Annotated in this window: 45 protein-coding genes and 1 pseudogene (1 of these 46 running past the window's edge); 23 read left to right on the top strand and 23 right to left on the bottom strand. The window is 72.7% G+C overall.

All coding sequences use genetic code 11. The features are described from left to right. Positions 1-632, top strand: a pseudogene (locus tag Mco01_RS21040) (transcriptional regulator); the annotation flags it as partial. Positions 633-668: 36 nt separating this feature from the next. After that, the gene (locus Mco01_RS21035; RefSeq protein ID WP_204058607.1) at positions 669-1,610 is read left to right on the top strand and encodes an EamA family transporter; all 942 of its coding nucleotides are present in this window, start codon (positions 669-671) and stop codon (positions 1,608-1,610) included. A 4-nt stretch (positions 1,611-1,614) separates the two neighbouring features. Here the strand turns inward: Mco01_RS21035 and hisC are convergent, their stop codons facing one another. After that, on the bottom strand, positions 1,615-2,676 hold the full coding sequence (gene hisC, locus Mco01_RS21030; protein WP_204058606.1) for a histidinol-phosphate transaminase: 1,062 nt from the start codon (positions 2,674-2,676) through the stop codon (positions 1,615-1,617). Between the two features lie 96 nt (positions 2,677-2,772). On the opposite strand from hisC, the gene Mco01_RS21025 reads away from it, so the two are divergent. Further along, positions 2,773-3,582 (top strand): polysaccharide deacetylase family protein, encoded by an 810-nt coding sequence (locus Mco01_RS21025; RefSeq protein ID WP_204058605.1) that lies wholly within the window; start codon positions 2,773-2,775, stop codon positions 3,580-3,582. Here Mco01_RS21025 and Mco01_RS21020 read toward each other — a convergent pair. The 6 genes from Mco01_RS21020 to Mco01_RS20995 form a co-directional block, all read right to left on the bottom strand. Continuing rightward, positions 3,561-4,598, bottom strand: a complete 1,038-nt coding sequence (locus Mco01_RS21020; protein WP_204058604.1) for an acyltransferase family protein — start codon at positions 4,596-4,598, stop codon at positions 3,561-3,563. The two genes, Mco01_RS21025 and Mco01_RS21020, sit on opposite strands and share 22 nt — an antisense overlap. 103 nt (positions 4,599-4,701) lie before the next feature. Further along, complete coding sequence (locus tag Mco01_RS21015) at positions 4,702-5,358, bottom strand: NUDIX hydrolase (protein ID WP_036325128.1); 657 nt, start codon at positions 5,356-5,358, stop codon at positions 4,702-4,704. A 10-nt stretch (positions 5,359-5,368) separates the two neighbouring features. Beyond that, a complete protein-coding gene (locus Mco01_RS21010; RefSeq protein ID WP_204058603.1) occupies positions 5,369-7,198 on the bottom strand; it encodes a DUF4434 domain-containing protein in 1,830 nt (609 codons plus the stop codon). A gap of 65 nt (positions 7,199-7,263) precedes the next feature. Beyond that, positions 7,264-8,352 carry a glycosyltransferase gene (locus tag Mco01_RS21005; RefSeq protein WP_204058602.1) on the bottom strand — a complete coding sequence of 363 codons (1,089 nt, stop codon included), beginning with the start codon at positions 8,350-8,352 and terminating at the stop codon, positions 7,264-7,266. Between the two features lie 14 nt (positions 8,353-8,366). Beyond that, entirely contained in the window at positions 8,367-9,629 is a 1,263-nt protein-coding gene (locus tag Mco01_RS21000) for a nucleotide sugar dehydrogenase (RefSeq protein ID WP_036325125.1), read from the bottom strand. A 107-nt stretch (positions 9,630-9,736) separates the two neighbouring features. Then, a complete protein-coding gene (locus Mco01_RS20995) occupies positions 9,737-11,434 on the bottom strand; it encodes a glycosyltransferase family 4 protein (RefSeq protein WP_239103779.1) in 1,698 nt (565 codons plus the stop codon). 56 nt (positions 11,435-11,490) lie between these two features. Here Mco01_RS20995 and wecB point away from each other — a divergent pair, with 56 nt between their 5' ends. Beyond that, complete coding sequence (wecB, locus tag Mco01_RS20990) at positions 11,491-12,615, top strand: non-hydrolyzing UDP-N-acetylglucosamine 2-epimerase (RefSeq protein ID WP_204058601.1); 1,125 nt, start codon at positions 11,491-11,493, stop codon at positions 12,613-12,615. Here the strand turns inward: wecB and Mco01_RS20985 are convergent, their stop codons facing one another. Next, complete coding sequence (locus Mco01_RS20985; protein ID WP_204058600.1) at positions 12,616-13,017, bottom strand: carboxymuconolactone decarboxylase family protein; 402 nt, start codon at positions 13,015-13,017, stop codon at positions 12,616-12,618. Positions 13,018-13,144: 127 nt separating this feature from the next. On the opposite strand from Mco01_RS20985, the gene Mco01_RS20980 reads away from it, so the two are divergent. From Mco01_RS20980 to Mco01_RS20970, 3 genes are all read left to right on the top strand, one after another. After that, a complete protein-coding gene (locus Mco01_RS20980; protein ID WP_204058599.1) occupies positions 13,145-14,050 on the top strand; it encodes a LysR family transcriptional regulator in 906 nt (301 codons plus the stop codon). 67 nt (positions 14,051-14,117) lie between these two features. Continuing rightward, complete coding sequence (locus Mco01_RS20975; protein WP_204058598.1) at positions 14,118-16,193, top strand: glycosyltransferase family protein; 2,076 nt, start codon at positions 14,118-14,120, stop codon at positions 16,191-16,193. A 116-nt stretch (positions 16,194-16,309) separates the two neighbouring features. Then, positions 16,310-17,827 carry an MDR family MFS transporter gene (locus tag Mco01_RS20970; RefSeq protein ID WP_239103778.1) on the top strand — a complete coding sequence of 506 codons (1,518 nt, stop codon included), beginning with the start codon at positions 16,310-16,312 and terminating at the stop codon, positions 17,825-17,827. An 8-nt stretch (positions 17,828-17,835) separates the two neighbouring features. Here Mco01_RS20970 and Mco01_RS20965 read toward each other — a convergent pair whose 3' ends face one another. After that, the gene (locus Mco01_RS20965) at positions 17,836-19,239 is read right to left on the bottom strand and encodes an MFS transporter (protein WP_204058597.1); all 1,404 of its coding nucleotides are present in this window, start codon (positions 19,237-19,239) and stop codon (positions 17,836-17,838) included. Between the two features lie 64 nt (positions 19,240-19,303). Between Mco01_RS20965 and Mco01_RS20960 the strand changes: the two genes are divergently transcribed. Further along, on the top strand, positions 19,304-20,095 hold the full coding sequence (locus tag Mco01_RS20960) for a helix-turn-helix domain-containing protein (RefSeq protein WP_204058596.1): 792 nt from the start codon (positions 19,304-19,306) through the stop codon (positions 20,093-20,095). A gap of 24 nt (positions 20,096-20,119) precedes the next feature. On the opposite strand, the gene Mco01_RS20955 is transcribed toward Mco01_RS20960, so the two are convergent. The 4 genes from Mco01_RS20955 to Mco01_RS20940 all read right to left on the bottom strand — a co-directional run bounded on the left by Mco01_RS20955 (position 20,120) and on the right by Mco01_RS20940 (position 24,058). Beyond that, positions 20,120-21,580 (bottom strand): flotillin family protein, encoded by a 1,461-nt coding sequence (locus tag Mco01_RS20955; protein WP_204058595.1) that lies wholly within the window; start codon positions 21,578-21,580, stop codon positions 20,120-20,122. 28 nt (positions 21,581-21,608) lie between these two features. Beyond that, entirely contained in the window at positions 21,609-21,809 is a 201-nt protein-coding gene (locus tag Mco01_RS20950; protein WP_204058594.1) for an NfeD C-terminal domain-containing protein, read from the bottom strand. A 188-nt stretch (positions 21,810-21,997) separates the two neighbouring features. Beyond that, on the bottom strand, positions 21,998-23,104 hold the full coding sequence (locus Mco01_RS20945; protein ID WP_204058593.1) for an acyltransferase family protein: 1,107 nt from the start codon (positions 23,102-23,104) through the stop codon (positions 21,998-22,000). Positions 23,105-23,239: 135 nt separating this feature from the next. Then, the gene (locus tag Mco01_RS20940) at positions 23,240-24,058 is read right to left on the bottom strand and encodes an SDR family NAD(P)-dependent oxidoreductase (RefSeq protein WP_204058592.1); all 819 of its coding nucleotides are present in this window, start codon (positions 24,056-24,058) and stop codon (positions 23,240-23,242) included. A 212-nt stretch (positions 24,059-24,270) separates the two neighbouring features. Here Mco01_RS20940 and Mco01_RS20935 point away from each other — a divergent pair, with 212 nt between their 5' ends. The 4 genes from Mco01_RS20935 to Mco01_RS20920 are packed head-to-tail and all read left to right on the top strand — an operon-like array spanning position 24,271 to position 28,222. Beyond that, complete coding sequence (locus tag Mco01_RS20935; RefSeq protein ID WP_204058591.1) at positions 24,271-26,880, top strand: sensor histidine kinase; 2,610 nt, start codon at positions 24,271-24,273, stop codon at positions 26,878-26,880. Beyond that, entirely contained in the window at positions 26,877-27,284 is a 408-nt protein-coding gene (locus tag Mco01_RS20930; RefSeq protein ID WP_036325118.1) for a roadblock/LC7 domain-containing protein, read from the top strand. The genes Mco01_RS20935 and Mco01_RS20930 overlap by 4 nt, the downstream gene beginning before the upstream one ends. A gap of 13 nt (positions 27,285-27,297) precedes the next feature. Continuing rightward, positions 27,298-27,666, top strand: coding sequence for a DUF742 domain-containing protein (locus tag Mco01_RS20925; RefSeq protein ID WP_036325117.1), 369 nt, complete (start codon positions 27,298-27,300; stop codon positions 27,664-27,666). Then, positions 27,647-28,222: a GTP-binding protein gene (locus Mco01_RS20920; protein ID WP_142561857.1), complete on the top strand. Its 576-nt coding sequence runs from the start codon at positions 27,647-27,649 to the stop codon at positions 28,220-28,222. The genes Mco01_RS20925 and Mco01_RS20920 overlap by 20 nt, the downstream gene beginning before the upstream one ends. Before the next feature lie 63 nt (positions 28,223-28,285). Here the strand turns inward: Mco01_RS20920 and Mco01_RS20915 are convergent, their stop codons facing one another. From Mco01_RS20915 to xylA, 3 genes are all read right to left on the bottom strand, one after another. Then, positions 28,286-28,954: a DUF998 domain-containing protein gene (locus Mco01_RS20915; protein WP_204058590.1), complete on the bottom strand. Its 669-nt coding sequence runs from the start codon at positions 28,952-28,954 to the stop codon at positions 28,286-28,288. Positions 28,955-29,255: 301 nt separating this feature from the next. Next, positions 29,256-30,623 (bottom strand): xylulokinase, encoded by a 1,368-nt coding sequence (xylB, locus tag Mco01_RS20910; RefSeq protein WP_204058589.1) that lies wholly within the window; start codon positions 30,621-30,623, stop codon positions 29,256-29,258. Positions 30,624-30,642: 19 nt separating this feature from the next. Beyond that, entirely contained in the window at positions 30,643-31,788 is a 1,146-nt protein-coding gene (gene xylA, locus Mco01_RS20905) for a xylose isomerase (protein ID WP_204058588.1), read from the bottom strand. A 106-nt stretch (positions 31,789-31,894) separates the two neighbouring features. Between xylA and Mco01_RS20900 the strand changes: the two genes are divergently transcribed. Further along, positions 31,895-33,229, top strand: coding sequence for an ROK family transcriptional regulator (locus tag Mco01_RS20900; protein ID WP_204058587.1), 1,335 nt, complete (start codon positions 31,895-31,897; stop codon positions 33,227-33,229). 18 nt (positions 33,230-33,247) lie between these two features. Here the strand turns inward: Mco01_RS20900 and Mco01_RS20895 are convergent, their stop codons facing one another. Beyond that, positions 33,248-33,460: a hypothetical protein gene (locus Mco01_RS20895; protein WP_204058586.1), complete on the bottom strand. Its 213-nt coding sequence runs from the start codon at positions 33,458-33,460 to the stop codon at positions 33,248-33,250. 115 nt (positions 33,461-33,575) lie between these two features. On the opposite strand from Mco01_RS20895, the gene Mco01_RS20890 reads away from it, so the two are divergent. The 6 genes from Mco01_RS20890 to Mco01_RS20865 all read left to right on the top strand — a co-directional run bounded on the left by Mco01_RS20890 (position 33,576) and on the right by Mco01_RS20865 (position 41,950). Further along, on the top strand, positions 33,576-34,079 hold the full coding sequence (locus Mco01_RS20890; RefSeq protein ID WP_204058585.1) for a VOC family protein: 504 nt from the start codon (positions 33,576-33,578) through the stop codon (positions 34,077-34,079). Positions 34,080-34,256: 177 nt separating this feature from the next. Beyond that, entirely contained in the window at positions 34,257-35,117 is an 861-nt protein-coding gene (locus Mco01_RS20885; protein ID WP_204058584.1) for an SAM-dependent methyltransferase, read from the top strand. Positions 35,118-35,241: 124 nt separating this feature from the next. After that, entirely contained in the window at positions 35,242-35,724 is a 483-nt protein-coding gene (locus tag Mco01_RS20880) for a hypothetical protein (RefSeq protein ID WP_204058583.1), read from the top strand. Between the two features lie 213 nt (positions 35,725-35,937). Beyond that, positions 35,938-36,282 carry an STAS domain-containing protein gene (locus Mco01_RS20875; RefSeq protein WP_204058582.1) on the top strand — a complete coding sequence of 115 codons (345 nt, stop codon included), beginning with the start codon at positions 35,938-35,940 and terminating at the stop codon, positions 36,280-36,282. Positions 36,283-36,687: 405 nt separating this feature from the next. Beyond that, entirely contained in the window at positions 36,688-41,097 is a 4,410-nt protein-coding gene (locus Mco01_RS20870; protein WP_204058581.1) for a cation-translocating P-type ATPase, read from the top strand. A 166-nt stretch (positions 41,098-41,263) separates the two neighbouring features. After that, complete coding sequence (locus tag Mco01_RS20865; protein WP_204058580.1) at positions 41,264-41,950, top strand: carboxymuconolactone decarboxylase family protein; 687 nt, start codon at positions 41,264-41,266, stop codon at positions 41,948-41,950. Positions 41,951-42,019: 69 nt separating this feature from the next. Here Mco01_RS20865 and Mco01_RS20860 read toward each other — a convergent pair whose 3' ends face one another. Further along, positions 42,020-42,415, bottom strand: coding sequence for a nuclear transport factor 2 family protein (locus Mco01_RS20860; protein ID WP_204058579.1), 396 nt, complete (start codon positions 42,413-42,415; stop codon positions 42,020-42,022). A 292-nt stretch (positions 42,416-42,707) separates the two neighbouring features. Here Mco01_RS20860 and Mco01_RS20855 point away from each other — a divergent pair, with 292 nt between their 5' ends. Together Mco01_RS20855 and Mco01_RS20850 are read left to right on the top strand one after the other, a co-directional pair. Then, positions 42,708-43,262 carry a carboxymuconolactone decarboxylase family protein gene (locus Mco01_RS20855; RefSeq protein WP_204058578.1) on the top strand — a complete coding sequence of 185 codons (555 nt, stop codon included), beginning with the start codon at positions 42,708-42,710 and terminating at the stop codon, positions 43,260-43,262. 5 nt (positions 43,263-43,267) lie between these two features. Next, positions 43,268-44,896, top strand: coding sequence for an NAD(P)-binding domain-containing protein (locus tag Mco01_RS20850; protein ID WP_239103777.1), 1,629 nt, complete (start codon positions 43,268-43,270; stop codon positions 44,894-44,896). An 11-nt stretch (positions 44,897-44,907) separates the two neighbouring features. Here the strand turns inward: Mco01_RS20850 and Mco01_RS20845 are convergent, their stop codons facing one another. The 4 genes from Mco01_RS20845 to Mco01_RS20830 form a co-directional block, all read right to left on the bottom strand. Continuing rightward, positions 44,908-46,059 carry a carboxylate-amine ligase gene (locus Mco01_RS20845; RefSeq protein ID WP_204058577.1) on the bottom strand — a complete coding sequence of 384 codons (1,152 nt, stop codon included), beginning with the start codon at positions 46,057-46,059 and terminating at the stop codon, positions 44,908-44,910. A 112-nt stretch (positions 46,060-46,171) separates the two neighbouring features. Then, entirely contained in the window at positions 46,172-46,768 is a 597-nt protein-coding gene (locus Mco01_RS20840) for a hypothetical protein (RefSeq protein ID WP_204058576.1), read from the bottom strand. Between the two features lie 132 nt (positions 46,769-46,900). Continuing rightward, positions 46,901-47,707: an SAM-dependent methyltransferase gene (locus Mco01_RS20835; RefSeq protein ID WP_239103776.1), complete on the bottom strand. Its 807-nt coding sequence runs from the start codon at positions 47,705-47,707 to the stop codon at positions 46,901-46,903. Between the two features lie 81 nt (positions 47,708-47,788). Continuing rightward, entirely contained in the window at positions 47,789-49,219 is a 1,431-nt protein-coding gene (locus Mco01_RS20830; RefSeq protein ID WP_239103775.1) for an aldehyde dehydrogenase family protein, read from the bottom strand. A gap of 120 nt (positions 49,220-49,339) precedes the next feature. Between Mco01_RS20830 and Mco01_RS20825 the strand changes: the two genes are divergently transcribed. Further along, positions 49,340-49,876 (top strand): hypothetical protein, encoded by a 537-nt coding sequence (locus Mco01_RS20825; protein WP_204058575.1) that lies wholly within the window; start codon positions 49,340-49,342, stop codon positions 49,874-49,876. 78 nt (positions 49,877-49,954) lie between these two features. Here Mco01_RS20825 and Mco01_RS20820 read toward each other — a convergent pair whose 3' ends face one another. Further along, a complete protein-coding gene (locus Mco01_RS20820) occupies positions 49,955-50,563 on the bottom strand; it encodes a cupin domain-containing protein (protein ID WP_204058574.1) in 609 nt (202 codons plus the stop codon). A gap of 212 nt (positions 50,564-50,775) precedes the next feature. On the opposite strand from Mco01_RS20820, the gene Mco01_RS20815 reads away from it, so the two are divergent. Further along, positions 50,776-51,060, top strand: the 5' end (the start) of a protein-coding gene (locus Mco01_RS20815; protein WP_204058573.1) for a cellulose binding domain-containing protein. The gene runs 1,548 nt beyond the window's last position; only the first 285 of its 1,833 coding nucleotides appear in the window; its start codon is at positions 50,776-50,778; its stop codon lies beyond the right edge, outside the window.

The raw sequence follows: 51,060 nt of genomic DNA, 5'->3' as shown, positions 1-51,060 counted from the left end.
GGGAGCCGGTACGGCGGGCGGCGCCCCGCTACTGGCGCGACGAGCTGCGGCTGTCGCTGCACCGGCTGCTGGTGCAGGAGGCCAACCGCATCAACGCGAGCGTGTGGCCGATCGACGACCACAGCTACCTGGTGGTGGCGACGAAGGGGTCGATCGCGGCGGCCACGGACGGCTTCCGCGTGCTTCCGTTCGCCGCGCGCATCCGGGAGGAGCTGGGCCTCGCGGTGGAGGTGGGCGTGGGCATGGGCCGCACCACCCACGAGGCCGAGACGCACGCCAGGGGCGCGCTGGCGCGCAGCCAGGCCGGAAAGCAGCCGCAGGGCTTCGCGGTCGACCGGGAGGGCAGGGCGCTGGTCCCGCCGCCCCGGATGCCGCCCCAGGCCGGCGGGCCGGTCAAGCCCAAGGGCGTGGAGGTCCTGGCGCGCCTGGCGGCCAAGCTGGAGGGCGGGGACACGGTGGTGGACGCGGAGGGGGCCGGCAAGATGCTCGGCGTCACCCCCCGCACGGCTCGGAGGTTGCTGCGCACGCTGGTTGACGAGGGACTCGCGTGGCCGCTCCCGCCGAACCGGACCCCGCAGCCGGGCCGTCCCCGGCAGCTCTACCGGCTCATCGTGGAGAAGCTGAACCGGTGACGGCCGCCGCGGAGGCGGGAGATAATGTCATGACCCATGGGACGGAACGGTCGTGACATCAGGGTCTGGCTGGCGCTCGCCGCGGTGTACGTCGTGTGGGGCTCGACGTACCTCGCCATCAAGTTCGCCATCGAGACCCTTCCCCCGCTGATCAGCGGCGGTCTCCGGTTCGTCGCGGCGGCCCTGGTGCTCGGCGCGGTCCTGCTGCTGCGCAGGGGGACCGCGCCCTTCCGGGTGACCGCCCGCCAGTGCGGCGGCGCCGCCCTGGTCGGGCTGCTGCTCCTCACGGCCGGCAACGGCCTGGTGGGCGTGGCCGAGCAGCACATCTCCAGCGGCCTCGCCGCGCTGCTCGTGGCCTCGGTGCCGCTGTGGCTCGTCGTGTTCCGCACGGTCGTCAGGGACCGGCCGCACGTGCTGACGCTGGCCGGGGTGCTCGTCGGCTTCGCCGGCGTGGCCGGGCTCACCCTCGGCGGCGGCGCGTCGGCCAGCGGCGTCGGGATCGGAGCCGTCCTGCTCGCGTCGCTGGCGTGGTCGCTCGGGTCGTTCATCTCGCCACGCATCGCCATGCCGGAGGACCCGTTCGCGGCGAGCGCGATCGAGATGGCCGCGGGCGGCGCCGGCATGCTGCTCCTCGCCCTGTGCACGGGCGAGCGGGTGCACCTGACGGCCGTGAGCGCGAGCTCCTGGGCCGCGGTGGCCTACCTGGTGCTGTTCGGGTCGCTCGTGGCGTTCACGTCGTACGTGTGGCTGCTCGGGAACGCGCCGATCTCGCTGGTGTCCACCTACGCGTACGTGAACCCGGTGGTGGCCGTGGTCCTCGGCGTGATCGTGCTGGGCGAGGACGTCACCACGGCGATGATCGTCGCCGGGGCGCTCATCGTCGTCGGGGTGGCGCTGGTCGTCTCGACCGAGCGCGCAAGGCCGGCGCCCGAGACGGAGCCCGGGGAGGCGGCGCTCGAGACCGGGCGCCGCCCCTGACGGTTCAGCGGCCGCGGAAGGCCTCGGCGGCGGCCAGGAACGCGTCGTTCGACTCGGGGTCGCCGATCGAGACGCGGGCGCCCTCGCCGGGGAACGGCCGCACGGCCACGCCCACACCGGCGCACGCCTCGGCGAACTCCACCGTCCGGTCGCCCAGCCGCAGCCAGACGAAGTTGGCCTCGGTCGGCGGCACCTGCCAGCCCTGGGACAGCAGCGCCTCGCGGACCCGGGTGCGCTCCTTCACGACCGTCTCGACACGCTCCAGCAGCTCGTCCTCGGCCTGCAGGGACGCCACCGCGGCGATCTGGGCGAGGTGGTTCACCGCGAACGGCAGCAGGGTCTTGCGGACGGCGGCGGCCACCGGCTCATGCCCGATCAGGTAGCCCACCCGCAGCCCCGCCAGGCCGTACGCCTTGGAGAACGTCCGCAGCACCGCCACATTGGGCCGCTCGCGGTAGAACGCGAGGCCGTCGGGCACGTCGGCGTCCCTGACGTACTCCCGGTAGGCCTCATCGAGCACGACGAGCACGTCGCCGGGCACGCGGTCGAGGAAACGCTCGATCTCGGCCCTCCGGTTGGCCGTGCCGGTCGGGTTGTTCGGGTTGCACACCAGGACCAGCCGGGTCAGCGGCGTCACCGCGTCGGCCATCGCCTCGAGATCGTGCGTCTCGTCCACCAGCGGCACCTCGACCGCGGTGGCCCCGGCGAGAGCGGTCAGCAGCGGGTACGCCTCGAAGGCCCGCCACGCGTACAGCACCTCGGCGCCGGGCTCGCCGACGGCCTCCAGGAGCTGCTGGGTCACCGCCACCGACCCCGCGCCCACGGCCACGTGCTCCTCCGGCACGCCGTACTTCGCGGCGAGCGCCTCGATGAGCCGCACGGCGCCCGGGTCGGGGTAGCGGTTGATCTCCCCCGCCGCCCGCGCCACGGCCTCCACGACCGACGGCAGCGGCTCGTAGGGGCTCTCGTTGGAGGACAGCTTGTACGACCGGCCGTCCGGCGCGACCACGGCCTTGCCCGGCTTGTAGGCCGGCACGGTGTCGAGGATGGAACGGAATCGAGGCATGTCCTTACCTTAGGAGACACTCCTCACCCGGTCGCAACCCCAGCTGTCCCTTACCGTTTGCCCGCGAGTGCGCCGTTTTCACTAGGATTCGGCGGCATGTGGCGCAAGATCAGGGTTGTCATCGCCGGCGCGAGCGCGGCCGGGATGTTCGCCGTCCCGGGGGCGGCGCAGGCGCAGACGGCGGCGGTCCCCGCGGCGGCCGGCGGCTCGGCGGGGACGGCCGCCGCCTCGGCACAGCCGGCGGCCGCCTCGGCGGGAACGGCGGCGAAGACCGGCACGAAGCCGAAGCCGTACTGCGCGCGGCACAAGTGCATCGCCCTGACCTTCGACGACGGTCCCTGGCCGTACACGCCGGCGCTTCTCGACACGCTGAAGAAGCACAAGGCCAAGGCGACGTTCTTCGTGCTGGGCCGCAAGGTGGCCAACCGTCCCGAGCTGACGCGGCGCATCGTCGCCGAGGGCCACGACATCGGCAACCACACCTGGGACCACGAGGTGCTCACCACGCTGTCGGACGAGGAGGTCCTGAGCACGGTCAGCAGCACCACCGACATCATCAGGGAGACGATCGGCAAGGCGCCCACGATGATGCGGCCTCCGAGCGGCGCGACCAACTCCCGGGTGGGCGCGCTCATGGCCCAGCTCGGCCTGCCGCAGATCCTGTGGACGGGCTCCACCCTCGACTGGCAGGCCAGGAACACGAAGGTGATCGCCAAGCGCACGCTCGCCCTGGCCAAGCGGAACGGCGTGATCCTGCTGCACGACATCGTCCCCGAGACGGTCAAGGCGATGCCGGGCGTGCTGACGACGCTGGAGAAGCAGGGCTACAGGTTCGTGACGATCACCACCCTGCTGCAGGGCCGGCAGCTCAAGGGCGGCGAGATCTACCCGCCGCGCGGCAAGTAGGCCACGTCGGCGACGAGCGAACGGTCGAGCGCCGCGCGCAGCCGCGACTGCAGCGGCCGCTCGACCAGCCGGTGCACGGCGTACGCGACGGCGAGCACGGCGGCCACCACGACGGGGAGCGCGAGCCGGTTGCCCAGCGGCAGCCGCAGCACGCCGATGAGCAGGAACCCCAGGTGGTGGTGGAACAGATAGAGCGGGTAGGTGAGCGCGCCCAGCGCCGTGAGCCACCGCCAGTCGAGCCCGTCGAGCACGCCCAGGGCCACCAGCACCATCACGAGGAACAGCAGCGAGATCACGGCGACGACGAGGGCCGAGCCGAGGGGCACGCCGAACCGCGCGACGGCCGGCGGGTTCTCCCCCAGCACCTGGACCAGCGCGAGCGCCCAGCCGGCGGCCACGAACAGCCAGGGGAACAGCGACCCGCCGAACCGGTGGATGAGGAACAGCGCCATCCCGGCGATGAAGTACGGCGCGCTGAACGGCACGAGCACCGCCTGCAGCAGGTCGGCGTCCACCCGCTCGGCGATCGCCAGCAGGAACACCCACGCCCCCATGAACGCCAGGCAGCGGCGATAGGTGATCCCCATCGCGGCGAAGCAGGCGATGAGGGCGTAGAACACCAGCTCCTGCCAGAGCGTCCAGTACACGATCTCCAGGTCGCGCACCCGCAGCCCGTGCTGGAGCATCGTGAGGTTCGCCAGCAGCTCCGCGAACGTCGGCCGGTGGTCGGTGACCAGCCCGGCCACCCCGAGCGCGCCCAGCAGGAGCACGCTCGCCCAGTACGCCGGGTAGAGCCGGGCGATCCGGGACGCCGCGAACTCGCCCGGCCCGCGGCCCCACGCGCTCATCAGGATGACGAAGCCGCTGATGAGGAAGAAAAGGCGCACCCCGTACACGCCGAACATCGTGACGGCGCTCAGCGCGGGAAAGGCGTTGGGCGTTCCCCACGCGCGCGTTTCGCCGAAATGGAAGAAGACCACCGAGATGGCCGCGCAGAACCTCAGCAGGTCGAGCACGCGAAGCCGGGGGGATTCAGCGGATTTGGCCGGCGCATCCGAAATGCGTGTGGCCGCTGCGAGCATATGCCGGAATATATCCGTACAGATCGTCGGGGACGAACTAAATCCGGAGCATCGGCGGGTGGAGGAGCACAGCGGGGCCGCGGCGGTGGAGCATGGCCGGCCGGCCGCCGTCCCGGGTGGTCGTCCGGCCCGTCTGCACGAGGAACCCCTCGGTCTTGGTGACCTTGCGGTGGAAGTTGCGCGGGTCGAGCGGGCGGCCCCACACGATCTCGTAGACCCGCCGCAGCTCCGCCACCGTGAACTCGGGCGGGCAGAAGGCGGCGCCCAGGGAGGTGTACTCCAGCTTGGCCCGCGCCCGCTCGACGCCGTCCAGCATGATGCGCCGGTGGTCGAAGGCCATCTCGGTCAGCTCCGCGACCGGCTGCCAGCTCATGTGCGCCTCGGTGGACGCCGGCAGGTCGGGGGCGAGCCCGAGGTAGGCCACGCTGACCACCCGCTGGCGGGGGTCGCGGTCGGGGTAGCCGTAGGTCTGCAGCTGTTCGAGGTGCACCGGCGCCCCCGGCAGGCCGGCCCGTTCCGCCAGGACGCGGGCGGCGGCGGCGGGCAGGTCCTCCTCCAGCTTGATGAACCCGCCGGACAGCGCCCACCGGCCCTCGTACGGGGGCCGGTCGCGGCGCCACACCAGCGCGCTGAGCTGCTGGGACCTGACGGTGAGCACGACCAGATCCACGCTGACGGGTATGCGCGGGATCACGCTAGGCACGCTACACGCTGTTGTGGTAGTAGATGGGCTCCGCCGACCTGCGGCCGTCGGGAGAGGTGACGTCCACCCGCACCCAGACGCCGGCGGGCACGGTCGTCCAGTCCACCGGGATCCAGATGCGCTCGGCGCCGGCGGGCAGCCCGGGGATCTGGGCGGGGTCGTGCCAGCCGACCGTGGCCGAGTCGACCACCCGGGGGGTGTCCAGCCCCTGCCAGCTCAGCGTGACCTTGGCGTCGCCCAGGTGGTAGCCGCGCACCTCCAGGCCGTCCTGGATCTGGCGCTTCACCCGCTGCGCCTCCGCCGCGATGGGCCGGTTCCAGTCGGCCGCGATCTCCTCGGAGAGCGACGGGGAGCCGCAGGTGAAGAAGTCGCTCCACATGTAGGAGATGATCTTCGAGACGTATGGCGCGGCGAGCGCCACCTGCGTGTCGAGCCGCCCCTTGTCCGTACGGCCGCGGGTGCCCTGGCGGCCGCACGTGTCCGTCGCGGACGGCTCGAAGGCCTCCACGTTGGCCCACAGCTCCACCTGGACGCCCTCCTGGGACAGCTCCTCCCGCGCCTGGGACATGGCCCGGTAGTAGTCCCGGGTGGAGCCGTAATAGGCCGTGGCGTACGTGCTCTCGCCCACGACGGGCTTGAGCCGGTCGTCCACCGGCTCGTTCTTCAGGTTGGGCCAGTACAGCCCCACCTTGCCGGTGCCCCGGCCGTCCTGGGGGGCGATGATGCCCACACCGGTCTCGGCCAGCGCCTTGAACCCGCGGGCCACCTGGGCGGGCGTGGAGGTGTACTTGAGCCGCCGGCGGCTGTCGATGTACGGGCTGACGAGGATGGGCTTGCCGGGGAGCTCCTGCTCCACGATGCGGTGCTGCTCGGCGTACACCTGGAGCGTCTGCACCTTGCTCGGGTCGGGCCAGTCCCGGATCTGCAGCTCGAACGGCTGGTAGACGCCGCCGAGCGACTGCCGGCCCTGGAAGCGGTCGCCGTAGTCCTGCACGATGCGGCGGGTGAGCGTGGTGAGCGTGCCGATGTGCCGGGGGTCGGCGCGGGTGGGCTCGGTCGGGTCGCGGGGTGCGAGCGGCAGCGCGGGGAAGACCTTGATGCCGAACCGGTCGCCCAGGTCGAGAAGCTGGCTGAGGCTGTCCTGCGTCCCTGCGGACACCAGGATCAGGTGGTAGCCGCGGGACTTGGAGGAGAAGTCGCAGGTGGGGTCGTCCGAGCCGTCGTCGGGGGCGACTAGCCGGTAGAAGACGTCGTCACCCACGACGATCTTGTGCTCCATCTGCGGGCAGCGGAAGATGCCCGGGCCGTACTGCTCGTCGGTCCGGTACGTGTACGTCCAGGTGATCCGGTTGCCGGGGTTGGCGGCCTTGAGGTCCTTCTCGGCCGCCTGGACGCAGGTGAGGCCGTTCTCCTGACAGGCCTCGAACCGGCCGTCGGGCTTGAGGTCCTTCTGCGGGTCCTTGTCGTCGATCTTCTCCAGGACCCGGCCCTCGTCGTCCACCTGGCGGGGCGACAGGCCGAAGCCGAGCCGCACGACCGTGTCGCCGCCGAGCCGGTGGATGGCCTCGAGCTGGGTGCGCCAGGTGCAGGGGTCGGCCGTGGGGATGAGCCAGTAGCCGCTCACCGCGTACGGCGTCGTCGCGACCGTGTCGAACGTGCCACAGGGGTCGGTGAACGCGCTCTTCGAGGGGCGCGCGCTGGGGGGTGTGGCCGGTGACGTCAGTCCCGCGTTGACCGTTCCGGATCGGGGCGTCCCGTCACGCAGGACGATCACCACCGATGCGACGCCCGCGAGGATCGCCACACCGAGGATCAGAGTGAGCCAGCGCACGTTCAGGACACTACCGCCCGTCGTTCATGGACATACCGCATAAAACCGGCGTGTTCAGCTGGAGTTCAGCTCTTGACGCCCGCCCAGGACTCGAGCTGGGAGACGAAGCGGCGGGCCGAGTTCGGCCAGTGGTGGTTGGCGCGCGCCGCGGCGTAGCCCCGGCCGCCGGTGCCGCGCCGCTCGAAGGCGTTGTCCCTGAGCCGCAGGACGGCCTCGGCGACCGCCTTCGGGTCGTTCCAGGGCACCACGATGCCGCACTGGTAACGCTCCACGAGCTCCACGGCCCGGGGGGACGGCGTGGTGATGACCGGGATGCCGTGGGCCATGTACTCCACGATCTTCGTGGGCATCGAGTGGCGGTAGTTGGGCTCGTCGTGCAGCAGGGACAGCCCCGCGAGCGCCCCGTCGAGCCGCTTGAGCGCCTCGTCGTTCGGCATGAAGTCCCGCCACTCCAGCACGCCGTCGGCGACGGCCTCGTTGAGCAGCGGGCGGCTCTGCGGGTCGGCGTATCCGATGAGCTCGACGGCCACCCGATGGGGCTGCAGCAGCCGGGCGACCTCGACGGCCTCGTGGACGCCGCGGGCCTCCGACAGCCAGCCGAGGTAGACCACCCGGTCGTCGCCGGGCTGGCTGACGCTGTCGGGCACCCAGGTCTCGTTCGGCACGACCAGGTGGGCCTGGCGGAACCGGCCCGCGTAGGCCGCCTCGGCCAGCAGCAGGTGCAGGTGCCGCTCGGCCGTCCCCTCCATCAGCCGGGCGAGGAACCGCATCGGCGGCCGGAGGAACGACGGCAGCCACGGCTTGAGCGACAGCGTCGCGGGGGTGTCCTCGTGGACGTCCCACACCACGGGCGGGCGCCCGCGCACCCCCGCCACCGCGAACAGCAGCTCGGGGTCGTGGACCAGCACGAGGTCCACCTTGCCGCGCATGCTCTTGAACAGCCTCCGCGCGGCCCGTACAGCCGCGAACCGCCGGCGTTCGGCGGCTCGCGGCAGGTCCACCCCCGTCACCCACGACCGGGGGACGACCCCCCGGGCGGTGTACGGCGCGGCATACGTGACCTCATGACCGGCGTCGACGAGCGCCCGGATCTGCCGGTGCAGGATCCGGGCGTCCTCCGGGTGGTGGACCACCGTCATGACGAGCACGTGCACGCGCGGGACCCTTCCTACAACCGCTCGACGCGATCGCTCGTCGCCAGCACGCCCCGGGTGTCCAGCACGAGCGAGGCCCGTTCCTCCACCACGTCCAGGTCGAACGCGGAGTGTTGCTGAAGCAGCACGGTGACGTCGGCGCCGGCCACCGCGGCCGCCAGGTCCTCCTCGCGGGGGACCGACCGGCCCTCGACCGACCACTCCTTGACGTACGGGTCGCAGAACGACAGCTCGGCGCCGAGCTCCAGCAGGGCCTCGGCGAGCGGAATCGCGGGCGTCTCACGCTCGTCGGCGATGTCCGGCTTGTACGTGACGCCCAGCAGCAGCACCCGGGAGCCGTTGACGGGCTTGCGGGCCCGGTTGAGCAGCCGCTGCACGCGGGCCACGACGTACGACGGCATCCGCTCGTTGATCTCCTGGGCCAGCTCCACGAAGCGGAACGGGTAGCCCAGCTTGCGGACCGTGTACGACAGGTACGACGGGTCGACCGGGATGCAGTGGCCGCCGACGCCCGGGCCCGGCAGGAACTTCTGGAATCCGAACGGCTTGGTGGAGGCCGCCTCGATGGCCTCCCACAGGTTCACCCCGAGCTCGTCGCAGAAGATCGCCATCTCGTTGACGAGGGCGATGTTGACGTGCCGGTAGGTGTTCTCCAGCAGCTTCGCCATCTCCGCCTCGCGCGTGCCGCTGACCGGCACGACCCGCTCGACGAACCGGGCGTAGAAGGCCGCCGCCCGCTCCTTGCAGGCTGCCGTGTATCCGCCCACGACCTTCGGCGTGTTGCGCAGGCCGTACTTGGGGTTGCCCGGGTCGATCCGCTCCGGCGAGAACGCGAGGTGGAAGTCCTCACCGGCCGTCAGGCCCGACCCCTCAAGGATCGGCCGCACCAGTTCGTCGGTCGTGCCGGGCCAGGTGGTGGATTCCAGCACGACCAGCGTCCCCGGCCGCATGTGCTCGGCGACGGCTCTGGTCGCGCCCTCGACGGCGGACAGGTCCGGCCGGTGGTCCTCGTCGAGCGGGGTCGGCACGCAGATGACGATCGTGGCCGACGAAGCCAGCACGGAGGCGTCCAGCGTGGCGGTGAAGCCGCCGGACAGCATGGCGTCGAGATCGGCGTCGGTCAGGTCGTCGATGTACGACTGACCGGCGTTCAGCGCCTCGACCTTGCGGGGATCGACGTCCAGACCAGCCACCCGCAGACCTGCCGCCGTGGCCTCCTTGGCCAGCGGCATGCCCACGTACCCCAGCCCGATGATCGTGAGATCGAAGGCGGTCACGGCATGACCTGAGGGCGGAAACAACACTTCATGGTGGCAAAGGCTATCTCAACTCGGCACCAAGGATGCCTGATGCACAGGATCCTCCAATGTGCGTATGGGCGACCTTAGGTCAGGGACCGGTAGATTTCCTGATAGGTACGGGCAAGACTGCTCCACGTGCGGTGGGCGGCGACCTCCGCCTTGCCCGCCTCGCCCATGGTCCTGCGGCGCTCCGGATCGTCCCGCAGCGCGGCGAGCGCCTTGGCGAGCGCGGCCGGGTCGCCGGCGGGGACCAGGAGCCCGGCCCCCTCGCCGCCCACGAGCTCCGAGAGCGCCGGCAGGTCGCTCAGGACGACCGGCTTGCCGAGCGCCATCGCCTCGACCGGCTTCAGCGGCGTCACGAGCCGGCAGACGCGCAGGTCCTCACGCGGGCAGACGAAGATGTCGAGGGCGGCCTGGGCCTGCAGCGCCTCGTCGGGCCCCACGCGCCCGGGCAGGATCGCGACGTCGCCGATCCCCAGCCGTTCGACCTGCTCCAGCAGGGCGGGCCGTTCGGCGCCGTCGCCCACGATCAGCACCCGGACCGGCGTCTTGGCGTCCTTGAGCTGGGCGGCCGCGCCGAGCAGCGTGGCGAAGCCCTCGTAGCCGACGATGCTCGACACCGATCCGACCACGATCTCGCCGGGGGCGATGCCGTACCGCTCCCGGAACGCCGCGCCGTCGTAGTCGGCGGTGAGAAGCGTGTCGTCGACGGCGTTGGGCGCGAGGAAGATGCGCTCGCGCGGCACGCCGCGCTCGACGATCTCGGCGGCCATGGTCTCGGCCAGCGTCACGACGGCGTCGGCCTCGCGCATGATGTGGGCCTCGCGCTCACGCTGCATGAGGTGGCGCTCGCTGCCGATGCGCTTGGGGTCCCGCGAGGTCCAGGTCTCCTCGAGGAAGCCGCGCACCTCGTACACGAACGGCGTGTTCGTCCGCTCCCGCACGGCGAGCGCGACCGAGCCGTTCCTGTGGTCGGTCGCGGCGTGCAGCACCTGCGGGCGGAGGGTCCGGACCAGCTCGGACACGTCGGCCGCGCCGCGGATCATCCGTCCCCGGCTCTCGAACGGCACGTCGCCCTTCGGCAGCAGCCGGTAGTACGGGACGCCGTCGATCTCCTCGTACGGCTCGGCGTCGGTGTGGCCCTGCAGCATGGGCCAGCCCCAGCTCGTCACCACGTGGGGGTCGAGCCCGGCCGCCTTCTGCGCCGTGACGATCCGATGGGTGCGGACCGTGTACCCCGCCTGCGTGTACGGCAGCGCGTTGGTGACCATGTGGAGCACCCGGCCCTGCACGCGCTCGCCCATGATGACCTTCGGCTTCGGCGGTATCGGGTCGGCCCCGATGGCGGCCATCTCGCCCTCGTAGTAGGCGATCCTGCGGCGGATGAAGGGCCACCGCTGGTGGGGCCGCAGCACCTTGACGGCCTGCGACATCCGGCCGGCCTCGAAGTGGACCTTCGCCTCCTCCAGCGGCCCGTCGGCCATCCGCCGGATGATCCGGCGCGTGGTGACCTTGACGTACCGCGCCGCGGGCCAGGCGACCCTCCCGACGAGCGGGCGCACGCGGGCCGGCATCGCGTCGGCGGCGGCCTGGGCCACCCGGACGGGATCCGACTTCACCTTGCTGACGAAGATCCGGGAGACGAGGACGGGGTTCCTCGCGAATCCCCGGAGGAAGCGGCCGAGTCCGGCCTTGGCCGACGCGGCGGCGATCCCGGTGGCCGGTGCCGGGCCGCCGTTCGCGGGCACGGCCTCTGCGGGCTTGTTGGCCTCGGATTCCACGGCGTGACCGTACCATAGGCAACGTTTGCCCCAGGTCCGTATGAAAGGCGAGGTCAATGAGGGACAACCCCCTCGTCCTGCACGTGCTGGGCGCCCGGCCCAACTTCGTCAAGGCGGCTCCCGTCGTGAACGGGCTGGCCGCGCTCGGAGTCCGGCAGGGCATCATCCACACCGGCCAGCACTACGACGCGCTGATGTCCGACGTGTTCTTCGCCGACCTGGGCCTGCCCGAGCCGCTGGCCAACCTCGGCGTCGGCTCCGGATCCCACGCCCGGCAGACCGCGGCGCTGCTCGTCGGGCTCGAGGACATCGTGCAGGAGCACCGTCCGGCGCTCGTCGTCGTGTACGGCGACGTGAACTCCACGCTGGCGGCCATCCTCGTGTGCGCGAAGCTCCACGTGCCGACCGCGCACGTGGAGGCGGGGCTGCGCTCGTTCGACCGGGAGATGCCGGAGGAGGTCAACCGGGTCGTCACCGACGCGCTGGCCGACATGCTGTTCGCCACCTCGCCGGAGGCGCTGTCGCACCTCGCCAACGAGGGCGTCGACCCCGCCCGGGTCCACCTCGTGGGCAACCCCATGATCGACAGCCTGTTCGCCGCGCTGCCGAAGCTCGACCCCGCGCCGGTGCGGGAGCGGCTGGGAGTCCCCGGCAGGTACGCGGTGGCCACCCTGCACCGGCCGGCCAACGTGGACGACCCCGAGGCGGCGCGCGAGCTGGTTGACGCGGTGCTCGGCGTGGCCGAGCAGGTGCCGGTGGTCGTCCCGCTGCACCCGCGCGGGCGGCAGCGGCTCGCCGAGGCCGGGCTGGTGGACCGGGAGAACCTGAAGATCGTCGACCCGCTCGGGTACGTGGACTTCCTGTCGCTGGTGCGGGGCGCGGCGCTGGTCGTCACCGACTCCGGCGGCGTGCAGGAGGAGACGACCGTGCTGGGCGTCCCCTGCCTGACCGTGCGGCAGAACACCGAGCGGCCCATCACGGTGACCCACGGGACCAACCGCCTGGTGACCCCGGCCTCGCTGCCGGCGGCGTCCAAGGCACTCGCGGACGGCGCCGCGACGCCGAGCGGCGACCTGCCGCCGCTGTGGGACGGCGCGGCGGGCCCGAGGATCGCCCGCGTCATCGAGGCCTGGCTCCGCGGCGACAACCTCTCCCCCGCCGCCAAGGGCGCCCTGCGCTAGTCAGGACAGGTTCTGGACGGGGGGAAGACCGCGTTCGGCGAAGACCTTCTTCGCCACCAGCGTGGCGTTGATCGCCCTCGGCATGCCCGCGTAGACCGCCGAGTGCAGGAGTGCCTCGGCGATCTCGGTGGCGGTGAGGCCCACGTTCAGCGCGGCGTTGAGGTGCACGTCGAGCTCGATCTCGCAGCCCCCGAGGGCCGTCAGGACGCCGAGGGTGACGAGCTGCCGGTCCCGCGGTGACAGCTCGGGGCGGGCGTACATGTCGCCGAACGCCCACGCCACCACCTGGTGGCCGAGCTCGGGCGAGACGTCGGCGAGGGACGCGACGACACGCTGCCCGGCCTCGCCGTCGACCTCGTCCAGCACCTTGAGGCCGTACGCGTAGCGCTCTTCGCGGTTCATCGGTTCTCCATCCGGTCGGTCCGGGCTGCCTGGGCGGCGGCCCTGCTGCGACCAGCCTCGCCCCTCCCGCCTCCTGTCCCGCTCCGCAGGCGTGGAAATCTGCATCTCCTATGCCTCGGAGGTATGGATGAACCTGAGACTGCTCGAGTACGTGGTGGCGATCTGCGAGGAGGGGAGCATCAGCGCGGCGGCGCGGCGCCTGCACCTGACGCAGCCGACGCTCAGCCGGCAGGTGCACGAGCTGGAACGGCGGCTCGGGACACCGCTGTTCGAACGCGAGGGCAGGGGGATGGTCCCCACGTCGGCGGGCCGTGCGCTGGTCGCCCGGGCCACCACGGTCCTGGCCGAGGCGCGGGCCGCGCTGGACGACGTCCGGCTGGCGGCCGAGGGGCTGGCCGGACGGCTGACGGTGACGTTCGCCGGCTCGGGGATCAACGGCCCTCTGGGCGGCGCGCTCGGCCGGTTGCGCCGGGAGATGCCCCGCGTCGAGCTGCGCCTGGTGGAGAGCTTCAACGACGCCGAGATGTCGGGCGGCGTCCTGGACGGCCGCTTCGACATCGCCGTCCAGCGCCTGCCCACCCGTGACCCGCGTCTGGTGGCGCGCTCCTGGTGGCGCGAGCCGCTCAGCCTGTTCCTGCCCGCGGCGCATCCGCTGGCGCACGGGGCCGGCGCCGCGCCCCTGACCGCGCTCGGCCAGGTGCCGCTCGTCGTGTGGCCGCGGGAGGTCTCCCCGCACTCCTACGACGAGATCATCGCATTGTGCGACCACGCCGGCGTGACACCTCGTATCGGTGCGGAGGGCCGGAGCGTGCAGACGGTGCTGGCCCTGGTCGCGGCCGGGTTCGGCGCGGCCGTGATGTCGGACTCCCATCGCGCGCTCCGCCGCGTCGGCGTCCGCGCCCGCCCTCTGGAGGGCACCTCCACGACCCTCCACATGGTCTGGCGGACGAACGACGGGAATCCCCTCGTCGAGCGCTTCCGCTCGGTGCTGACCACCCTCGCCACGAGCGATCCCGCCGGCCCAGCCCATTGAAACCCCTATATCGGCACAAAGGTCCTTGCAGCCCCTTTACGATGGCTTGTCCGTAAGGGGGAGAGGCATGGCTGAGAGCGACGAGACTCCTGAGACCTCGGAAGGCCCGCGCTTCCAGCGCCTGGGCCCGGCGAACTGGCTGCCCGAGGAGCGCAAGCTCGTCGAGCGCTACGAGCAGCGGATCCGCGAGCTGGAGAAGAAGCTCGCGATCGAGGAGGCCCGGGCCGACTACGCCGTCTGGAAGCTCAAGGCCACCCAGACGCAGCGACCGTACCGGGTCGCGCAGGCGCTCACCGGCGCCGGGCGGCCCGCGAAGATCGTCAAGCTGCCGCGCGACCTCGGCAAGGCGATGAAGGAGCGCAAGAGCCCCAAGCCGCCCCTGCCGGTGACCGAGGCCGCCAAGCTGGCCGATGCCCGGGGCCCCGAGGTGAGGATCCCGTCGCTGCAGTGGCCGGACGGGCCGGTGGTCCGGCCCGACCTGCGGGTCGCCGTCATCCTGGACGACTTCTCCCGGATGGCGTTCCGGTACGAGTGGGACCAGATCGAGTTCGGCCTGAACGACTGGCGCGAGGTCTTCGCCGACAAACGGCCGGAGATGCTGTTCTGCGAGTCGGCCTGGCACGGCAACCAGGGCCGCTGGCGCTACCAGATGACCGGGACCAAGGCACCCAAGCAGGAGCTCCGCGACCTCATCGCCTGGTGCAACGAGGAGGGCATCCCCACGGTCTTCTGGAACAAGGAGGACCCGCCCAACTTCGACTTCTTCATCGACACGGCCAAGCTGTTCGACTACGTGTACACGTGCGACGGCGACATGATCCCGAAATATCGTGAAGTCCTGGGACATGATCGCGTCGGCGTGCTGCAGTTCGCGGCCCAGCCCCGGATCCACAACCCGATCCAGACCAAGCAGGGCCGGCCGTACGACATCGTCTTCGCGGGCATGTACTTCCGGGACAAGCACCCCGAGCGGCGCGAGCAGATGGAGACGGTCCTCGCGCCCACACGCGAGCTTGGCCTGCACATCTTCGCCCGCAACGGCACAGTGGACGACAAGTACGCCTGGCCCGAGGAGTACCGCCCCCACATCGTGGGCGAGCTGCCATACGAGCAGATGCTGGCCGCGTACAAGATGTACAAGGTCTTCCTGAACGTCAACTCGGTCATCGACTCCCCGACGATGTGCGCCCGGCGGGTGTTCGAGCTGTCGGCCTGCTCGACCACCGTGCTGTCGGGCTGGTCGCGGGCCATCGAGGAGACGTTCGGCCCGCTCATCCCGGTGGCCCACTCGCAGGAGGAGGCCTACAACCGGGCGCTGTACCTCATCAACAGCCCCGAGCTGCGGGCCCGCCAGGCCCACCTCGCGATGCGGGAGGTGTTCGACAGGCACCTGTTCTCGCACCGGGTGGACCAGATCCTCGCCGACCTCGGGCGCCCGGCGGCCTCGCGCACGCCGTCCGTCTCGGTGGTGCTGCCCACCAACCGGGCCGGGCAACTGGAGCACGCGATCAGCCAGGTGGCCCGCCAGCGGCACCGCAACCTGGAGCTCGTGCTGGTGCTGCACGGCCTGTCGGAGGACCCGGGCGTCGTCAGGGACAAGGCGCTGGCCGCGGGCATCCCGGCCGTCAAGGTGCTGACGGCCGACCCCTCGTGGACGCTCGGCGAGGTGCTCAACCACGGCATCGCGCACGCCGACGGCGAGCTCATCTCCAAGATGGACGACGACAACCTGTACGGCGAGCACTACCTGTCTGACCTGATCCGGGCGTTCGACTACGCCGACGCCGAGATGGTCGGCAAGGGCGCCCACTACACCTACTTCCCCGACCAGGACGTCACGGTCTTCCGCCTGCCCGGCCTGGAGCACCGGTACGCCCACCTCATCCAGGGCGCCACCATCGTCGCCCGGGCCGATCTGCTGCGCTCGATGCCGTTCGAGGCGGTCAACGCGGGCGAGGACACGCGGCTGGTGCGGCGCTGCAAGGAGGAGGGCGTGCGGATCTACTCGGCCGACCGCTTCAACTTCGTCTACATGCGCGGCTCCGACGCGACCGCCCACACCTGGCAGGCCGCCGACTACAAGCTCACCCGCAACGCCCAGTTCTGCTTCGCCGGGAACCCGGAGGCGCACGTCCTCATCTGACCGATAACCTCCCATTGGGAGATATCGGAATTATCGGGATGGCGTGCCGGTTGCGAACTGCTGGGACCGCCGCCCGCGGTCCGATCTGATGCGTGACCGGACGACGGGGGTAGGGCGTGACCACGGCAACGACGCGGACGGGAGTGGGTCTCAGGTCGGAACGCGGTCCGGTGCTCGCCGCCATCATGCTCTGCACCGGCCTGGTCGCGCTGGACAGCACGATCATCGCGACGGCCGTCCCGTCCGTCGTCGGGGACCTCGGGGGCTTCTCGCAGTTCCCGTGGCTGTTCTCCATCTACCTGCTCACGCAGGCGGTCACCGTGCCCATCTACGGCAAGCTCGCCGACGTCTTCGGCCGCAAGCCGGTCATGTTCGTCGGCATCGCCGTGTTCCTCCTCGGCTCCGCGCTGTGCGGCGCCGCCTGGAGCATGGGCGCGCTGATCGGCTTCCGGGCGCTCCAGGGCATCGGCGCGGGGGCCGTGCAGCCGATGAGCATCACGATGGTCGGCGACCTCTACTCGGTCGAGGAGCGGGCCCGCGTGCAGGGCTACATCGCGAGCGTCTGGGGCATCTCCTCGGTGGTCGGCCCGACCCTGGGCGGCCTCTTCTCCGAGTACGTCTCCTGGCGCTGGATCTTCTTCGTCAACCTGCCGCTGGGCGCGCTGGCGGCGTGGACGCTGGCCCGCCGGTTCAAGGAGAAGGTGGCCGGCGGCTCGCACACCATCGACTACCTCGGCGCCGCCCTCCTCACCGCCGGGTCGTCGCTGCTCATCCTCGGCCTCCTGGAGGGCGGGGTGGCCTGGGAGTGGGCGTCCCCCGTCAGCCTCCTCATCTTCGGGGCGGGCGTCGTGCTGGTGGCCGCCTTCGTGCTCGTGGAGCGCCGAGCGGCCGAGCCCGTCCTCCCGCTGTGGGTGTTCAGCCGCCGCACGCTGACCGGCGGCAACCTCGTCGGGCTCGGCGTCGGCGCCCTGCTCATCGGCTTCACCTCCTACGTCCCGACGTACGCGCAGGGGGTGCTCGGCACGGGCGCGCTGGTCGCCGGGTTCGCCCTTGCGGCGCTCACGCTCGGCTGGCCGATCGCGGCCGCCCTGTCGGGACGGGTCTACATGCGCCTCGGCTTCCGCGACACCGCGCTGATCGGCACGGTGGTGGTCGTGGCGGGCACCGTGCTGTGCGCCCTGCTCGGCCGCGGCTCCGAGCTGTGGGAGGTGGCCGCGGCGTGCTTCGTCGTCGGCGTCGGCCTCGGCCTGTCGGCGAGCCCGACCATGGTGGCCGTGCAGTCCGTCGTGGGCTGGGAGCGCCGGGGCGTCGTCACGGGGACCAACATGTTCTGCCGCTCGATCGGCAGCGCCCTCGGCGCGGCGATCCTCGGAGCCGTGTCCAACGCCACACTGTCCGGCCGCTTCTCCCGGCCGCCCGCCGGGGTGGCCGGGCATCTGCCCGCCAGCGTCGACGCCACCGACACCGTGCTGAACGGGCAGGCGCCGGCCCAGCCGGCCGTGGCCGCGTTCGTCCGCTCGGCCCTGTACGACGCGGTGCACAACGTCTTCCTGGTCCTCGTGGTGGTCGCCGTGCTCAGCGTCGGCGCGCTGCTGCTCATGCCCCGCCGTACGAGGGAACTGTCCTTCGACTGAGCCGCGCGTCATCCGGCGGCGGCGTGCTCCTCGACGGGAGCGCGGCGGCGCAACGCCGTACGGGCGACGGCGGCGCTCAGCGCCCCGGCGGCGAGCAGGGCGGCGACGACGGCCAGCGCCGGCCCGGCTCCGGCGGCCAGGTAGAGGCCGCCGAGCCCGGCGACCGCGCCGACCGACGCCAGAACGGGGCCGGTCGAGTTCAGCGCGGACAGCGCCGAGGCCCGGTCCGGGCCCACGACCGCGGCCACCTGCGCCATCAGGGGGCTGTAGCCCGCGGCGTGCCCGGCGCCCGCCAGGAACAGCAGGGGCGTGCCGAGCCCCGCCGGCCACCCGGCCCCGGGGACGGCTCCCGCGAACCCGGCCACGACCAGGACGACGCCGGCGAAGACGGCGGGCCCCGCGACCGGGAGGGCCGACTGCGCCCGTTCGGGCAGCCGCGCCCATGTCAGGCTCAGCGCGGCGAAGCCGGCCGTGTACGGCAGGAAGGCGAGCCCGGCGGCGAGCGCGCCGAACCCGAGGTCGCCCTGGAGGTGCAGGGTCAGCGTGAACAGGAACGCGGTGTAGCAGCCCATCACCGCGCAGCAGGTGAGCAGCGCGGGCCGCACGCCGGGCGGCCGCAGCACGGCGAGGTCGAGCAGCGGCACGCCTCCCGCGCGGGCCACCCGGCCCTCGAACCCCGCGAACAGCGCCAGCAGCACCGGGCCGCCGCACAGCGAGGCCCAGGCCCACAACGGCCAGCCGTGCTGCCCGCCGAAGATCAGCGGGACGACCAGGGCGGCCATGGCCGCGGTGAGCAGCGCGACGCCGCCGAGGTCGAGCCGCCGCGCCACCCGCCGTCCCTCGGGCAGGACGCGCGGGCCCACGGCCACCAGGACGGCGCCCACCGGAACGTTGACCAGGAAGATCGGTCGCCAGCCCAGCCCGAACAGGTCGGCGGCGACCAGCACGCCGCCGGCCAGCTGGCCGAGGGCGACGCCCAGGGCGAGCACCATCGAGTAGAGGCCGATGGCCCGCTTGCGGGCCGCCCCGTCGAAGCGGAGCTGGATCAGCGAGAAGACCTGCGGCATCATCAGCGCCGCGCCGGCCGCCTGCGCGACGCGGGCCGCCACCAGCACCGGCGCGGCCGGCGCGAGACCGCACAGCAGGGACGACGCGGTGAACGCCGCCAGCCCCGAGAGGAACGCCCGCCGGTGGCCGAGCAGGTCGCCCAGGCGGGCGCCGGTCACGACGAGGACCCCGAGCGTCAGCAGGTACGCCGAGGGGACCAGTTGCAGGACGGGCGCACCCGCCTGCAGGTCGCGCCGTATCGACGGCAGCGCCACCGTGACGATCGAGCCGTCCATCGATGCCATCGTCTGCCCGGCGAGCAGCACGGTGAGGACCGTGCCCGGCCGGGTCGTCGAGATCGTCATGGGCACCAGGCTCCGCCGTGCCGGAGGCCCGGGTCTTGAAGATTCTTGCCCGTAGAGTGGATCGGTGCGCACGTGGAGGGCGGTCGTGGAGACGCCGGACTTCTCCGTCCGGGTGGTCTCCTGCACGGCTCGGCATCACGCCTGGTCGGCGCCCGAGGAGGGCGCGACGAACGGCATCGTGCTCGTGCACCGGGGGATGTTCCGGGTGCGCAGCGACGGCCATCGCGTGGTGGCCGATCCCACCACGGGCTACGTGCAGGCGCCGGGACGCGAGTACGCGTTCGCGCACCCCTCCGGAGGGGACGTGTGCACGTTCATCCAGGTGCGCCCCTCGCTCTGGCAGGCCGTGGTCGCGGACGACGCGCCGGGCCCCTCGGTCGCCGTGGACGGCCGCGTGGAGCTCGCCCACCGGATGCTCCTGCGGACCGGCGAGGACGCCGCGGACCCGGCCGAACGGCTGGTTCACGCGCTCGCGGCGGCCGTCCGCCCGCCGGGCGAACCGGGCTCCGCCCGCGGCGACCTGGCCGACCGGGCCCGCGAGGCCATCCTGGAGGACGACCCCGACGCGGCCGACCTGGTACGGCTGGCGGAGGCGCTCGGGGTGTCGCCGTCCCACCTGAGCCGGACCTTCCGCCGGCACGTCGGCATGACGGTCAGCCGCTACCGCAACCGCGTCCGGGTGAGCCGCGCCCTCGCCCGCATCGAGCAGGGCGAGGGCGACCTCGCCGCCCTCGCCGCCGCTCTCGGCTTCGCCGACCAGGCGCACCTCACCCGGACCGTGCGCGCGGAGCTCGGGCACCCGCCCGGCCGCCTCCGCCGGCTCTTCTCCGGCGGGACGGCCGGTCAGGACGCCTGACAGCGGGACGCCCGGGACGGCGCGTCAGGACTCGCTGAGGGACTTCGGCTCGGCGCCGTTGACGCTCGCCGGGGCGCCGTTGCCGGCGGCGCCGCCCGACAGCAGGGAGCGGGCCAGGCCGAGGCCGGCGCCGCCCAGCGTGAGGGCCTTGGCGAGCATCTCCTCGACGCCCTGGGCGCCGTTCAGCACGACCATGTGGTCCACGTTGCCGAACGCCTTCGCGCCCGCCTCCACGATCTGCGGCCAGTTCTCCGCGAGCTGCTGGGCGATGACCGCCTCCTGGTTCTCCGCCAGCGCCTGCGAGCGCGCCCGGATCGCCTCGGCCTCCGCCAGGCCGCGCGCCTTGGCCGCCTCCGCCTCGGCGAGGCCCCGGGCCTGGGACGCCTCCGCCTCGGCGAGACCGGTCGCCCTGGTCGCCGCGGCCGCCGCCTCACCACGCACGCGGACCGACTCGGCGTCCGCCGCCGCGGCCTGCTTCACCTGAGACGCCTGCGCCACGGCCCGCAGCTCGGTCTCCCGCGCCTCGGCCTCGGCCTGCGCGATGCGGGCGTCGCGCTCGGCCTGCGAGAGCGTGACGGTCTCGTACGCCTTGGCGTCGGCGGGCTTGCGGACCTGCGACTGCAGCCGCTGCTCGGCAAGCTGGGCCTCCAGTTCGGCCGCCCGGGTCTCCTGGACGACGACCTCCTGGCGGGCGGACGCCTCAGACAGCGGGCCGGCCTGCCGGGACCGCGCCTGCGCCTCGTCGATCTCGGCCTGGTAGGAGGCCTGCTTGATCTGGGCGTCGCGCCAGGCCGCGGCCTTGTTCGCGGCCGCCACCTGCTCGGCCTCGGTCGCCTCCTGGTCGCGCTGCGCCTCGGCGATGCGGGCGGACGCCGCGATCTTCGCCGCGTGCGGCTTGCCCAGGTTGGTGATGTAGCCGGTCTCGTCGTCGATCTCCTGGATCTGCAGGGAGTCGACGACCAGGCCGAGCTTGCTCATCTCGTCGGCGGCCGAGCTGCGCGTCTCGCTCGTCAGCCGCTCGCGGTTGAGGATGAGGTCCTCCACCGTCAGGTTGCCGATGATCGAGCGCAGGTGGCCGGTGAACAGCTCGTGGATCGCGCCGTTCATCGAGTCCTGCTGGTCGAGGAAGCGGCGGGCGGCGTTGGCGATGCTGGCGAAGTCGTCGCCCACCTTGTAGATGACGACGCCGCGCACCTGAACCGGGATGCCCTGCTGCGTGACGCAGGAGACCTGGAGGTTGGTCGCGCGGCTGTCGAGCCGCAGCCGGCGGGCGTTCTGGAAGCCGGGCAGGACGGCCGTGCCCTTGCCGGTCACGATCTTGAACCCAAGGCTGTCGGCCAGCTCGTTCTTCGTGTGGGCGCCGAGGCCCGAGATGATGAGCGCCTCGTTGGGCTCGGCCACCCGCCAGACGGCCTTGAACACCAGGATGAGGACGATGAGGGCGACGACTATCGCGCCACCCAGGACCACGATCTCCGTGGGCATGCGTGCCTCCGCAGTGGGGGGAGAGGAGTCAGACGACCGCGCGGGCGACGTAGAGCGTGCGCGGCGGTGAAAACTCCACGACGATGACGATCGATCCGACCGGAATCTCCTCGTCAGGCACGCTCGGATAGGCGTAGAACGCCTCGACACCCCCGCGGATGGCCACCATCACCTCGCCGACAAGGCCGGGGCCTATCTTCCCCGTGACTCTGCCCTGCCTGCCGACCACCCGTGTCACCCCGTCGTTTCACTTCACCGCGAAAGCGCACGTTACCCCGTGGCGCCGATTGACGACAGGTGCGGAAACGAAACCGTCACCCGCCGCCGCACGGCCGCGCATTCGCCTTCACCCCGACAACGGACGGTTCTTGGGAAACGTTCCGGTTATTCCCTTCCCTGGGTACGCCGTTTCCGGCGTCACGCCTTGACGGCGTGCCGCGGCGAGTGGGGCGCCTCCTGGCCATCGGTCCGTCCGCTTCCCCGCTCCCCGGGACGGCCCCCGGGCCGGCGGAGCCTGGTGAAGGCCCACGAGATGTCGGGTTCCACCGCCCACTTGAACAGCCTGCGGACCGGCGGCGTGCACAGGACGGTGGCCAGCACGACACCGAAGACGATCATGGCGGCCACGCCCACGGGGTTCACGAGCGAGGAGTGGAAGCGCTCGGCGACCTTCACGGCGAAGCCGTGCAGGAGGTAGGCGTACATCGTGGCCCCCCCGAGGCCGCTGAACCAGGTCCGGCGGCTCGGCGTGATCGCCAGGAACGCGGCCACGAGGAGGGCGCCGGCCGCCAGCATGGCCAGCCGGATCAGCGTGCCGGTCACGTCGCCGACCCCGATCTGGTGGTTGGCGTGCCGCCAGCGGATCCACTCGGTCGGCACGTCGTAGTGGACGAGGAACGCCACGACGAGACCACCGGCCAGGATCACGGCGCCCGTGATCCGCGCCCATCCGCGGCGCAGCAGGTCGAGGTGCTCGGGACGCAGCATCAGCCCGAGCACGTAGAACGGCAGCAGGCCGAACGTGCGGTTCATCGACAGCTCGTCGGGCAGCGCGCTCGTCCCGGACAGCAGCGACAGGGCGACGGCGACCGTCAGCGGCCAGCGCAGCTGCTGCCACACGGGCGTGGACAGCCGCCACAGGAAGAGCGACATCAGGAACCACGTCAGGTAGTACGGGTCGAGGAGGCTGATCTCCAGCTTGCCGTACAGGAAGTAGCGGGGCAGGGAGTAGGCGACCTCGAAGATCACGTACGGCACCGCCAGGCCGGTGATGAGCTTCCTCGCCTTACCAGCCGAAAACGTGAAATTACGGGACAAATAGCCGCTGATAACAATAAACAGCGGCATATGGAACAAATAGACGAAGAAGTAGAGCGCGTGCGCCGCGGGCACGTCCCGGAGGTCCTCGATCAGGTGGCCGGAGACCACCAGGAGGATGGCGAGGTACTTGGCGTTGTCCAGCAGGGGGTCGCGGGCGGCAGCCGTACCGGACGGGAGGGCGGGGGCGGGAACGGTCGCGGTCACGGAGCCGGACCTTAGTCACCGCCCGGTGCCCTCGGCTCCAACGCCGGACGAACATTCCCGGAACAGTTGCTGGGAGTCCTCTGAGACCCGGGCGGACCGCGACCGGCCCCCTGAGCGAGCGGGGCCGGGCGGCTCTCAGGCGGCCGCCGGAAGGCCGGTGGCCGCGAGGCTGGCGTCCCACAGAGCCGTGGCGAGCGCCGCGTCGCGCATCCGCTCCGGCACGTCCGCCGGCCTGTTCCTGGCGAAGAACCGGCCCGCGTGGGTGACGCCGTCGGGATGGGCGGCGAGGTGCGCGATCCTCGCCCCGCCGGCCTCGGGCGCCTCGCCCATGCCCGGCACGAGCATGACGAGCTTCATGAAGAAGGTGCCGGCGGCGAACTCGGTCCGCAGCACGCCCGGATGGAGACAGGTGGCCGCGAACCCGCGCTCGGCCAGGGAGACCGTGAACAGCGCGTTCGCCTGCTTGGAGTCGCCGTACTGCAGCCAGCCGCTCCAGCGCCGCCGCTCACGGTCGAGGTCGGAGGGGTCGAGGCGGCCGGTCCGCGCGGCCCGCGAGGAGGTGGTGACGATCCGGGCGGAGGACTCCTTCAGCCGGTCGGCCAGCAGGTTCGTCAGCAGGAACGGCGCCAGGTGGTTCACCTGGATCATCAGTTCGTGGCCGTCCCCGGTCGTGCGGCGGTCGGGGCTCATCACGCCCGCGTTGTTCACCAGGACGTCGATCCGCTCGTACCGGTCGAGGAGCCCGGCGGCGAGCCCGCGGACCTCGTCGAGGGACGCGAAGTCCGCCGTGAACGTGTCCGGGGGCGTTCCCGTGATCGCCTCGACACGCCGCGTGACCGCGCCGAGCTTCTCCGGGTTCCGCCCCACGAGCACAAGTTGGTGCCCCTGCCGGGCGAGATCAAGGGCGGACGCTGCACCGATTCCGGCACTCGCCCCGGTGATCACAGTAATCATCAGATCCTCCACTGCGCCAGAACTGTATCGGTGCTAGCCTTCTGTGCGATCTTCCGGAGGTGCATTTCCCCATAAATGCGGCGCGAGCCTCCAGCACTGCAGGAGTGGCCATGGGTTCGAGAAACCGGTCGATTCGGTTCAAGATCTTCTTGTTGCTGCTCCTACCACTGCTCATGTTGAGCGCTATGTGGGGGTTTGTCCTTAAATTAACGGTGGGTGACGGCCTCGTCCTTCTCCACTCGAAGACGCTTTACGACACCATCGGCGTCACCTCCACCGACCTCGGCCTGCAGATCCAGGCGGAGCGCGCGCTCACGGTCGGCGTGCTCAGCACCGGCCAGACCGGGTCCGCCGCCCTCACCGACCAGCAGGCGAAGACCAGCGCGGCGGCCGAGAAGTTCAAGAGGGCCGCGACCGACGACGCCACCCGCGAGGCGGCCGGCGACGACCTGCGGGTCCCGCTCGACACCATGATCGCCTCGGTCGACCGCCTGCCCTCCATCCGCGAGGGCGTGACGCTCGGCAAGTCGAGCCGGCTCCAGGCGATCACGGCCTACGACGGCCTGATGGACGACATGTTCGCCCTGTACGAGCGGCTCGTGTCCGTCCCCGACCTGGCCATCTTCCAGCAGGCCTCCGCCATGCAGGGGATGGGCAACGCGTACGAGATGATCGCCCGCGAGGACGCCCTGGTCAGGGGCGCGCTCGCCAGCGGCCGGATGTCGCAGGACGAGCAGAACGCGTTCAGCGAGTGGGTCTCCACCCGCCGGTTCCTGTACGCCAAGAACCGGCCGGTGCTGACGGGCGCGATGCGCGAGCCGTACGAGCAGGTGCTGACCTCGCCGCTGTTCGACCGGTTCGCGGGGCTCGAGGACCGGATCGTGAACCAGGTGCGCGCCGGCGGCCCGCTCCCGCAGGACAGCGACAAGTGGGCGTCCACGGTCGACAGCCTGGGGATGCGGCTCGACGCGGCCCGGGTCAAGGCCTCCGACGCCCTCACCGCGAACGCGACCTCGGTGGCCGGCGGCATCATGGCCCGCATCGGGGTCGCCGGCGGGCTCGGGCTCGTCGTGATCATCATCACGATCGTCTTCTCGGTCCGGTTCGGCCGCCGCCTCGCCCGCGACCTCGCCGGGCTGCGCGACGCCGCACTCGACCTCGCGGACGTGCGGCTCCCGCAGGTCGTCGACAAGCTCCGCAGGGGCGAGGAGGTCGACGTCGAGGCCGAGGCGCCGCCGATCCAGGCGGGCGGCTCGAACGAGATCGAGGACGTCGCCCACGCGTTCAGCTCGGTGCAGCGGACCGCGGTGGAGGCCGCGGTGGGCCAGGCCAACCTCCGCAGAGGCGTCAACCAGGTCTTCCTCAACCTCGCCCGCCGCAAGCAGAGCCTGCTCCACCGCCAGCTCACGCTGCTCGACTCCATGCAGCGCCGCGCGGACGACCCGGAGAGCCTGGAGGACCTCTTCCGGCTCGACCACCTGACGACCCGCATGCGCCGTCACGCCGAGGGCCTGATCATCCTCTCCGGCGCCAACCCCGGCCGGTCGTGGCGCAAGCCGGTGCCGCTCATCGACGTGGTCCGCGCCGCGATCTCCGAGGTCGAGGACTACACCCGCATCACGATGATGCCGATGCCGGACACGTCGATCAGCGGCACCGCCGTCGCGGACATCGTGCACCTCGTGGCCGAGCTGCTGGAGAACGCCACCATCTTCTCCCCGCCGCAGACGAAGGTGCAGGTGCGCGGCGAGGTCGTGGCCAACGGCATCGTCCTGGAGATCGAGGACCGGGGCCTCGGGCTGAGCCCCGAGGAGTACGCCGAGGTCAACGCACGGCTGGCCGACCCGCCCGAGTTCGACCTGGCCGACAGCGACCGGCTCGGCCTGTTCGTCGTCAGCCAGCTCGCCTCGCGGTACGAGATCCGGGTGGTCCTGCGCAGCTCGCCGTACGGCGGGACGACGGCCATCGTGCTCGTCCCCCGGGCCCTCATGGCCGGGGACGGCTCCCCCGCCGCGATCAACGGCTCGGCCGTCCGCACCGGCGCGCACGCCAAGCCCGCCCTGGCCGCCGGCGAGGACGATCCCGCCGGCACGGCGGCCGCGTGGGGCGCGGCGCGGCAGGGCGACGCGCCCGTGCTCAACGGCTCGCTCTTCACCGACCGCGGGCCCGTGGGCCCCCGGCGCACGGACGCCTACGCGGGCCCGGTGGACGCCGAGGCCGCCGAGGCCGGTCCCGCGGCGTACGCCGGCTCGCCGAACGGGTCTGCGGACCTCGGGCGGAACGGAGCGGCGGACGAGGCGCCCGCGCCGGACCACGCGGACGACGACGGGGACGGCCCCGAGTCGTCGCCGTTCTTCACCCCCGCCGCCCTCCGGACCGAGGCGGTGCCCTCGGCGATCCGCGACGACCTCGAAAGCGAGCCGGCGGTCGGGGAACCGGCCGAGGCCACCCATCGCGTATCCCCCGCCCGGGACGTCCCGCGCCTGCGGCCGATCCCGGCGGAGCCCGCCGGCGACGGGCCGTTCGAGGCGCCCGAGCGGGGCGGCGTCCCCCGGCCCCGCGTGTCGGCCCCGAAGGGCATGCACGCCGGCCTGCCCCGCCGGGTGCGCCAGGCGAGCATGGCGCCGCAGCTGCGCGATCAGCCGCTGCAGGCCCCCGTGCCGCCACCGGCACCCGAGGAGCGCTCGCCTGAGGAGGCGCGGGCGATGTTCTCCGCCTTCCAGCGCGGGGCGCTGCGGGGCCGCGAGGACTCCGAGCAGCCGCCCGGCGGCGCGACCGGCGACCACGTACAGACCAGGCACGGCGAGAAGGGTGAGGAATGACCGGCAAAGCGACGACGACCGGCGAACTGAACTGGCTGCTCGACGATCTCATCAGCAGGGTCGCCGCCGTCCGCCAGGCGGTGATCCTCTCCACGGACGGCCTCGTCGTCGGAGCCTCGCAAGGGCTGAGCCGCGAGGACGCGGAGCACCTGTCCGCCGTCGCGGCCGGCTTCCAGAGCCTGGCCCGGGGCGCGGGACGGCACTTCGGCGGCGGCGAGGTCAGGCAGACGATCGTCGAGATGGAGGCGGCCTTCCTGTTCGTGACCGCGGCCGGCCAGGGCACCTGCCTCGCCGTGCTGGCCGCGTCCGACGCCGACGTCGGCCACATCGCCTACGAGATGGCCATGCTGGTCAAGCGCGTCGGCCAGCACATCTCGACGAGTCCGCGACGGATCTCGCCGTGATGCGGGGGGCCAGATGACGGGACCCCAGTGGATGGACGAGGAGGCCGGACCGGTCGTCCGGCCCTTCGCCCTGACGGGCGGCCGGACCCGCTCGTCCGGGGAGAAGCTGGACCTGATCGCCATGGTGACCGCCACCGGCGCGTCACCGGCCGTCGGCGCCGGCCTCGGCCCCGAGCAGCGGCGGATCCTCGAGATCACGCGTCACGGCGCGTCGGTGGCGGACATCGCCTCGGAGGTGGACCTGCCGCTCGGGGTGGTCCGCGTCCTGCTCGGGGATCTGCTCGACCTGGGACTCGTCGCCGTACGTGCTCCTGGCAAGGTGGCGCCGCTGCCAAGCGAGCGCATTCTCAAGGAAGTGATCAATGGCCTTCGCGCCCTCTGAGGAGCCGGTCGCCCTCAAGATCCTCGTGGCCGGCGGCTTCGGCGTCGGCAAGACCACGCTGGTCGGGGCGATCAGCGAGATTCGGCCTCTGCGCACGGAGGAGGTCCTGTCCGACCGGGGCGTCGGCGTGGACGACACCGACGGCGTCGAAGGGAAGACGACCACCACGGTCGCCATGGACTTCGGCCGGATCACGATCCGGGAAGGACTCGTGGTCTACCTGTTCGGCACGCCCGGGCAGGAGCGCTTCTGGTTCATGTGGGACGAGCTGTCGTACGGCGCTCTGGGAGCCGTGGTGCTGGCCGACACCCGCAGGCTCACCGACTGCTTCCCGTCCATCGACTACTTCGAGCAGCGCGGCACGCCGTTCATCGTCGCGGTGAACTGCTTCGACGGCGCGGACCGGCACGAGCCCGACGACGTGCGGATCGCGCTCGACCTCGACCCCGACGTGCCCGTCCTGCTCTGCGACGTGCGCCGGCGGGCCTCCGCCAAGGTCGTGCTCGTCACGCTCGTCGAGCACGCCCTCAAGATGCTCACGGCCGCCCAGCGGTAGGAGCCCCGTCGGCCGCCCCTCGCCCGTACCACCACGGGAGCGGGGCGGCCGTTCTACCGCAAGTTAACGATAAGTTACGAAATTCCGCCGTTCGCGCCATTCGACCAGCCGCTCGCGGAGGACCGGCGCCCAGGTCAGGCTCAGCAGCCGTACGGCGAGGACTCCGAGCACGGCCACCTCGGCGGTGAGGAGCAGGCGCTCCACCAGGCCGATCATGACGCCCTGGCCGGGCAGTGCGACGTACGTGATCGCGGCCAGCCCGAGCCCCGACGCGAGCGCCAGCCACTCGACGGGCCGGGCGACCGGCCGCCATCGCTCGTCGGCGGCGAGCCGGGGGACCATCAGGGTCGCGGCGGCCGGGACGCTGACGAAGGCCACGACGGAAAGGGCCAGGTGGACCTCGGCCTGCCAGGTCGTGCCGAGGTCGGCGGCGGTCGAGGGGACGATCGCCGCCCCGAGCAGGGAGGCGCTCCACACGCCGAGCAGCCGCGCCGGCCACCCCTCGATCGGCGCGCCCACCGACCGCATGCCCGCGAGGAGGGCCAGCGACGCCAGACCGAGGACGGCCATCGCCGTCTCGATCGCGCTGCCGCCGTCGCGGGCGGCGTACTCGCTGATGGTGGTCGAGACCGGGTCCGGCGAGGGCGCCCCGCCGACCTGCGTCGCGACGACGGTGACCACCGCGAGCAGGATGCCCGCGCAGGCGGCGACGGGATAGAGCCTCTTGACCATGTCTTGAGGATCCCCCGAAGAACGCCGCCCAGACATCCGGGACAACGCGTAGTTCCCCCCGATGTCCCGTCAGGGTCGGCTCAGGGTGGGGCATTCCCCCGCCCCGGCCCTGGGACCCGCCCCACCTGTTCTCCTGCCGGTGGGCACGCATCACCCCCGGCGTTCCCTTACCCCGGGCTCGGGGACCCGCACCCTGGCACCCCTGCCCCGGCTGTGGGGCCGCATCCCCGTCGTGCCCCTGCCCGGCGCGCGGGTGGCGCGGGCAGGGGACGACGTCACGGCATCCCGGCAGGCCGCCGGCTCACTGCAGCGCGGCGGCCTCGCGGTAGCGGTCGCGCAGGCCCGGAACCGGGTCGGCCTCGTAGCGGGCCGTCTCCCCCGACGCCCAGTGCGGGGGCTCCGCACCGCCCGTCAGCAGCCAGGCGGCCTGGCGCGCCGCCCCGTCGGCCACGTACTCCCCCGGGGTGGGCACGAGCACCGGCCGGCCGAAGACGGTCGGCGCGATCCGCCGGACCGCCTCCGACCGGGCCCCGCCGCCGATGAGCAGCACCCGCTCGGGGGTCAGGCCCAGGGTGTCGAGCGCGTCGGCGAGCCCGCAGAGCATGCCCTCGACCGCCGCCCTGGCGAGGTGCGCCGGGGTGGCGGTGGACAGCCGCAGCCCCTGCACGGCGCCGGTCGCGCCGGGCTTGTTCGGGGTGCGCTCGCCCTCCAGGTACGGCACGAGCACCAGGCCGTCGGCGCCCGCGGGCCCCTCCAGCGCGAGGTCGCTGAAGCGGTCCTGGTCGACGCCGAGCATCCGGGCCGCCGCATCCAGCACCCGCGCCGCGTTCAGCGTGCAGGCGAGCGGGAGGAACCGGCCGGTCGCGTCGGCGAACCCCGCGACATTGCCCGTCGGGTCGGCGGACGGCGCCTCCGCGACGGCGAAGGCCGTCCCGGACGTGCCGATCGAGACGACGACGTCGCCGGGGCGCATGCCGACCCCGAGCGCCGCCGCCATGTTGTCGCCGGTGCCGGGGGCCAGTCGTACGTGCCCGGCGGCGCCCGCCTGCTCGGCCGGGCCGAGCACCCTCGGCACGTCCGGCACCGCGCCGAAGGCGAGGTCCAGCAGGTCGGTCCGGTACGCCCCGGTGGCCGGCGACCAGTAGCCCGTGCCGGAGGCGTCCCCGCGGTCCGTGGTGATCACCTCGGGCCGGCCGGCGAGCCGCCAGGTCAGCCAGTCGTGCGGGAGGCACACGGCACGGGTGCGGGCGGCCGCGTCCGGCTCGTGCCGGGCGAGCCAGCGGAGCTTGGTCACCGTGAACGAGGCCACCGGCACGCTGCCGACGGCCTCCGCCCACTTCTCCGGGCCGCCGAGCTCGGCGACGAGGTCGGCCGCCGCCTGCGCCGACCGGGTGTCGTTCCACAGCAGCGCGGGCCGGACGACCTCGCCTGCCTCGTCGAGGCAGACCATGCCGTGCTGCTGCCCCGCGACGCTGAGGGCGGCCACGTCGTCGAGCCCCCCGGCCTGCGCGATCGCGCTCTGGAGGGCGTCCCACCAGTGCGAGGGGTGGACCTCGGTGCCGTCGGGGTGACGGGCGCGGCCCTCCCGGACCAGGGCGCCGGTCTCGGCGTCCCTGATCACCACCTTGCAGCTCTGGGTCGAGGAGTCGACCCCCGCGACGAGCGTCACGTTCGTCCTCCGGTCCCGGTCAGCCGCGCACGCCGAGCAGGTGCTCCAGGGCGAGCTGGTTCAGCCGGGTGAAGTGGAAGCCGCGCTCGGCCGCCGCGTCCACGTCGAACGACTCGGCGAGCAGGTCGTCGTAGGTCTCGCCCTCGCCGAGGGTGGTCTGCGCGAGCTCCGGCACCCGGCTGGCCGCCAGCGCCTCCTGGACCTCCGGGTCGGCCCGGTACGCCTTGGACTTCTCCTTGAGGATGAGGTAGGTCCGCATGTTCGCGGCCGCCGAGACCCAGACGTCGTCGGCGTCGTCGGTGCGCAGCGGCTTGTAGTCGAAGTGGCGGGGGCCGTCGTAGCCGCCGTTCTCCAGCAGGTCGACCAGGAAGAACGCGCTCTTCACGTCGCCGTGGCCGAAGATGAGGTCCTGGTCGTACCTCGGGCCGTGCTGACCGTTGAGGTCGATGTGGAACAGCTTGCCCTGCCACAGCGCCTGCGCGATGCCGTGCACGAAGTTCATCCCGGCCATCTGCTCGTGACCGACCTCGGGGTTGAGGCCGACCATCTCCGGGTGCTCCAGCGAGTTGATGAACGCCAGGGCGTGGCCGATCGTCGGCAGCAGGATGTCGCCCCGAGGCTCGTTGGGCTTGGGCTCGACGGCGAACCGGATGTTGTAGCCCTTGTCGATCACGTACTGGCACAGGAGGTCGAAGCCCTCCTTGTAACGGTCGAGGGCGACCCGGACGTCCTTGGCCGCGTCCGACTCGGCGCCCTCGCGGCCGCCCCAGCACACGTACGTCGTCGCGCCCAGCTCGGCGGCGAGGTCGATGTTGCGGATGACCTTGCGCAGCGCGTAGCGGCGCACGTCGCGGTCGTTGCTGGTGAACCCGCCGTCCTTGAAGACCGGGTGGGTGAACAGGTTCGTCGTCGCCATCGGCACCTTCAGGCCGGTCTCGGCGAGCGCCTTCTTGAAGTTCTCGATCGCCCTGGCCCGGTCCTGCTCGACGGCGAGGAGGTCGTCGTCGTGGAAGGTCACACCGTACGCGCCGAGCTCGGCCAGGCGGTGGACGGACTCGACCGGGTCGAGCGGCGCGCGCGTCGCGTCGCCGAACGGGTCGCGCGCCTGCCAGCCGACCGTCCACAGCCCGAACGTGAAACGGTCCTCGGGAGTGGGGGTGTACATGAGTCGCCTCCGAATTAGTCTATGTTGTGGACTAAATATGGTTCGTCACGCCCCGCAGGTCAAGAGGGCGTGTCCGTGATCTCAACGCCCGACAGTGGATGGTGTGATGACCCAGGCCGTACGGCACGACGCGATGCGGGCGCGCAACCTCGCGCTCGTGCTCGGCGAGGTCAGCGCCCGCCGGTCGCTCACCCGCGCCGCGCTGGCGGAGATCACCGGCCTGACGAAGACGACCGTCTCGAAGCTCGTGGCCGACCTGATCGAGGCCGGGCTCGTCGTGGAGGCCGGCACGGTCCGGGACGGCGAGCGCGGCCGGCCAGGGGTCGAGGTGAGGGTCAGCGGCTCACAGGTGGCGGCCGTCGGCCTGGAGATCAACGTCGACTACCTGTCGGTCCAGGTCGTCGACCTCGCCCGGACGGTGCGGCTGCGCCGTACACAGGCTGTGGACAACCGGAGCGCACAGCCTGTGGATGTGATCGCGCGACTCCGGGATCTCACGGCGCAGGCTGTGGACGAGGCTGTGGACAGCGGCCTTCGGGTGGTCGGCGGCGTACTCGCCGTGCCCGGTCCGGTGGATCTGGCGAGCGGGACCGTGCACAACGCGCCGAACCTCGGCTGGCGCGGCGTGCCGCTGTCATCCCTGCTCCGGTTGCCGTTCCCGGTGCGGGTGGAGAACGAGGCCAACCTGGCGGCGCTGGGCGAGCTGTGGTTCGGGTCGGGCCTGCCGGACTTCCTCCACGTGTCCGGTGAGATCGGCATCGGCGCCGGCCTGGTCGTGCGAGGGCGGCTCTTCCGGGGCGCCCACGGCTTCGCGGGCGAGCTCGGCCACGTGGTGGTCGCCCCCGACGGCCCGCCCTGCCGCTGCGGGGGACGAGGCTGCCTGGAGCAGTACGCCGGGCAGGACGCCCTCCTCAACGCCGCCCGCCCCGACCCCTCCCAGCCTGACGGCGCGCACCCCGACACCGGGCACCCCAACGGCGTGGACCCCGGCACCGCCCAGCCCGGCGCCGCACACCTTGACGCCACCCAGCTCCACGCCGCGCGCCCTGACGGTGCGGACCCGAACACCGCGCGTCGGGCGCAGGCGGCGCGAGAGTCGGCGGGCCGGGGGATTCCGTGGGTGCTGTCCCGGCTGGAGGCCGGGGACGAGCGAGCCCTCGCGGCGTGCGAGCGCGCCGGGTGGGCGCTCGGCGTCGCCCTCTGCTCGGCCGTCAACCTGGTCGACCCGGACGCGATCGTGCTCGGCGGGATCTACGCGCCGCTGTTCCCCTGGATCGGCGAGGTGGTGGCGACCACCCTCACCGCCCGGCTGGGGCAGATGCGCGACATCGTGCCACCCGTGGTCGTCTCCCGCCTCGGCACCGAGGCCGCCGCGCTCGGCGCGGCCGGTCAGGTGATCGAGCAGGTCATCGCCGACCCCGCCGCCCTGTTGCACCCCTGAGCGCGGCGGGCTCCGCCGTCAGAGGCCGGAGGGGTCGCGGCCGAGGCTGATCTCCTCCGCGATGCGCCGGACCTCGTCGGCGCCCAGATGGGGCTCGCGCGGAAGGGTCCTGGTCAGCGCCGCGACGACCTGGTGGAACGGCTGCCCGCCGTGGCGCACGGCCACCTCGTGCACGGCCCGGAACAGCGTCTGGTTGTCCTCGTGCGCCCGCGTGGCCCTGTCGATCGTCATCGCGCCTCCCCCTGCCCGACTCGGTCCGCCGGACACAGTACGACCCGGCACCGACAGTTTCCGGAAAACCGCCGTCATGTAGAATCACTTGAGAGTTCAAGTAATAGGAGGGGCCATGCCGATCCAGCGGCTCAACCACGCGGTTCTGTACGTCCGCGACGTCGAGCGGAGCGTCGCCTTCTACCAGGAGGCCCTGGGCTTCCGCGTCGTCAACGCGTTCCCGGGCGCCGCCTTCCTCCAGGCGGCGGGCTCGTCCAACGACCACGACCTCGGGCTCTTCCAGATCGGCGGCCAGGCGGGGCCGTCGGAGGCCGGACGCTCCACCGTCGGCCTCTACCACCTCGCCTGGGAGGTCGACACGCTGGCCGAGCTGCAGCGGATCGCCGAGAAGCTGTCGGAGACAGGCGCGCTGGTGGGCGCGTCCGACCACTCCACGACCAAGGCGCTGTACGCCAAGGACCCCGACGGCATCGAGTTCGAGGTGTCCTGGCTCGTGCCCGCCGACCTGCTGACCGAGGAGATCATCGCCGGGCGCGCCCGGATCAGGCCGCTCGACCTGGCCAGGGAGCAGGAGCGGTTCGGCGCGCAGACGCGCGGCGGCGTCGGCGTCTCCGTCTGACCTCATCGGCGCCCGGACCCGCGAGCGCCTCTTCGTCCGACGCTCGGCGGCCTGGGTGTCTCCGTCTGACCCTCAGATCCGCCCGCACGCCGACATTCGCCGCATTGTGCCTTCACTGGCGACACTTCTCGCTTTATCGTGATCACGACGGAGTGCGACGAGGCGAGGGACGGGACCATGGCCGACGAGGATCGGAACGTGGACGACGGCCGGGCGCGACCGGAGACGGAACTGTCCACGCGTATCGACCCCACCAAACCGAGCATCTCCCGGGTGTACGACTACTTTCTGGGGGGCAAGGACAACTTCGCGATCGATCGCCAGGTCGGCGAGCTCACCCTCAAGATCGCCCCTGACGCGCCGGCCGCGGGCCGGGCGAACCGGGGCTTCCTGAAGCGGGCGGTCCATTACCTCGCCACCGAAGCAGGCATCCGGCAGTTCCTCGACATCGGGTCGGGCCTGCCCACGCAGGGCAACGTGCACGAGATCGCCCAGCGGGTCGCGCCGGACGCGCGGGTCGTCTACGTCGACAACGACCCGATCGTGCTCGCCCACGGACGGGCCCTGCTGGCGCGCAACGGCAGCACCACCGTCGTCCAGGCGGACCTCCGCCGACCGGAGGAGCTGCTCTCCCACCCGGACATCCGGGCTCTCATCGACTTCGACCAGCCGGTGGCGTTGCTGCTCTTCGCGATCCTCCATCACCTGAACGACCACGAGGACCCGGGCGGGATCGCGGCCCGCCTGCGGGCGGCCCTTCCGGACGGGAGCTACCTGGCCCTGTCGCACTTCCACAACCCGGGGGACAAGCTTCCCGAGGTGTCCGCGCAGGCGTACTCGGCCGAGAAGCTGTTCAACGAGCACCTCGGCACCGGGCGGTGGCGCACGCGCGAGGAGATCCTGGCGTACTTCGGCGACTTCGAGCTGGTCGAGCCCGGCCTCGTGCCCGTCGCCGCGTGGCGGGCCGACCCGGACGAGCCCGTGGAGCAGGGCATCACGTATCACACGTTCGTCGGCGGGGTGGCCCGCAAGCCCTGACCCCGCCGCCCACCGCGTGCGGGACTCCGGGGTTCAGGTGCCGGGTTCAGGCGACGGCAAGCGGGTTGAAAGCCGGGCGGCCGACACTCGTCCCATCTTCGCCAGCGCAAGAAGGGACCTCCCGATGACCGCCGCCCGTGTCCTCACCGGAATCGCCGTCGCCGCCGCCCTCGTCACGATCGCGCCCGCCGCGGCCCAGGCGTCCGCGGGCTCCCCTGCCGCCGCGTCCGCCGCCCCCAAGTCGTGGGGCCCCGCCTACGCGCCCGGTAAGGCCGCCAAGGCCTCGGGCACCATCTCCGTCACCGGGCTCAGCGGCACCATCCCCGCCGTGGGCACGGCCCACGTCACGGGCAAGGTGTACGACCGGACCAAGGGCTCCTCCTGCGGCTGGGCCGTGTTCCGGGTGACCTACCGCAAGGCCGACGGCAACCTGCCCTTCATCCACAAGGCCTACCGCACCTGCAACGCCACGAAGCCGAAGTCGTTCTCCTTCACCTACCCCAACACGTACGAGGTCGAGCTCAAGGTCTGCTCCGAGGCCACGTCGAAGCCGTCACTCAACTGCCTCTACGCCGGCACCTGGAAGGTCCTGTACGTCTCCCACTGACCGAACCGTCGCGGTCCTGCGCGGTTCTAACGTGAGATGCGTCACCCTCTCCTCCTCCCGCGCCCGGGCGCGTATCCGCTGACGGGAGCCCGTACGGAGGGCGCGCCGGCCCCGCGGGAGGGGGGCCGGCGCCGTCCCCTCCAGTTGACACGGCGAGTCAGCGACGAGGATGCTCGAAGGTGTCCGCCCCTCTACAGGAAGGCGGCGCTTCACGTGATGACCATCATCTCGTCGTTCGAATCCACTCCTTACGACGTCCTCTACGTCGACCAGCAGATCAGCGTCAGGTCGGCCGACGACGGTTCGGTCTCCCTTGCAGGCCAGCTCGACCTCACCAACGGCGACGCCGTCGCATCCGCCCTCGCCGGCAGCCGCGACGCCGCCGGCGTCGTGATCGTGGACGTCGCCGAGCTCAAGTTCGTCGATCTCTACGGCCTGCGGACCCTGGCCATGCTCTCCGATGACCCGCTCGGCCCTCCGGTGCGCCTGCGCAACGTGCAGCCGTCGCTGCGGCGCCTGCTCGGCCTGCTCTCCTGGTCCTCGTTCCAGATCGGCTGATCTCTCCGGTGCCCGCGCAGGGCCGCCGCCTCTGTTCTCCCCCCCGCCGCCCGGCCTGATCCAGGCCGAGGCGGTCTATTTGTCGTGGACGCGTTTCCGCTGGTCCCGGAGGAGGAAAGGTACCGAGGGGCGGCTGTACGGCCGTCTCGTCCGCCGCCTGTGACGGGTCATCACGGGCGGCTTTCCTGTTCCGCAACCACCCCCCGCTTCCCTGAGGAGGGGTGATGACGCGTTCCCGGAGAGTCCGGCGGCCCGCGACGAGGGCCGGCGGCGATCCGCACAGGCGCCGGTGCGGCGCCGCCGCGCCCGCCTGACGGCGGCGACGGTGCCGACCGCGCCCGGGACCCGCGAAGGGGCTGCCCGGGAGATCCTCCCCGTCCGGGGTTTCGTCCGCTGGAGACTTGAATGTTCCTGACCCACGTGCTCACGGCGTCCGCCACGCTGCTTCGCGGCGTGCTGCCGGATCCCGTCCGCGACCTGCTCCCGGCGCCCCGGCAGGTGCGGCCCTGCCCCGGAGGACTGCGCATCGACCTGCGGGGGATCGGCGGTCCGGGGACGCATCACGCGGCCGCACGGTTGGAGGAGCGGCTGTCCGGGGAGCCGGGCGTCGAGCGGGCGGAGGTCAACGGCCGCCTCGGCTGCGTGTTCGTCGCCTGCGACCCCAAGGCGGTCGACCGCGACGAGCTGCTGCGCGTCACGACCGAGCTCGACTCGTTGGAGGAGCGCGCGCACGAGTCGCCGGTCCGGCTGGCCGAGGAGCACGCGCGCGCCACGATCCGGCTCGCCGCCGGCGTCACCAGCGTGGGGCTCGCCATCGCGGGCAGTGTCGTGCGCCTCCCCCAGCTCCCCCCGATCGTCCCCGCCGTCCTGCAGCTGGCCGACGCCACTCCAACCGTGCGCGAGCAGCTCGACAGGCGGATCGGCCGGGGACCGGCCAACGCGCTGTTCACCGTCACCAACCTGGTCGCCACGACCCTCACCCTGCGCCCGGTCGCGCTCGTCGTGCAGTCGGCCGTGTCGTTCGGCCGCTTCGTCGAGGCCAAGGCGGGCCGGCACGCCTGGGAGCAGCTCGAGGAGCGGCTGGCCGACAGGCCGGGCGCCTACCACCACATCAGGGCCCGCACCCGGCCGCGGCCCACCCACCTCCCCCACGGCCCGATCGAGTCGTACGCGGACGTCGTCAGCCCGGTGGCGGTCGGCGCGTACGCCGTGACGCGGATCCTCACGGGCGGGCAACGGGCGCTGCCCGTCTTCATCTCCGCCACCCCGAGGATCGCGGACGTGACTCGGGACGCCTTCTCCGGGGCCATCGGACGGGCGCTCGGCAGGCACGACACCGTGGTGTTCGAGGGCGACGCCCTGCGCCGCATGGACCGCGTCGACACGGTCATCCTCGACGCGGACGCCCTCACGACCGGCTCCTGGACGATCGACCGGGTCGAGCCGCTCGTCGAGGGAGTCGACACCGACCAGCTCTACTCGCGGCTGTACGCGCTCATCGACTTCTCCGACCCCGGAGACACCCGTACGGACGAGGGCTGGACGGTCCGGCCGCTCGCGGACGTGGACGACGACCGCCTCGCCCACGTGTCGGAGACCTGGCGGGAGCGGGGGCTGCGCGCGCTGGAGGTGACCAGGGACGGCACGCCGGTCGCCGTCGCGGGGCTGGCCAGGGAGATCGACCCGCTGGCCGTCCCGGTCGTCGCCGCGGCCAAGGCGGCGGGGACCGTCGTGCTCGCCGGGGAGGAGGGCGGCCTGGCCCAGCGGCTGGCCGTGTCCCGGGTCGTGCCGGGCGGGGAGGACCTCGGCCGGCACGTGTACGAGCTCCAGGAGGAGGGCCACGCCGTGGTCCTCGTGTCGCGGCGCGGCCGGCACGGCCTGGCCCAGGCGGACATCGGCGTCGGGGTGATGGACGCCGAGGGCCTGGTGCCGTGGGACGCGGACGTCGCCGGGCCGCTGCACGGCGTGCACCTGTTCCTCAGCTGCCTGCCCCTGGCGGTGAACACGAGCAGGAACGGGGTGCGGCTCGGCGCCATCGGCGCGATCGTCGGCGCCCTCATGGCGTTCGCCGGGCCGGAGCGGACGGCGCTGCGGCGGGTTCAGTGGGTGAGCGCCACCGTGGCGCTCGGCGCCATCGCGTTCGGCGAGTGGTCGGCGCGCGGCCTCGCCCGCCGGCCGTCGCCGGTCCGCGCCGACCCCACGCCCTGGCACGCCATGTCGGCCAAGGAGGTGCTGTCGCGGCTCGGCTCCTCGCCTCACGGGCTCAACGCGGACGAGGCCGAGAAGCGGCGCGGCGAGCTCGTCCAGGAGGAGGCCGAGGGGCCGCACTCGCTGGCCCGCACGACGGTCGAGGAGCTGGCCAACCCGCTCACCCCGGCCCTCGCCGCGGGCGCCGGGATCTCCGCGCTGGTCGGCTCTGCGCTCGACGCCGTGCTGATCAGCGGAGTCATGGTGATCAACGCGTTCCTCGGCGGAGTGCAGCGGTTCAAGGCCGACCAGGCCTTGATGCGCCTGACCGAGTCGACCGAGGTCCTCGTACGGCTGCGCCGCCCGGACGGCACGGTGGAGGCGACGAAGGAGCAGCTCGCGCCCGGCGACGTCATCGAGCTGCGGGCGGGCGACGCCGTGCCGGCCGACGCCCGGGTCATCAAGGCGGTGGGCCTGGAGCTCGACGAGTCGACGCTCACGGGCGAGTCGCAGCTGGTCACGAAGACGGCTGCGCCGACCGTCGCGGCGGCCATCGCGGACCGCACCTCGATGGTCTACCAGGGCACCACGGTCGCGGCCGGGAGCGGGCAGGCGGTGGTCGTCGCGACGGGCGACCTGACCGAGTCGGGGCGCAGCGCCCGCCTCGCGGCGGAACCCAGCCCGCCCACCGGGGTCGAGCTGCGGCTGCGCGAGCTGAGCCGCCGCATCCTGCCGATCTCCATCGGCGCGGGCGCCCTGCTGCTGATCACCGACCTGCTGCGGGGCAGACCTCTGGCCACGGCGCTCACACCCGCCGTCAGCCTCACCGTGGCCGCCGTCCCCGAGGGCCTGCCGTTCGTGGCGACGGTCGCGGAGCTCGCCGCGGCGCGGCGGCTGTCGCGGCGGGCGGCACTGGTGCGCAACCCGTCCACGATCGAGGCGCTCGGCCGGGTCAACGTGCTGTGCTTCGACAAGACCGGCACCCTGACCGAGGGGCACATCAGCCTGCGGTACCTGTCGGACGGCCGCGGGGGCCGCACCGTGGAGGAGCCGACCGAGCACCTGCGCCGCATCCTGGCGGCCGCCGTGCGGGCGAGCCCCAAGTACGGCGGCGGCAGGGTCATCGCCCACCCGACCGACCGGGCCGTGCTCGACGGCGCCCACCGGATCGGCGTCACCCCGCAGGAGGGCCTGGAGACCTGGGAGCGGGTCGACGAGATGCCGTTCGAGCCGGGACGCGGTTACCACGCCGTCCTCGGCCACACCGAGCAGGGGCAGCTGCTGAGCGTGAAGGGCGCACCCGAGATCGTGCTGACCCACTGCCGCACCGTGCAGCGGGAGGACGGCCCGGTCCCCCTGGACGACGCGGCCCGGGCCGAGCTCGAACGCGAGGTGGACCGGCTCGCCCGGCAGGGCTACCGGGTGCTGGCCGTGGCGCAGCGCCCGGCGTCCGACCGCCGCGACCTCGACGAGTCGCGCATCGACGAGCTGTGCTTCCTGGGGTTCCTCGGCCTGGCGGACCCGGTGCGGTCGACGGCCGCGGAGAGCGTCGACCGGCTGATGCGGGCGGGCGTCCGCATCGTCATGGTGACGGGCGACCACCCGAGCACCGCCGAGGCGATCGCCGTCGAGCTGAACGCGCTGAACGGGCAGCGGGTCATGACCGGCCCGGAGATCGACGCGATGGACGACGAGACGCTGACCAAGGTGCTGCCCGACGTGGCGGTCTTCGCCCGGGCGACCCCGGCGCACAAGGCCCGCATCGTCACCTGCCTGCGCGGGGCCGGGGAGGTCGTGGCCGTCACGGGCGACGGCGCGAACGACGCGCCCGCCATCCGGACCGCGGACGTCGGCATCGCGCTCGGCACGCGGGCGACCCCGGCCGCCCGGGCCGCCGCCGACCTGGTGGTGACCGACGACCGGATCGAGACGATCGTGGACGCCATCGTCGAGGGCCGGGCCATGTGGAGCTCGGTCCGCGACTCGCTGAGCATCCTGCTCGGCGGCAACATCGGCGAGATCGCCTTCACGGTGGGGACGAACCTGCTCGCGGGCGGCAGCGCGCTCAACGCCCGCCAGCTCCTGCTGGTCAACCTGCTGACCGACATGGTGCCGGCGATGGCCGTCGCCGTACGGCCGCCCGCCTCGACCGATCCCGAGAAGCTGCTCGCCGAGGGTCCGGAGGCCTCGCTGGGCGCCTCCCTCACCAGGGACATCTACCTGCGCGCCGCCGTGACCGCGGCGGCGGCGACCGCGGGATGGCTGCTCGGCCGGGTGGGCGGCACCCGCGGGCGGGCCGACACGATCGGGCTGGTCGCGCTCGTGGGGGCGCAGCTCATGCAGACGATCGCGGGCGGCGGGCGCGACAGGGTCGTGGTGCTCGCCGCGCTTGCCTCGCTCGCCGTGCTCGGCCTCATCGTCACCGTCCCGGGCGTCAGCACGTTCTTCGGCTGCCGGCCGCTCGGGCCGGTCGGCTGGACGATCGGCCTCGGCAGCGCGGCGGCCGCGACCCTGGGCGGGGTGCTGGCGCAGCGGTGGTCGCGGGAGGCGGTGACGGCCCAGGCGGCCAGGGAGCGGGACGCCCACGCCCACCACGCGCACCCGGCGCCCGACCTCGTTCCCGCGTGAGCGTCGGGAAATACTCATGCCGAAACTCCTGTCAAGGATTGAATTGACAGGAAAATGGCAGGCGCGGGCAGCTTGCTGACCGCCATTCTTCTGGTTCGGGGTGTGGCCGCGCCGCACAGTTGGTGGTGCGAGAGCCGATCACCGAATCCGAGGAGAGGGTAGGGAAATGACGAGCGCCGTCGCCGCGCCGGAACGCCCGAACGTGGCCGCCAAGCTGTCCATCACCCCTTTGTCCGACGCCGTCAGGGAATGGCCGCCGCCGCCTGTGAAAGGGGAGACCAATCACCGTGGCGCCACCCGTCCGCACATCACGTTGAGTTCCGCCGAGCCGGGGATCCGGGGGTTGTTTCGATTCCGGCCGGAAACGGCTCTGCCACTGAACCAGTTGGTCGACGTGCTGTTGTGCGGGGAGAGCACGCTCACGCGGGGAGAACGCGAACTCATCGCCACCTATGTGTCCGGGCTGAACCAATGCCGTTTCTGCTTCTTCACGCACGCGGCCTTCGCCGCCGCGCGACTGCCCGAGGGGATGTCGCTGGTGGAGCAGGTCCGCCAGGACCTCGACGCGGCCCCGGTGCCGGCGAAGCTCAGGGCCCTGCTGCGCATCGCGGCCTCGGTCCAGCAGGGCGGCAAGCAGGTGACCGAGGAGCAGGTGGCGCAGGCGCGGGCCGAGGGCGCGACCGACCTGGAGATCCATGACACCGTGCTCATCGCGGCCGCGTTCTGCATGTTCAACCGGTACGTCGACGGCCTGGCCACGGTCGCGTCCGACGATCCCGTCCACTACGAGGAGCGGGCGCGTCTGGCCACCGGGTACGTGCGGGTCCTGGCCGACGCGCTGGCCCAGGGCTGACGGCGAGGCTCGCGCGGCGGCGCCGGTCCCGGGCGGTCTCCGGGACCGGCGCCCCCGGCGGGCCCGCGGTCAGGCGAAGAACTCGTCGATGACGTACGGGTCGTACGGGTAGCTCCACCGCTCCGCGATCTTGCCATCCGCGATCTTGAACACCTGGACGCCGCGGTCGTCCAGGCTGCGGCCGGCCCGCTCGCCCCGGACGCGGATGACGGCGGCGACGGTGTCCTCACCGAGGAGGAACGAATCCGGCTCGAAACGAAGGGTGTTTTCGGTCAGTTCGCCGAGCCGCCCAAGATATCCGAGCACCTGGTCCTTTCCGCGGTATTCGGCGGCCAGCGACCCGCGTCCCGGAACGTGGAAGACCACGTCGTCGGCGAGCTGGTCGCTGCGGATGGAATCGAGATCCCCCTTTGCCAGGGCGTCGTAGAAGTCTCGCGCAATCGTCACGCTCGGGTTTTCCGGCATAAGCGACCTCCGGGTAGTGAGGCTGGCCTATTTTGGGCGGTTCAGTGACTCCATGCCCCGATCAGTGTTAGCGACAACGGAGTGAGGGCGGACTTACCATACGGCCATAGTGCGGTTACCGCTGCGGTGACGTGCGCAGGTGTGGCGAATATCGGGTCAGACGAAATCGGGCGTTGACAGCCGAGCCGGAATGTACGGATCATGAGCCTTTGTCGGGTGCATTCTTCCCGGCACGGCCGTACGCACGACGCTCATCCCGACTCGCCCAGATTCGTCCTCGCGATGGAGTGCCATGCCCCACATCAGCCTGCCGACCGACCAGCCCGGGATCGTCGGGCTCTTCGACTTCCGGCCCGAGACCGCCGGCCCGCTGAACGCGCTGGCCGAGGTGCTCCTGCGGCAGGAGAGCACGCTGACGCGAGGCGAGCGCGAGCTGATCGCGGCGTACGTGTCGTCGCTGAACAGCTGCCGGTTCTGCTTCTCCTCCCACGCCGCCTTCGCCGCCGCCCAGCTGCCCGAGGGCATGCCGCTGGTCGAGCAGGTACGCGCCGACCTGGACGCCGCGCCGGTGCCGTCCAAGCTGCGGGCCCTGCTCCGGATCGCCGGCAAGGTGCAGCGCGGCGGGCGGGAGGTGACCGAGGAGGACGTGCGGGCGGCCAGGGCCGAGGGCGCGACCGACCTGGAGGTCCACGACACCGTGCTCATCGCCGCCGCGTTCTGCATGTTCAACCGGTACGTCGACGGCCTGGCCACGTCCGCACCCGACGACCCGGAGGCGTACGCGGCGATGGCCGAGCAGATCGTCACGACCGGCTACGCGCACGTGCCGGCCGGGCTCCGGGGCTGACGGGCGTGGGGGGGACCGCGACGGGCGACCGGCACGGGAGCGGCGCCGGCCAGGACGACCGCCTCCTGAACGGCGTGGCCGGCGACCAGGAGGGACGCGGCGGGAACGACGCGCGCGACCACCGCTACCTGATCATCGGCGCGGGCCCGGGCGGCCTCCAGCTCGGCTACTTCCTGCACCGGGCCGGGGCCGACTACCTGGTCCTGGAGCGCGAGTCGGCCCCCGGCGCCTTCTTCCGGCGCTATCCGCGCCACCGCAGGCTCATCTCGCTCAACAAGGTGCACATCAGCGAGAAGGACCCGGAGATCGCCCTGCGCTGGGACTGGAACTCCCTGCTCAACGACGATCCCTCGCTGCTGTTCCCGCACTACTCGGAGGAGTACTTCCCGCACGCCGACGACCTCGTCCGCTATCTGGGCGACTTCCGGCGGCGGCACGGGCTGAACGTGCGGTTCTCCACCCCCGTCGAACGGATCGAGAAGGCGGACGGGCGGTTCGTCGTGCACGCGTCGGGCGAGGAGTTCCGCGCCGACTGCGTCATCGTGGCGACCGGCTGGGGCGGGCCGCACGTGCCGGACATCCCCGGCATCGAGCTGGCCGTCGGCTACGAGGACGTGCCGCCGGACGGCGCGCGGTTCGCGGACAAGCGGGTCCTCGTCATCGGCAAGGGCAACTCGGCGTTCGAGACCGCGCACGCCCTGCTCGGGCACGCCGCCGTCATCCACCTCGCCAGCCCCAGTCCCGTACGGCTCGCCTGGACGAGCAAGCACCCGGGCCACGTGCGCGGCCAGTACGGCGCGCTGCTCGACAGCTACTGGTTCAAGACGCTGCACGGCGTGCTCGAATGCCAGGTCGACCGCATCTGGCGGGAGGGCGACCGTTACAAGGCGGCCATCACCTACACGCTGGCCGACGACGAGCAGGCGCTCCTGGAGTACGACGCGGTGATCCGCTGCACCGGCTTCACCATGGACACCGGGGTGTTCGGCGAGTCGTGCCGTCCCGCCCTCGCGCCGAACGGCCGGATGCCCGCGATCCGCCCCGACTTCCAGTCGGCGAACGTCGACGGGCTCTACTTCGCGGGCACGCTCATGCAGGCCCGGGACTTCAAGCGCGCCTCGTCGGCGTTCATCGACGGCTTCCGCTACAACCTGCGGACGCTCGCCGCCCTGCTGGCCGAACGGTACGACGGGGTCCCGCTGGTGGAGCGGGTGCTTCCGGTCGACGCCGACCAGCTCACCTCGACCATCCTGGAGCGGGTGAACTACAGCTCGGCGCTGTGGACGCAGTTCGAGTACCTGTGCGACGTCTACGTGGTGGACGGGTCGCGGATCCGCCACGTCGCCGACCTGCCGGAGGACTACGCGGTCGAGCGGTTCGGCGGCGACGGGCTCTGCCTGACGGTGACGCTGCGGTGGGGCCGGCGGGACCACCCGGACGTCTTCGCCATCCGCCGCCACCCGGTCCCCGAGCGCGCCCACGAGAGCGCGTTCCTCCACCCGGTCGTACGAGCCTGGCGGGGAGGCGAGCAGGTCGCGGAGCGGCACCTGCTCGAGGACCTGCTGGCCCAGTGGCGCGACCCGGTCCGCCACGTCGAGCCGCTGCGCGCGTTCCTCTCCGAGCTGGTCGGGTAGACCCGCCGGGGTCACGCCTCCAGGACGCCGTCGACCAGGTGTGCGACGAGGTGGTCGACCACGTCGGCGGGCCTGCCGCGCCGGGCGTGCGCGGCCCGCTGCCGGTCGGCGCCCGTGCCGGTGCGGCGCAGCCGGTCCAGCCGCCTGGACACCGTCGTCAGGTCGCCCGTCTCCTCGAGGGCGGGCGTGATGTGCCGCAGCAGGGCCGCGACCAGCTCTCCTGCGGGCCGTCGCTCCCCGGTCGCCGGGTCGACGCCGTCGCCGGCGAGGCCGTCGCGGGCGGCCTGCCAGTACGCCACGCGGAGCAGCTCGGCCGACAGGAGCGGCCCGGGGTCGCCCTGCTCCACCCGCCGCGACGCGGTGACGACCAGCGCCCGCACGACCATGGCGAGCAGCACGGACTCCTCCGCCGTCGCGGGGACGTCGGTCACCCGGACCTCGATCGTCGGGAGCCGGGACGAGGGCCGCACGTCCCAGAAGATCGTGCCCGGATCGACCAGCACCCCGGCCTCGGTCAGCGTGCCGACCAGCCGTTCGTAGTCCGCGAGCGAGGCGAAGTACGGCGGGGGGCCGGCCACCGGCCACTTGTTCCAGCACAGCGTCCGCCAGCTCGCGTACCCGGTGTCCCGGCCGGTCCAGAACGGCGAGTTGGCCGTCAGCGCGATCAGCACCGGCAGCCACGGCCGCAGGTGGTTGGAGACGAGCACGGCCCGCTCCCGGTCGGGCAGGTGCACGTGGACGTGGCCCGCGCAGATGCTCTGCTCGTCGTGCAGCGCCCGGTAGGTCGCGATGCCCACGCCGTACCGGGGGTGGTCGGTGATGGGCGGCGGGACCGCGTCGCCGAGGACGGGCGTCCCGGAGGCCACCGCGGCCAGCCCCTCGGCCCGGGCCGCGGCGGCCACCACCGCGCGCATCCCCCGCAGTTGCGCCTCCAGCTCCGCCGCGTGGGAGCAGGGGTCGGTCCTCGCCTCCACCTGGAAGCGGGTGATCTCGGTGCCGGCCCGCCCGCCCAGCTCGGCGGCGGCGCGCTCGACCACCGCCGCGGCGCCGGGCGCCACCTCCCGCGTCACCGGGTCGACGAGCAGGTACTCCTCCTCCACCCCGACGAGCGGGCACGCCGCGTCGAAGGGAACCGGCCGCGACGCGTCCAGGATCGCCGTCATCTCCACTCCCGCCTGCGTAGGACGTCGCAACGCTACCCACAACGATCACGGCGAGGCGGGAGATAAGCGGCATTTCCCGATCAGGAGAGCACGATGGCGGAAAACCCGGATGTCACAGGTCCGTCTGGGAGCCCGCGCCGCGGCCCCGGTCGCGCGCCTTGCCCCGGTTGGTCCGCCTGCCATGTCCCTTGCCCGCGTTGCGCGCCTTGTGCTCGGGACGGCGGAGCTTCGACCGCGAGTGGAACGCCTGATAGCCGAGGTCGGGCATGGCGACGGGGACCGGCCCCTTCTGGCCCGGGTCCGCGGGGATCGGGACGACCAGGATCTCGTGCGGGATCCCGTTCTTCCCCTTGATGATCTTGTGGATCACCTTGGGGGTGGCGGCGGGCCGCGGGACGTAGGAGGTCGTCGTGGCGGGCGGCGCCTGGGTGGCCGCCGGCTGCGAAATCTCAGGGGTCCCGGTCGTGGCGTTGACCGGTTCCGGATCGGCGGCCTGCGCGTCGACGGGTCCCGGGTCGGCGGCCGAGGGGTCCGCGGGCGCGTAGGGGTCTTCCGAGTAGGGCGCCTCGGAGTACGGCGTTTCGGAGTAGGGCGCCGCGTCCTGGGGGAGCGATCCGGACGCGTCGCCGGAGGGGCCGTTGCCGGCGGCTCCGAGCGGTCCGGCGAAGAGGGCCGCCGCGAGCGCGGCGGCAGCCGTACAGATGAGCATGAGTCTCCCCCGAGGTCGTGGACGGTACGGGGACGACGGTAAGCGGGACATCCGCCCCGATCACGCGACTCATGCCCAGTGTCGGGTCAAACCTGGCCCCGTTCCGCCACCGGCCCGATCACCGGGGGAGCGTCAGGAGATTCGGCCCATGCCGCCGAGGGCGCCGGCCTTGCCCTCCCGCACGACGGCGTAGTCGGCGTCGGGCCGCCACTCGTGCAGCGGCACCACTCCCGGCTCGACCAGGTCGAGGCCATCGAAGAACGCGCGCACCTGGTCGAGGGAGCGCGAGGTGGTGCCGGGGACGGAGGTCTGGCTGAAGACCTTCCGGCCCTCCTCCTCCTGACCCTCGCTCAGCTCGCCGATCGAGCCGTGGGACACGACGAGGTAGCTGCCCGCCGCGAGCGGGGTCCGCAGTGCCGCGACGATCTTCCCGGCCTCCTCGTCGTCCGGGATGAAGTGCAGGACCCCGAGCAGCAGCACGGCGACGGGGCGGGAGAAGTCGAGGTGCTCGCGGACCTCCGGATGGTCGACGAGCGCCTCGGGCTCGCGCATGTCCGCCTCGATGGCGCGCACCCGGTCGTTCTCCGCCAGGATGGCCCGCGCGTGCACGAGGACGATGGGGTCGTTGTCCACGTAGACGATCCGGGACTCCGGCGCCAGCTCCTGGGCGACCTGGTGGACGTTGCGCTGCGTCGGAAGCCCGGCGCCGACGTCGAGGAACTGCCGTACGCCCTGCCGGGAGAGGTACGTGACGGCCCGGATCAGGAAGTCGCGGTTCTCGCGGGCGATGTCGGGGAGGTTGGGAAGGATCTCGATGATCTTCTCCGCGGCCTCCCGGTCCGCCGCGAAGTTGTCCTTGCCGCCCAGGTAGTAGTCGTACATCCGGGCGACGCTGGGCTTCAGCGGGTCGACGCCCGCCGGTGCCTTGATCTCGTTCACGGCACTCCCCTCGTCGTACATCCCCGATGGTACGGCCTTGATCGCGGGAGAGGCGAACACGGTCCCGATCTCCGGGCGCCGCTAGGGATGCGGGGTGAGGTGGACGACCTTGGTGTGGGTCATCTCGTCGAGGAGCTCGGGGCCGTACCCGAAGCCGTGGCCGCTGCCGCGCACCGGCTGGGCCGCCCCGCCGGGCGCCCCGCCGAAGACCGCGTTGACCTTGACGGTCCCGACGGGGAGCTCGCGCCACGCCCGCTGCGCGTTGGCCATCGACGGGGTGAGGACGGTGGCGGCGAGGCCGTACCGGGAGACGCGGGCCAGCTCCAGCGCCTCGCCGAACGAGCCGACAACCCGGACGGCCGCCACCGGGCCGAACGTCTCCTCGCGCATGATCTCCATCTCGTCGGTGCAGCCGGCCAGGACGGTGGGCGGGTAGAACGCGCCCGGCCCCTCCGGCACCCGTCCGCCGGTCAGCACGCGGGCGCCGGCCTCGACGGCGGCGCGCACGTGCCGGTCGACGACGTCTCGCTGGGCCCGGTCCACGAGGGGGCCGAGCGTCGTCCCCTCGTCCAGCCCCGGGCCGGGCCGCAGTTCCTCCGCCCGCTGGACGAGCGCCGCGAGGAACGCGTCGGCGACGTCGCGGTGCACGTAGACGCGCTCGGCCGAGGTGCAGATCTGCCCGGCGTTGGCGAAGCAGCCGGTGGCGGCCTGCCCGGCGGCCCACTTCACGTCCACCCCCGCGTCCACGATCAGCGGGTCCTTCCCCCCGTTCTCCAGGAGCGTGGCGGCGCCCGTCCGCGCGGCGGCCGCGGCGATCGCCCGGCCGGCGGCCGTCGAGCCGACGTGCGCGACCAGGTCGACGTCCGGGTGGGCCGCCAGCGGCTCGCCCGCCCTCCGGTCGCCCGGCACGACGGTCAGCACGCCGGGCGGCAGCTCGGCGGCCATCAGCTCGGCGAGTAGCGCGCCGGTGTGCGGCGTCCGCTCGGACGGCTTGTGCACGACCGCGTTCCCGGTCACGACGGCGGCTCCGATCAGGCCGCAGGCGATGGCCACGGGGTCGTTCCACGGGGTGATCACGGCGACGACGCCGCGCGGCTCGTGCACCATCAGGTCGGTCGCGTTCCAGCCGCCCTGGAGGCTGCGGCCGCGGTGGAGGGGTCCCAGCTCGGCGTACTGGCGCAGTGTGCCGATCCCCGCCTCCACACCGCCCCGGGCGTCGCCGATCGGCTTGCCCATCTCCCGCGTCACCAGCTCCGCCAGCTCGGCGGCGCGTTCGCTCACCCGGCCGGCGGCGCGGTGCAGGCAGGCCGCCCGTTCGGCGGGCGCCGTCCGCGCCCAGGAGGGCTGCGCCCGCCTGGCCGCCGTGACGGCCCGTCCGACGTCCTCCGCGCAGCCGGCCGGCACCCGGCCGACCGGCTCCCCCGTCGCCGGGTCCTCGATCGTCAGGCCGTCCGCGCTCGCGCTCGCCGTCCACCCGTCGCCTGCCAGCACCCAGCGGTCGTCGTCCCGCACGGCGGCTCCCTTCTCGTCTCCCCCTGTGACTGTCGAGGCTCTACCCTGCGGCGCGGCCCCCTCACCCGCCGGCCCGCCAGGTCGGCGACGAGCATGGACAGAACGCCTAGACTGCCCGGTATGCGACGGCTGAGCAGCACGGTGGTCGTGGTGGCGGGCGAACGGGCGGCGGAGGTCGTCGGGGGCCTGGGCGGGCTGCACAACGTCCGCGCGATCGTCGGCGGGGAACGGTCGCCTGCCGAGGTCACCGACGCCGCGGCGCGGGCGGCGACGACGTACGTGGTCCACGACGGCGACCCCCTCGGCGAGGTCGGCGACGCCTGGGTGGGCTTCTTCGACGGGACGGCTCCCGTGGGCGCGCTCGAGGTCGCCGTCGAGGCCGCGGTGGGGGCACTGCGCGCCGAGCGGGTCGTGCTGCCGGACTACTACCTCGTCCTCGACCCCGACGGGCTGCCGCCCACCCGGCGGCACTGGTGGATGGGCGTGCTGGCCGGGGCGGCGCCCACCCGGGTGGTGCCCGCGCCGGCCTCCGCGGGCCCGGTGCGGGACGCGCTGCGCGACCTGTCGGCCGGCCGGTGGTGGCCCGACGACGTCGAGGGCTGGCTGCGCGGCCTGCCCCGGCAGGTGCCCGACCGGGTCGGCCTTCCCGGCGCCTGACCGCGGCTCCGGCGGGGTGACGTACTCGATCTCGGGAGTCGCGCGACGCGCGGCGCCATGGCGACGACGCCGGATGGGTCAGAGGGCGGTGAAGTCGGCGAAGTCGAACCCCGGGGAGACCACGCAGCTCACCAGGACGCCCTCGGCCCCGGCCGGCCGGGCCGCCTGCCACGTGCTCGCGGGCACCAGCGCCTGCGGCACCTGGCCGTCCTCGACATCGGGGCCGAGCGTGATCACGGTCTCCGCGCCGGGACGCCCGCCCGCGCCGCCCAGCACCAGGGCCAGCGGGCCGCCCCGGTGCCAGAACCACACCTCGTCCGACCGCACGGAGTGCCAGACGGACTCCTCGCCGGGCTGGAGCAGGAAGTAGATGCCGGTCGCGGTGCTGCGGCGGCCGCCGTAGCCGGGGGGCTCGACGCCTGCCGCCGTCCGCCACGTCTCGCGGTACCACCCGCCCTCGGGGTGGGGGAGCAGGCCGAGGGCCTCGGCGACCGGCGGGCGCTCCTGGACGGCGACGAACGCGCCGGTCACGTCGCGCCGCAGGAAGCGCACCCGTCCGTCGTCGTCGACCGCGACCACCGGCTCGGGGCCGGTGAAGGACGCGGCCGCGACGCGCAGCGCCTCGGCGTCGTCGGCGGCCGGGACCGAGGGCCCGCCGGGAAGACCGGCCAGCGTCATCACGCGCATGGCGCCGATCCTACGGCCCCTCCGCACGACGGCCGCGATGCGCTCGCCCACGGTGAAAGTTGCATCGTCCGTCAAAAATACGAGCAGGTCGCAGCGTTGATAGCGCTCGCATCGTTGACCCTTTCGAGCCGCCGAGGCAAGGATCCCCGTGTTCGCGCCCACCACGGCGCCGTGCGGGCGGACCCGCACGCGAACGTCCCCGAGGAGTCCTCATGCACGGCTTGCTCCACCCCCGACGGCGTGCCGGCGTGGCCCTGATCGCGGCGGCGGCACTCGCCGCCGCCTCCGCGGCGCTCGGCGCGCCGCCCGCGTCCGCGGCGACCACCGCGACCGTCACCGTCGACGCCGCGGCGAGCCGCGGCACGATCCCCGCCGCCGGGCACGGCGTCAACGCCGCCGTCTACGACGGGAACATGAACAGTTCGGCCGTCTCCGGGCTGCTCAAGGACGCCGGGGTCACGGCGGTCCGCTACCCCGGCGGTTCGTACGGCGACATC

The organism is Microbispora corallina (assembly GCF_016863035.1).
Lineage (GTDB): Bacteria > Actinomycetota > Actinomycetes > Streptosporangiales > Streptosporangiaceae > Microbispora > Microbispora corallina.
Note: the sequence above shows the minus strand (reverse complement) of the source record. Positions and strands in the feature narration are given on the sequence as shown.

Excerpts from the sequence above, each read along its gene's own strand:
- Mco01_RS20975 (WP_204058598.1), top strand. The coding sequence starts at position 14,118 with ATGGCTGAGAGCGACGAGACTCCTGAGACCTCGGAAGGCCCGCGCTTC.
- hisC (WP_204058606.1), bottom strand. The coding sequence starts at position 2,676 with ATGCCTCGATTCCGTTCCATCCTCGACACCGTGCCGGCCTACAAGCCG.
- Mco01_RS20880 (WP_204058583.1), top strand. The coding sequence starts at position 35,242 with ATGACCGCCGCCCGTGTCCTCACCGGAATCGCCGTCGCCGCCGCCCTC.
- Mco01_RS20920 (WP_142561857.1), top strand. The coding sequence starts at position 27,647 with ATGGCCTTCGCGCCCTCTGAGGAGCCGGTCGCCCTCAAGATCCTCGTG.
- Mco01_RS20840 (WP_204058576.1), bottom strand. The coding sequence starts at position 46,768 with ATGCTCATCTGTACGGCTGCCGCCGCGCTCGCGGCGGCCCTCTTCGCC.
- Mco01_RS20885 (WP_204058584.1), top strand. The coding sequence starts at position 34,257 with ATGGCCGACGAGGATCGGAACGTGGACGACGGCCGGGCGCGACCGGAG.
- Mco01_RS20855 (WP_204058578.1), top strand. The coding sequence starts at position 42,708 with ATGCCCCACATCAGCCTGCCGACCGACCAGCCCGGGATCGTCGGGCTC.
- Mco01_RS20865 (WP_204058580.1), top strand. The coding sequence starts at position 41,264 with ATGACGAGCGCCGTCGCCGCGCCGGAACGCCCGAACGTGGCCGCCAAG.
- Mco01_RS20890 (WP_204058585.1), top strand. The coding sequence starts at position 33,576 with ATGCCGATCCAGCGGCTCAACCACGCGGTTCTGTACGTCCGCGACGTC.
- Mco01_RS20925 (WP_036325117.1), top strand. The coding sequence starts at position 27,298 with ATGACGGGACCCCAGTGGATGGACGAGGAGGCCGGACCGGTCGTCCGG.
- wecB (WP_204058601.1), top strand. The coding sequence starts at position 11,491 with ATGAGGGACAACCCCCTCGTCCTGCACGTGCTGGGCGCCCGGCCCAAC.
- xylA (WP_204058588.1), bottom strand. The coding sequence starts at position 31,788 with ATGTACACCCCCACTCCCGAGGACCGTTTCACGTTCGGGCTGTGGACG.
- Mco01_RS20915 (WP_204058590.1), bottom strand. The coding sequence starts at position 28,954 with ATGGTCAAGAGGCTCTATCCCGTCGCCGCCTGCGCGGGCATCCTGCTC.
- Mco01_RS20955 (WP_204058595.1), bottom strand. The coding sequence starts at position 21,580 with ATGCCCACGGAGATCGTGGTCCTGGGTGGCGCGATAGTCGTCGCCCTC.
- Mco01_RS21035 (WP_204058607.1), top strand. The coding sequence starts at position 669 with ATGGGACGGAACGGTCGTGACATCAGGGTCTGGCTGGCGCTCGCCGCG.
- Mco01_RS20940 (WP_204058592.1), bottom strand. The coding sequence starts at position 24,058 with ATGATTACTGTGATCACCGGGGCGAGTGCCGGAATCGGTGCAGCGTCC.
- Mco01_RS20845 (WP_204058577.1), bottom strand. The coding sequence starts at position 46,059 with ATGACGGCGATCCTGGACGCGTCGCGGCCGGTTCCCTTCGACGCGGCG.
- Mco01_RS20825 (WP_204058575.1), top strand. The coding sequence starts at position 49,340 with ATGCGACGGCTGAGCAGCACGGTGGTCGTGGTGGCGGGCGAACGGGCG.
- Mco01_RS21025 (WP_204058605.1), top strand. The coding sequence starts at position 2,773 with ATGTGGCGCAAGATCAGGGTTGTCATCGCCGGCGCGAGCGCGGCCGGG.
- Mco01_RS20820 (WP_204058574.1), bottom strand. The coding sequence starts at position 50,563 with ATGCGCGTGATGACGCTGGCCGGTCTTCCCGGCGGGCCCTCGGTCCCG.
- Mco01_RS20860 (WP_204058579.1), bottom strand. The coding sequence starts at position 42,415 with ATGCCGGAAAACCCGAGCGTGACGATTGCGCGAGACTTCTACGACGCC.
- Mco01_RS20900 (WP_204058587.1), top strand. The coding sequence starts at position 31,895 with ATGACCCAGGCCGTACGGCACGACGCGATGCGGGCGCGCAACCTCGCG.
- Mco01_RS20930 (WP_036325118.1), top strand. The coding sequence starts at position 26,877 with ATGACCGGCAAAGCGACGACGACCGGCGAACTGAACTGGCTGCTCGAC.
- Mco01_RS20965 (WP_204058597.1), bottom strand. The coding sequence starts at position 19,239 with ATGACGATCTCGACGACCCGGCCGGGCACGGTCCTCACCGTGCTGCTC.
- Mco01_RS20985 (WP_204058600.1), bottom strand. The coding sequence starts at position 13,017 with ATGAACCGCGAAGAGCGCTACGCGTACGGCCTCAAGGTGCTGGACGAG.
- Mco01_RS20980 (WP_204058599.1), top strand. The coding sequence starts at position 13,145 with ATGAACCTGAGACTGCTCGAGTACGTGGTGGCGATCTGCGAGGAGGGG.
- Mco01_RS20870 (WP_204058581.1), top strand. The coding sequence starts at position 36,688 with ATGTTCCTGACCCACGTGCTCACGGCGTCCGCCACGCTGCTTCGCGGC.
- Mco01_RS20895 (WP_204058586.1), bottom strand. The coding sequence starts at position 33,460 with ATGACGATCGACAGGGCCACGCGGGCGCACGAGGACAACCAGACGCTG.